This is a genomic window from Neptuniibacter sp. CAU 1671, from assembly GCF_029222905.1.
Taxonomy (GTDB): domain Bacteria; phylum Pseudomonadota; class Gammaproteobacteria; order Pseudomonadales; family Balneatricaceae; genus Neptuniibacter.
The window spans coordinates 115343-172071 of sequence record NZ_JARHUE010000005.1; the positions used below are offsets into that span (position 1 = coordinate 115343).

62 protein-coding genes and 1 tRNA gene (2 of these 63 running past the window's edge) are annotated in these 56729 nt (G+C 53.6%); 29 read left to right on the forward strand and 34 right to left on the reverse strand.

Annotated features, from left to right (window positions below):
* Both P2G53_RS10125 and P2G53_RS10130 read left to right on the forward strand, forming a co-directional pair.
* Positions 1-275, forward strand: partial view of a PepSY domain-containing protein gene (locus P2G53_RS10125; protein ID WP_275816822.1) — the 3' end only. It extends 1111 nt beyond the left edge of the window; 275 of the gene's 1386 nt are visible here — the last part of the coding sequence; its start codon lies beyond the left edge, outside the window; its stop codon occupies positions 273-275.
* A 5-nt stretch (positions 276-280) separates the two neighbouring features.
* The gene (locus P2G53_RS10130; RefSeq protein ID WP_275816824.1) at positions 281-1027 is read left to right on the forward strand and encodes an energy transducer TonB; all 747 of its coding nucleotides are present in this window, start codon (positions 281-283) and stop codon (positions 1025-1027) included.
* Between the two features lie 6 nt (positions 1028-1033).
* On the opposite strand, the gene P2G53_RS10135 is transcribed toward P2G53_RS10130, so the two are convergent.
* The 6 genes from P2G53_RS10135 to P2G53_RS10160 are packed head-to-tail and all read right to left on the reverse strand — an operon-like array spanning position 1034 to position 5584.
* Positions 1034-1756 carry an HAD family hydrolase gene (locus P2G53_RS10135; protein ID WP_275816826.1) on the reverse strand — a complete coding sequence of 241 codons (723 nt, stop codon included), beginning with the start codon at positions 1754-1756 and terminating at the stop codon, positions 1034-1036.
* A complete protein-coding gene (xerC, locus tag P2G53_RS10140; RefSeq protein ID WP_275816828.1) occupies positions 1753-2655 on the reverse strand; it encodes a tyrosine recombinase XerC in 903 nt (300 codons plus the stop codon). The genes P2G53_RS10135 and xerC overlap by 4 nt, the downstream gene beginning before the upstream one ends.
* 1 nt (position 2656) lies before the next feature.
* Positions 2657-3349 carry a DUF484 family protein gene (locus tag P2G53_RS10145; RefSeq protein WP_275816830.1) on the reverse strand — a complete coding sequence of 231 codons (693 nt, stop codon included), beginning with the start codon at positions 3347-3349 and terminating at the stop codon, positions 2657-2659.
* Positions 3346-4176 carry a diaminopimelate epimerase gene (gene dapF / locus P2G53_RS10150; protein WP_275816832.1) on the reverse strand — a complete coding sequence of 277 codons (831 nt, stop codon included), beginning with the start codon at positions 4174-4176 and terminating at the stop codon, positions 3346-3348. Before dapF ends, P2G53_RS10145 begins: the two co-directional genes overlap by 4 nt.
* Positions 4177-4188: 12 nt before the next feature.
* The gene (gene lysA, locus P2G53_RS10155; RefSeq protein ID WP_275816834.1) at positions 4189-5445 is read right to left on the reverse strand and encodes a diaminopimelate decarboxylase; all 1257 of its coding nucleotides are present in this window, start codon (positions 5443-5445) and stop codon (positions 4189-4191) included.
* Between the two features lie 10 nt (positions 5446-5455).
* Positions 5456-5584, reverse strand: coding sequence for a lipoprotein (locus P2G53_RS10160; protein WP_275816836.1), 129 nt, complete (start codon positions 5582-5584; stop codon positions 5456-5458).
* A 165-nt stretch (positions 5585-5749) separates the two neighbouring features.
* On the opposite strand from P2G53_RS10160, the gene cyaY reads away from it, so the two are divergent.
* Positions 5750-6073: an iron donor protein CyaY gene (gene cyaY / locus P2G53_RS10165; protein ID WP_275816838.1), complete on the forward strand. Its 324-nt coding sequence runs from the start codon at positions 5750-5752 to the stop codon at positions 6071-6073.
* On the opposite strand, the gene waaA is transcribed toward cyaY, so the two are convergent.
* The 3 genes from waaA to P2G53_RS10180 form a co-directional block, all read right to left on the reverse strand.
* Positions 6057-7331 (reverse strand): lipid IV(A) 3-deoxy-D-manno-octulosonic acid transferase, encoded by a 1275-nt coding sequence (gene waaA / locus P2G53_RS10170; RefSeq protein ID WP_275816840.1) that lies wholly within the window; start codon positions 7329-7331, stop codon positions 6057-6059. The two genes, cyaY and waaA, sit on opposite strands and share 17 nt — an antisense overlap.
* An 88-nt stretch (positions 7332-7419) precedes the next feature.
* The gene (locus P2G53_RS10175; protein WP_275816843.1) at positions 7420-8295 is read right to left on the reverse strand and encodes an ELM1/GtrOC1 family putative glycosyltransferase; all 876 of its coding nucleotides are present in this window, start codon (positions 8293-8295) and stop codon (positions 7420-7422) included.
* 97 nt (positions 8296-8392) lie between these two features.
* Positions 8393-9097 carry a hypothetical protein gene (locus P2G53_RS10180; protein ID WP_275816845.1) on the reverse strand — a complete coding sequence of 235 codons (705 nt, stop codon included), beginning with the start codon at positions 9095-9097 and terminating at the stop codon, positions 8393-8395.
* A gap of 180 nt (positions 9098-9277) precedes the next feature.
* On the opposite strand from P2G53_RS10180, the gene nfsA reads away from it, so the two are divergent.
* From nfsA to P2G53_RS10195, 3 genes are read left to right on the forward strand one after another with little or no spacing between them, the layout of a single operon-like run.
* A complete protein-coding gene (gene nfsA / locus P2G53_RS10185) occupies positions 9278-10015 on the forward strand; it encodes an oxygen-insensitive NADPH nitroreductase (RefSeq protein ID WP_275816847.1) in 738 nt (245 codons plus the stop codon).
* A gap of 37 nt (positions 10016-10052) precedes the next feature.
* On the forward strand, positions 10053-11288 hold the full coding sequence (locus tag P2G53_RS10190; RefSeq protein WP_275816849.1) for an HDOD domain-containing protein: 1236 nt from the start codon (positions 10053-10055) through the stop codon (positions 11286-11288).
* Between the two features lie 11 nt (positions 11289-11299).
* On the forward strand, positions 11300-12061 hold the full coding sequence (locus tag P2G53_RS10195; RefSeq protein WP_275816851.1) for a sulfite exporter TauE/SafE family protein: 762 nt from the start codon (positions 11300-11302) through the stop codon (positions 12059-12061).
* A gap of 57 nt (positions 12062-12118) precedes the next feature.
* Here P2G53_RS10195 and ilvD read toward each other — a convergent pair whose 3' ends face one another.
* Positions 12119-13951, reverse strand: a complete 1833-nt coding sequence (ilvD, locus tag P2G53_RS10200) for a dihydroxy-acid dehydratase (protein WP_275816853.1) — start codon at positions 13949-13951, stop codon at positions 12119-12121.
* 106 nt (positions 13952-14057) lie between these two features.
* Between ilvD and ald the strand changes: the two genes are divergently transcribed.
* From ald to P2G53_RS10225, 5 genes are all read left to right on the forward strand, one after another.
* On the forward strand, positions 14058-15164 hold the full coding sequence (gene ald / locus P2G53_RS10205; RefSeq protein ID WP_275816855.1) for an alanine dehydrogenase: 1107 nt from the start codon (positions 14058-14060) through the stop codon (positions 15162-15164).
* Between the two features lie 51 nt (positions 15165-15215).
* Positions 15216-15458, forward strand: coding sequence for a hypothetical protein (locus P2G53_RS10210; RefSeq protein ID WP_275816857.1), 243 nt, complete (start codon positions 15216-15218; stop codon positions 15456-15458).
* A 121-nt stretch (positions 15459-15579) separates the two neighbouring features.
* On the forward strand, positions 15580-15903 hold the full coding sequence (locus tag P2G53_RS10215) for a PepSY domain-containing protein (RefSeq protein WP_275816859.1): 324 nt from the start codon (positions 15580-15582) through the stop codon (positions 15901-15903).
* The gene (locus P2G53_RS10220) at positions 15878-16564 is read left to right on the forward strand and encodes a response regulator transcription factor (protein WP_275816861.1); all 687 of its coding nucleotides are present in this window, start codon (positions 15878-15880) and stop codon (positions 16562-16564) included. Before P2G53_RS10215 ends, P2G53_RS10220 begins: the two co-directional genes overlap by 26 nt.
* Entirely contained in the window at positions 16561-17922 is a 1362-nt protein-coding gene (locus P2G53_RS10225) for an ATP-binding protein (RefSeq protein ID WP_275816863.1), read from the forward strand. The genes P2G53_RS10220 and P2G53_RS10225 overlap by 4 nt, the downstream gene beginning before the upstream one ends.
* Positions 17923-17941: 19 nt before the next feature.
* Here P2G53_RS10225 and P2G53_RS10230 read toward each other — a convergent pair whose 3' ends face one another.
* The 11 genes from P2G53_RS10230 to P2G53_RS10280 form a co-directional block, all read right to left on the reverse strand.
* Positions 17942-18958: an NAD(P)-dependent alcohol dehydrogenase gene (locus P2G53_RS10230; protein WP_275816865.1), complete on the reverse strand. Its 1017-nt coding sequence runs from the start codon at positions 18956-18958 to the stop codon at positions 17942-17944.
* A 66-nt stretch (positions 18959-19024) separates the two neighbouring features.
* A complete protein-coding gene (locus P2G53_RS10235; RefSeq protein WP_275816867.1) occupies positions 19025-19414 on the reverse strand; it encodes a TonB-dependent receptor in 390 nt (129 codons plus the stop codon).
* 94 nt (positions 19415-19508) lie between these two features.
* Positions 19509-20234: a tRNA (guanosine(46)-N7)-methyltransferase TrmB gene (gene trmB / locus P2G53_RS10240; RefSeq protein ID WP_275817144.1), complete on the reverse strand. Its 726-nt coding sequence runs from the start codon at positions 20232-20234 to the stop codon at positions 19509-19511.
* Between the two features lie 57 nt (positions 20235-20291).
* Positions 20292-21089, reverse strand: a complete 798-nt coding sequence (locus P2G53_RS10245) for a thiazole synthase (RefSeq protein WP_275816869.1) — start codon at positions 21087-21089, stop codon at positions 20292-20294.
* Between the two features lie 54 nt (positions 21090-21143).
* Positions 21144-21344, reverse strand: a complete 201-nt coding sequence (gene thiS / locus P2G53_RS10250; RefSeq protein ID WP_275817146.1) for a sulfur carrier protein ThiS — start codon at positions 21342-21344, stop codon at positions 21144-21146.
* The gene (locus P2G53_RS10255) at positions 21344-21730 is read right to left on the reverse strand and encodes a DUF423 domain-containing protein (RefSeq protein WP_275816871.1); all 387 of its coding nucleotides are present in this window, start codon (positions 21728-21730) and stop codon (positions 21344-21346) included. Before P2G53_RS10255 ends, thiS begins: the two co-directional genes overlap by 1 nt.
* Positions 21731-21892: 162 nt before the next feature.
* Positions 21893-22744 carry an RNA polymerase sigma factor RpoH gene (gene rpoH, locus P2G53_RS10260; RefSeq protein WP_275816873.1) on the reverse strand — a complete coding sequence of 284 codons (852 nt, stop codon included), beginning with the start codon at positions 22742-22744 and terminating at the stop codon, positions 21893-21895.
* A 155-nt stretch (positions 22745-22899) separates the two neighbouring features.
* Positions 22900-23931 (reverse strand): permease-like cell division protein FtsX, encoded by a 1032-nt coding sequence (gene ftsX / locus P2G53_RS10265; RefSeq protein ID WP_275816875.1) that lies wholly within the window; start codon positions 23929-23931, stop codon positions 22900-22902.
* Positions 23924-24583, reverse strand: a complete 660-nt coding sequence (ftsE, locus tag P2G53_RS10270; protein WP_275816877.1) for a cell division ATP-binding protein FtsE — start codon at positions 24581-24583, stop codon at positions 23924-23926. Before ftsE ends, ftsX begins: the two co-directional genes overlap by 8 nt.
* A 13-nt stretch (positions 24584-24596) precedes the next feature.
* On the reverse strand, positions 24597-25724 hold the full coding sequence (gene ftsY, locus P2G53_RS10275; RefSeq protein WP_275816879.1) for a signal recognition particle-docking protein FtsY: 1128 nt from the start codon (positions 25722-25724) through the stop codon (positions 24597-24599).
* A gap of 48 nt (positions 25725-25772) precedes the next feature.
* Positions 25773-25904 carry a hypothetical protein gene (locus tag P2G53_RS10280; RefSeq protein WP_275816880.1) on the reverse strand — a complete coding sequence of 44 codons (132 nt, stop codon included), beginning with the start codon at positions 25902-25904 and terminating at the stop codon, positions 25773-25775.
* Between the two features lie 75 nt (positions 25905-25979).
* Here P2G53_RS10280 and P2G53_RS10285 point away from each other — a divergent pair, with 75 nt between their 5' ends.
* Both P2G53_RS10285 and rsmD read left to right on the forward strand, forming a co-directional pair.
* Entirely contained in the window at positions 25980-27191 is a 1212-nt protein-coding gene (locus P2G53_RS10285) for a hypothetical protein (RefSeq protein WP_275816882.1), read from the forward strand.
* 13 nt (positions 27192-27204) lie between these two features.
* Entirely contained in the window at positions 27205-27831 is a 627-nt protein-coding gene (gene rsmD, locus P2G53_RS10290) for a 16S rRNA (guanine(966)-N(2))-methyltransferase RsmD (RefSeq protein ID WP_275816884.1), read from the forward strand.
* Here rsmD and P2G53_RS10295 read toward each other — a convergent pair.
* On the reverse strand, positions 27828-29048 hold the full coding sequence (locus P2G53_RS10295; RefSeq protein WP_275816886.1) for a M48 family metallopeptidase: 1221 nt from the start codon (positions 29046-29048) through the stop codon (positions 27828-27830). The genes rsmD and P2G53_RS10295 overlap by 4 nt on opposite strands.
* Positions 29049-29250: 202 nt before the next feature.
* On the opposite strand from P2G53_RS10295, the gene coaD reads away from it, so the two are divergent.
* The gene (gene coaD, locus P2G53_RS10300) at positions 29251-29730 is read left to right on the forward strand and encodes a pantetheine-phosphate adenylyltransferase (protein WP_275816888.1); all 480 of its coding nucleotides are present in this window, start codon (positions 29251-29253) and stop codon (positions 29728-29730) included.
* A 28-nt stretch (positions 29731-29758) separates the two neighbouring features.
* Positions 29759-30010 carry a YfhL family 4Fe-4S dicluster ferredoxin gene (locus P2G53_RS10305; RefSeq protein WP_275816890.1) on the forward strand — a complete coding sequence of 84 codons (252 nt, stop codon included), beginning with the start codon at positions 29759-29761 and terminating at the stop codon, positions 30008-30010.
* 57 nt (positions 30011-30067) lie between these two features.
* Here P2G53_RS10305 and P2G53_RS10310 read toward each other — a convergent pair whose 3' ends face one another.
* The 3 genes from P2G53_RS10310 to P2G53_RS10320 are packed head-to-tail and all read right to left on the reverse strand — an operon-like array spanning position 30068 to position 33569.
* On the reverse strand, positions 30068-30589 hold the full coding sequence (locus P2G53_RS10310; RefSeq protein WP_275816892.1) for a DUF501 domain-containing protein: 522 nt from the start codon (positions 30587-30589) through the stop codon (positions 30068-30070).
* Positions 30589-32667, reverse strand: coding sequence for an ATP-dependent DNA helicase RecG (recG, locus tag P2G53_RS10315; protein ID WP_275816894.1), 2079 nt, complete (start codon positions 32665-32667; stop codon positions 30589-30591). Before recG ends, P2G53_RS10310 begins: the two co-directional genes overlap by 1 nt.
* Positions 32664-33569 carry a hydrogen peroxide-inducible genes activator gene (locus P2G53_RS10320; protein WP_275816895.1) on the reverse strand — a complete coding sequence of 302 codons (906 nt, stop codon included), beginning with the start codon at positions 33567-33569 and terminating at the stop codon, positions 32664-32666. The genes recG and P2G53_RS10320 overlap by 4 nt, the downstream gene beginning before the upstream one ends.
* Before the next feature lie 50 nt (positions 33570-33619).
* Between P2G53_RS10320 and P2G53_RS10325 the strand changes: the two genes are divergently transcribed.
* Positions 33620-34480 (forward strand): SDR family oxidoreductase, encoded by an 861-nt coding sequence (locus P2G53_RS10325; RefSeq protein ID WP_275816896.1) that lies wholly within the window; start codon positions 33620-33622, stop codon positions 34478-34480.
* Here P2G53_RS10325 and ppk1 read toward each other — a convergent pair whose 3' ends face one another.
* Together ppk1 and hemB are read right to left on the reverse strand one after the other, a co-directional pair.
* A complete protein-coding gene (gene ppk1, locus P2G53_RS10330) occupies positions 34481-36667 on the reverse strand; it encodes a polyphosphate kinase 1 (protein WP_275816898.1) in 2187 nt (728 codons plus the stop codon).
* A 41-nt stretch (positions 36668-36708) separates the two neighbouring features.
* A complete protein-coding gene (gene hemB / locus P2G53_RS10335; protein WP_275816900.1) occupies positions 36709-37719 on the reverse strand; it encodes a porphobilinogen synthase in 1011 nt (336 codons plus the stop codon).
* Positions 37720-37916: 197 nt separating this feature from the next.
* Here hemB and elbB point away from each other — a divergent pair, with 197 nt between their 5' ends.
* From elbB to P2G53_RS10360, 5 genes are all read left to right on the forward strand, one after another.
* Positions 37917-38570 (forward strand): isoprenoid biosynthesis glyoxalase ElbB, encoded by a 654-nt coding sequence (elbB, locus tag P2G53_RS10340; protein ID WP_275816902.1) that lies wholly within the window; start codon positions 37917-37919, stop codon positions 38568-38570.
* A gap of 1 nt (position 38571) precedes the next feature.
* On the forward strand, positions 38572-39456 hold the full coding sequence (locus P2G53_RS10345; protein ID WP_275816904.1) for a phosphate/phosphite/phosphonate ABC transporter substrate-binding protein: 885 nt from the start codon (positions 38572-38574) through the stop codon (positions 39454-39456).
* Entirely contained in the window at positions 39453-41597 is a 2145-nt protein-coding gene (locus P2G53_RS10350) for an EAL domain-containing protein (protein WP_275816906.1), read from the forward strand. The genes P2G53_RS10345 and P2G53_RS10350 overlap by 4 nt, the downstream gene beginning before the upstream one ends.
* Positions 41584-42507: a hypothetical protein gene (locus P2G53_RS10355; protein ID WP_275816908.1), complete on the forward strand. Its 924-nt coding sequence runs from the start codon at positions 41584-41586 to the stop codon at positions 42505-42507. Before P2G53_RS10350 ends, P2G53_RS10355 begins: the two co-directional genes overlap by 14 nt.
* Positions 42508-42668: 161 nt before the next feature.
* On the forward strand, positions 42669-43745 hold the full coding sequence (locus tag P2G53_RS10360) for an OprD family outer membrane porin (protein ID WP_275816910.1): 1077 nt from the start codon (positions 42669-42671) through the stop codon (positions 43743-43745).
* Positions 43746-43799: 54 nt separating this feature from the next.
* Here P2G53_RS10360 and hisF read toward each other — a convergent pair whose 3' ends face one another.
* From hisF to hisB, 3 genes are read right to left on the reverse strand one after another with little or no spacing between them, the layout of a single operon-like run.
* Positions 43800-44573: an imidazole glycerol phosphate synthase subunit HisF gene (gene hisF, locus P2G53_RS10365; protein WP_275816912.1), complete on the reverse strand. Its 774-nt coding sequence runs from the start codon at positions 44571-44573 to the stop codon at positions 43800-43802.
* Between the two features lie 38 nt (positions 44574-44611).
* Positions 44612-45256: an imidazole glycerol phosphate synthase subunit HisH gene (hisH, locus tag P2G53_RS10370; protein WP_275816914.1), complete on the reverse strand. Its 645-nt coding sequence runs from the start codon at positions 45254-45256 to the stop codon at positions 44612-44614.
* A 3-nt stretch (positions 45257-45259) separates the two neighbouring features.
* Entirely contained in the window at positions 45260-45853 is a 594-nt protein-coding gene (gene hisB / locus P2G53_RS10375) for an imidazoleglycerol-phosphate dehydratase HisB (RefSeq protein WP_275816916.1), read from the reverse strand.
* 161 nt (positions 45854-46014) lie between these two features.
* Here hisB and P2G53_RS10380 point away from each other — a divergent pair, with 161 nt between their 5' ends.
* The 5 genes from P2G53_RS10380 to P2G53_RS10400 all read left to right on the forward strand — a co-directional run bounded on the left by P2G53_RS10380 (position 46015) and on the right by P2G53_RS10400 (position 50275).
* Positions 46015-48129: an AsmA family protein gene (locus P2G53_RS10380; protein ID WP_275816918.1), complete on the forward strand. Its 2115-nt coding sequence runs from the start codon at positions 46015-46017 to the stop codon at positions 48127-48129.
* The gene (gene mutY, locus P2G53_RS10385; protein WP_275816920.1) at positions 48129-49199 is read left to right on the forward strand and encodes an A/G-specific adenine glycosylase; all 1071 of its coding nucleotides are present in this window, start codon (positions 48129-48131) and stop codon (positions 49197-49199) included. The genes P2G53_RS10380 and mutY overlap by 1 nt, the downstream gene beginning before the upstream one ends.
* On the forward strand, positions 49200-49472 hold the full coding sequence (locus tag P2G53_RS10390) for an oxidative damage protection protein (protein ID WP_275816922.1): 273 nt from the start codon (positions 49200-49202) through the stop codon (positions 49470-49472).
* Between the two features lie 62 nt (positions 49473-49534).
* A tRNA-Phe gene (locus P2G53_RS10395) sits at positions 49535-49610 on the forward strand.
* A 395-nt stretch (positions 49611-50005) separates the two neighbouring features.
* Positions 50006-50275 carry a hypothetical protein gene (locus tag P2G53_RS10400; protein ID WP_275816924.1) on the forward strand — a complete coding sequence of 90 codons (270 nt, stop codon included), beginning with the start codon at positions 50006-50008 and terminating at the stop codon, positions 50273-50275.
* 41 nt (positions 50276-50316) lie between these two features.
* Here P2G53_RS10400 and P2G53_RS10405 read toward each other — a convergent pair whose 3' ends face one another.
* From P2G53_RS10405 to P2G53_RS10415, 3 genes are read right to left on the reverse strand one after another with little or no spacing between them, the layout of a single operon-like run.
* Positions 50317-50991, reverse strand: a complete 675-nt coding sequence (locus tag P2G53_RS10405; protein ID WP_275816926.1) for a hypothetical protein — start codon at positions 50989-50991, stop codon at positions 50317-50319.
* Between the two features lie 40 nt (positions 50992-51031).
* Positions 51032-51598 (reverse strand): PIN domain-containing protein, encoded by a 567-nt coding sequence (locus P2G53_RS10410; RefSeq protein WP_275816928.1) that lies wholly within the window; start codon positions 51596-51598, stop codon positions 51032-51034.
* A gap of 6 nt (positions 51599-51604) precedes the next feature.
* Positions 51605-52057: an excisionase family DNA-binding protein gene (locus P2G53_RS10415; protein ID WP_275816930.1), complete on the reverse strand. Its 453-nt coding sequence runs from the start codon at positions 52055-52057 to the stop codon at positions 51605-51607.
* Positions 52058-52214: 157 nt separating this feature from the next.
* On the opposite strand from P2G53_RS10415, the gene P2G53_RS10420 reads away from it, so the two are divergent.
* Entirely contained in the window at positions 52215-52586 is a 372-nt protein-coding gene (locus P2G53_RS10420) for a DUF393 domain-containing protein (RefSeq protein ID WP_275816932.1), read from the forward strand.
* A 31-nt stretch (positions 52587-52617) separates the two neighbouring features.
* Here P2G53_RS10420 and P2G53_RS10425 read toward each other — a convergent pair whose 3' ends face one another.
* Complete coding sequence (locus tag P2G53_RS10425) at positions 52618-53559, reverse strand: helix-turn-helix domain-containing protein (RefSeq protein ID WP_275816934.1); 942 nt, start codon at positions 53557-53559, stop codon at positions 52618-52620.
* Between the two features lie 135 nt (positions 53560-53694).
* Here P2G53_RS10425 and P2G53_RS10430 point away from each other — a divergent pair, with 135 nt between their 5' ends.
* The gene (locus P2G53_RS10430; protein WP_275816936.1) at positions 53695-54297 is read left to right on the forward strand and encodes a cysteine hydrolase family protein; all 603 of its coding nucleotides are present in this window, start codon (positions 53695-53697) and stop codon (positions 54295-54297) included.
* Between the two features lie 255 nt (positions 54298-54552).
* A protein-coding gene (gene katG / locus P2G53_RS10435; protein WP_275816938.1) for a catalase/peroxidase HPI crosses the window boundary here: on the forward strand, positions 54553-56729 show its 5' portion. It continues 22 nt past the right edge of the window; 2177 of the gene's 2199 nt are visible here — the first part of the coding sequence; the start codon lies at positions 54553-54555; its stop codon lies beyond the right edge, outside the window.

The window sequence follows — 56729 nt, forward strand, 5'->3', positions numbered from 1 at the left end:
AACGCCTGCCAGTCATTGCCCTTCATTATCCGGAACACTCGCTTTATCTGGACACTCGTGACGAGGTGCTTTCAAAACAGACGGATACAGCATCAAGACTATTCAATTGGGTATTTCGTTACCTGCATAAATGGCGCTTCGCTGATGGGCTGGGACTCAACACCCGTGATGGTTTAATGGCACTCACCCTGTTACTGCTGAGCATGATTGCAATGCTGGGCGGCAGTTTATGGCTTAAACGCCAACGGGCCCGAACGCGGTCAACATCCGAATAGAGCTTATGACAATTTGCAGCCTGCAGTCTAACGGGGCCATTGCACTGTCAGTATCAGTCGCCCTGCACCTTTTGATCCTGCTTACTCTGCAGCCACAAACAAGGGCTGAGGCAACAACGCAAATATCCGCTCAGCCAACCATCGCCGTTGCGTTGCAAACCTCAACGCCCGTGCAAACAGCGCCTAATCAGGAACAGACTGCTATAAAACCGGAACCCTCAGAACCATTAGTTAAACCCCAACAGACTCAGGCCAAGGTGTCAGCTAATTCGCATACTCAGCCGCTACCTGTCAAAAAAATTGATCGGCCAACAACTGCTCAAAAACCCACAACACCCGCCCCACAAACGACAGCGCTCCTAACCCCGACCACCCCAACACTGCGGACGGTTTCAGCCTCTGCAGCCATCAACCTACAGCAACCGGCCAGTCCACTAAGCGCAGAGCAGACTCACGAGCAGCTAAAAACAGCTTATCTCGCGCTACTCGCATCGGCTATTCAGCAGCAGCAACGTTATCCAAAAAAGTCTAGACAGCGGGCGGAAGAGGGCAGTGTGATGTTAAACCTGAGCATCAATCAGCAAGGAGAATTACTCGCGATAGAGATTATAGAGAGCAGCCGATTCAGCCGTCTGGACCGGGAAGCGACCAGAATGGTCCGGGGCGCGTCACCTTTTCCACCCGTGCCACCTGAACTTGGGACCACCATGTTGGAACTGCACCTGCCAATCAGGTTTGCGCTGACAGATTGAAATCGATTACAACCGCAAACGCTGACCCGAACGCAACGCCAGCTCAGCCACAGTGGAGGGAATCTCGCTAAGACAGCCAACCTGTGCATCCGCCTGCGCCGTATCTGCAGGCAGCGCCTTCAGATTAACCCAGATGGTCCAGAGTCCGGCCTGCCGGGCACCCTCAATATCATGTTGTGGGTGATCGCCCACATGGATCACCTGTTCCGGGCGTAAGCGGGTATGACTGAGCATGGTTTCAAACATCAGCGGGTGCGGTTTCATCTCGCCCACCTCATCCGCTTTGAACTGAAAGTCCATCAAGTCAGCTAGACCCACCCGCTGGATGTCCGCGTTGCCATTACTCAGTGCCCCCAGCTGGTAACCCTGCTGTTTAAGCTGACAAAGCATATCGCGGGCATGAGCAAAAAAGGTCACCTGCTGCCGGGCCTCCAGAAATACCTCGAATGCCTGCTCTGCAAGTCGCTCCAATTCGGCACCGCCATAACCCACCTGTGCCAGACCATGGCGCAGCTGTGCCCGTCTGATAAGGCTGACACTGTGGGCAATGCTCGGTTGCTGATGCAACACGGCCGTGCGCAGGCTGACAAGATCAGACAACTGATACAGCTCGGTAAAGGCTGGGGCATACTGGGCCAGCCAGTCAAACAACGTCTGGTTAGCCTGCCGGATTACAGGATCCACTGCCCACAGCGTGTCATCGAGATCAAAGGTAATACAACGAATCATTTACTGACCTTTTTGGCCCGGGGATGTGCACTTTCATACACCTGCATCAGGTGCTGAAAATCAAGATGAGTATAGATCTGGGTGGTGGATATATCTTCGTGACCGAGCAGTTCCTGCACCGCCCGCAGATCACCACTGGATTCCAGCATATGACTGGCAAAACTGTGGCGCAGCCGGTGCGGATGCACCCGGCCCTGCACTCCCATCTGGCGGCCCCAGTGGTCCATGCGTTGCTGAGCCGCTCGCACCGATAACCGGTTACCCCGGTTGCTGACAAACAAGGCATTATCAAACGCATCCGCCAGTTCATGGCGGTATTCCAGCCAGCAGTCGAGTGCCTGCAACGCTTTACTGCCAATGGGCAACATCCGGCTTTTACGCCCCTTACCGGTCACCACCAGACTCTGATCATGCAGATCCAGATCATTCAGATTGAGGCTGATCAGTTCGGAAACACGCAGACCCGATGAGTAAATCAGCTCCATCATCGCCGCATCCCGGGCCGACACGGCGTCTGTGACCGGTATCTCCAGTAGCTGGCCAATCTGATCCACATCCAGCGTAGCGGGTAAACGTCGTGGGGATTTTGGAGCCTGCACCGCATCCGCCGGGTTATGGCCAGCCTGTTTTTCACGGATCAGAAAGCGGTAAAAACTGCGGATGGCAGAGAGGTGACGCTGGATGCTTTTGCCTGATAAACCCTTACGATGCAGGCCGGCAATATGATGACGAAGTTGCGGGGTCTGAAGCTGTTGCCAGTCTGTAATCTCATGCCGCTCGGCATAGATCAGCAAACCATGGAGGTCGCGGCGGTAATTACTCAGGGTATGGCCGGAGAGCTGGCGTTCGCTGGCCAGGTACTGCAGAAACTGCTCCAGACCGGCCAGCAAAACACTCATGTTATTGTCCCTGATGCAGAATCCGGCTGACGATACGGCTCAGCACTTCGCCTACATAGTTAAGCAGCACCGTGCCCTGACTGCTCTGGAAATAGGTCGGATCGTAACTGCCAATGGCCAGCAGTCCAAGCGTTTCCCCCTGTACCAGCGGCACAACCGCAGCCGACTGCACCTTGTTGGCCTGATCCAGGAAGATAAACCGGTTTTCTACTTCAGTCAGCTGACCGCAACAGGGCAGGTTTGAGCAGACCAGAGAGTCAATCACGGAGGCTTCCGCGCGTGGCATCAACTGCAGGTTATTGCCAGACATCGGTACCTCAGTAAACAGGATCAGACTGGTAATATCACTGTGAAAGTCCTGACACAGGCTCTCATCGATCGCCACGGCGATATCGTCCAGATTTTCAGCTTCCAGCAGCGCCAGCACCATGCGTTTGGTTTTCTCAAACTGCACATCGTTATAACGTGCCACCTCAATCAGATCCGACAGGTGCGAACTCAGATTCTGGTTTCGCTCACGCAGTAACGAAGTCTGGCGCTCCACCAGCGAGACGGCACGGCCTGTTTCATGCGGTACCTGCATTACTTCCAGCAAACGGCTGTTGCCAACAAAAAAATCCGGATGCTGCAGCAGATATTCCGCCACCTGCGCCGGTGAAATGGCAGTTGTAGACTCAGCTTCGCTGTTCATCATAAGAAAATCTGTCCTTCAAAAACGGTCATAGCTGGCCCCGTCATAATGACCGGTTCACCCTCACCCGTCCAGCTTATCTCCAGCGCACCGCCCGGCAGATGCACCTTTACCGGCATATCCAGCAGACCACGCAGACTGCCTGCAACCACTGCAGCACAGGCGCCGGTACCACAGGCCCGGGTTTCACCCACACCCCGTTCAAATACCCGCAGTTTGATCTCGTTACGCGACACCACCTGCATAAAACCGATATTGGCTTTGGCAGGGAAACGTGGATGGGCTTCCAGAGCCGGTCCGAGTGTTTCAACCGGCGCAGTGGACACATCATCCACCAGCAGAACACCATGCGGATTACCCATGGAAACAGCGCTCAGTTCAACCGTGGTATCCAGTACATCCACTAAATAGGTGATTGCCTGCTGGTCTGCCTGAAACGGTATTTCAGCCGGTGCCAGTCGGGGCGCACCCATGTTCACTTCAACCTGTTTGTCCTGACGCAGTTTGAGCAGGACACGACCATTGGCCGTCTGCACCCAGATCTCCTGTTTGGCTGTCAGTCTTTTATCCCGAACAAAACGGGCAAAACAGCGAGCCCCGTTACCGCAGTTCTCCACCTCAGACCCATCCGCATTAAAGATGCGATAGGAGAAGTCCACGTCGGGCTCGGTCGGCGGTTCGACAATCAATAGCTGATCAAAACCGATACCGGTATGACGATCACCCAGTTTTTTGACCAGTTTTGGCGTCACTTTAATGCGCTGGCTCACCAGATCCAGCACCATAAAATCGTTGCCCAAACCATGCATTTTGGTAAAACGCACCAGCATTGCCTTAGCCCCTCAACGATCCTTTGGCAGTAACTGTTCGCCACGCAGCATGTCGTTTACCGACTCACGCTGACGAATCAGATAGTGTTTGTTGTCATCGACCATCACTTCGGCCGGACGACCACGGGTGTTGTAGTTAGACGCCATCACGAAACCGTACGCCCCCGCCGAACACACTGCCAGCAGATCACCCGGCTGCAGATTCAACTGCCTGCTTTTGCCCAGAAAATCACCGGTTTCACACACCGGCCCCACCAGATCCCAGCTCTGGATATCTTCTGTTTCACGAATCTGAAGCGGAATAATCTCCTGATAGGCGCTGTACAGTGCCGGGCGGATCAGGTCATTCATTGCGCCATCGATAATGGCGAAATTCTTGGCTTCGGTCTGTTTCAGGAACTCAACCCGGGTCAGCAATACACCGGCATTGGCGGCAATCGAACGACCCGGCTCAAAGATCAACTCCAGGTCACGCCCCTGCAGTTTGTCCAGAATCGCAGCGATATACTCACCGGGGGTTGGCGGCACTTCGTCTGTGTAACAGACACCCAGACCGCCACCCAGATCCAGATGTTTGATCTCAATGCCCATGCCTGCCAGTTGATCCAGCAGCAGTAACACCCGGTCCAGTGCATCCAGGAAAGGAGCAATTTCGGTCAACTGACTGCCGATATGACAATCGATACCAGAGACATGGACGTTGCTCATCTCTGCGGCACGCTGATAGATACGCGGTGCATCATCAATTGCGATACCGAATTTATTCTCTTTCAGGCCGGTGGAGATGTAGGGGTGAGTCCCGGCATCCACATCAGGGTTTACACGGAAAGAGATGGTCGCAACTTTACCCTCTTCAGCGGCAACGGCATTAACACGCTCCAGCTCCGCTTCGGATTCGATATTGAAGCAACGGATGCCCACGTCCAGCGCACGTTTGATCTCATGTGGCTGTTTGCCAACACCGGAAAACACCACCCGTGCCGGATCACCACCGGCACGCAGTACCCGCTCCAGCTCACCTATGGACACAATGTCAAAACCGGAACCGAGACGGGCCAGTACATTCAAAACAGCGATATTGGAGTTGGCCTTAACCGCATAACAGACCAGCGAACGCTGCCCCTGCAGTGCCTGAGCATAGGCCAGATAGGCCTGCTCCAGCGCATCACGGGAGTAAACATAGGTGGGCGTACCGTATTCATCCGCGATACGCTCCAGTGCCAGCTCTTCGCAGTACAGCTGGCCATTACGATATTCAAAACTGTCCATTCAGCTCTCTTTATTTCTGCGCAGCGTTTTGTTGTGTTTCATCCGGCAGATACAGCGGGCCTTTCTGACCGCAACCACCCAGCAAGACCAGAGAACCCAAAACGATGGAGAGCAGGATATTGTAGAGTCGGTTTTGCACAATCAGACACCCAATGGTTAATGGCTAAGCCGTCGATTATACCTAAAGCCAACGCTCCCGCTAAGGCCGATCTACGCTTAATTTGGGATGAGTCACCCGGGTAAATTGGCTATACTCCCGCCAACACCCCATCCCGCAAAACCAAGAGTGACAGTGGAGCCCCGCATGACTGAAAGCGAATTCTATGATCAGGTCGACGAAACCCTGCAACATATAGAAGAAATTCTGGATGAAGCGGAAACGGATCTGGACTATCGCAATGCGGGTGGCATTCTGACAGTGATCTGTGAAAACGGCTCTCAGGTGATCTTCACCCGTCAGACACCGGTCAAACAGCTCTGGGTCGCAGCACGCAGTGGCGGCTTCCATTTTGACTTTGACAGCGAAACTAAGCGCTGGGTCAGAGATACAGATCAGCAGCCTCTGGCTGACCTGTTACAGGCTGTATTTTCCGAGCAGGCTGGTGAAACGTTCAGCTTTGATCTTTAAGCATGGCCTCTAACACCAGCAGGTAAAGGCGCTCTAATGCGCCTTTATTTTGGGCTACAAAAGCGGCACCCGCCTGACCCACCTGCTTTGCCAGCGCGGGCTGCTCTAACCAGAGACCCAGCTGCCGAGTCAGCTCATCTACATCAGCTACCGGTATCAGACCACCCGCCTCAGCCAGCATCTGTGTAATCGACTGAAAATTAAAACAGTGCGGCCCCATCAACACCGGTTTACCCAGCGCGGCGGGTTCCAGCGGGTTATGACCACCCCGTTCGATCAGACTGCCACCAACAAACACCAGGTCAGCGGCCTGATAAAACAGCATCATTTCGCCCATGGTATCTGCCAGATACACCGCTGTATCTTCCGATACAGGCTGTCCCTGACTACGCCGACTGAGACAAAGACCGGTCGCATTGACCAGTGTCGCGACAGATTCAAACCGCTCAGGATGCCGGGGCACAAGCACCAGTAACAGGGTTGGAAATGCCTTGTGTAATAACTGCAGACTCTCTAACAGAAGCCGTTCTTCACCCTCATGAGTACTGCCCGCCACGATCACCGGCCGGCCTGCACCCCACAGTGCCCGCAGCTGTTCCGCCCTCTCTGGCAGATCGTGGGCAATATCCAGATCAAATTTGATACTGCCGGTTACCGCTACCCTTTCTGACAGCAGCCCCAGAGCCACCAGTCGCGAGGCATCCGCCTGATGCTGTGCCGCCACCCGGGTCAGTGCACTGAGCATCTGCCGGGTCAGGCCGGCAAACCGGGCATAGCCCTGTGCGGAACGTTCAGACAAACGGGCATTGGCAAGCAACACCGACACCTGACTTTTTTTGCAGGCAAACAGCATATTGGGCCAGAGTTCGGTTTCAACGATCAGCAGACCCCGGGGACGCACACGGTCCATAAAACGCCCCATCGCATCCGGCAGATCATACGGGCAATAACAGTGTGCTACCCGATTGCCGAATAAGGCCTGCGCTCGCGCGGCACCGGTAGGTGTCATATTTGTGAGCAACAACGGGAGATCCGGATGACGCTGCAGCAGTAACTCCACCAGCGGTGCGATCGCTACGGTTTCACCCACGGAGACTGCATGTATCCAGAGCGGTGCGTTTGAATGCCTGGGCACAAAACCAAAACGCTGTCCGATATGACGACGGTATTCCGGCGCCTTACTACCACGCCGCCAGAGGCGTAACAGCACCATTGGTAATGCCAGATACCAGAGCAAACTATAAAAAAACCGCAACATCCTAAACCCTTAGCCAGACAGACCGGCACAGCGACATGTATGCCGCCACCGCGGTGGAAGTTATTCTATCCAGATCCGCCTTACGCATTCAAAACCAGCCTTTGGCCAGAATCAGCTCGGCACAACGCCCCGCTTCATCCAACACGATCGTCGAGGATAACGGGGAACCCTGAATATAATCGTCCCAGTGCAGGATCAGACCTTGCTCTTGCAGCGTCGAGAGTCCACGACCCAGCCGGCCATCCCGTCCACCCTCAACAGGCAAGGTACCTACCTGGCAACCGGCACTCAGCGATTCATAAACCATGGAAACACTGTCCTCGGTCACCCAGCAAACCTCTGTAGCAGAGAGCACCGTGGGCAACCAGCCTGATTCCGTTTCCGCTGCCGGGAACACCTGCACCCCCTGAAGTTGCTGCAATTCAGCCAGTGTGCTGTTCGGCGTACGACGGGATGTAGTCAGCTGCCACTGTCGCGCAGGATCTCTCTCCAGAATGGCGTTTAGTTGTGTCAGCAGTTTTGCTTCATCCCAACGCACATGTTTGCTGGGACCACCAATCAGGAAAATGCCTGTGTTTGCCTGTTTCTCCGCCGGATGCATGCGGTTCAGAGCGCCGCGCGTTGCAACAATATTGCCTTTAAGCGCTGGCTGGTCATGTTCCGGAATCAGACAGAGATCAAACCAAGCTAAGGGCAAGGTAGGTTTCATCAACACAACGGCAGGAACCTGCCATTTCCGCGCCAGCAACAGCAGGCTGCGATGGGTAGCGTGTCCAGCACCCAGCACTAACACCACATCAGACTTTTCGCCCGGTAGCAGTGCGGCTAACTGCTGTTTCAGATTGAGGGGAGTTTGCAGTCGGACCTGCAGCTCGGGACGGCGTTTTTGCAACGCCTCCGCTAACCCCAGACTTTGATTGAGGTGACCCGGTTTACCGTCGCTGACAATACAGATATAGGACACGTACACTCCGCGTTAAAAACAACCATCTGACCCGGTACAAAAATGAATGGTCGTATCATACGCGATGTTCAGGGAATCCCCTAAACGCTGCAGAGAATCAGGAGTTTTGCTGTCGTCGCCGACCAAACTGAAGCTGATGCTGCAGGCTCAGTCTGAGCGCACTGATGGAAAGGCGAAGCCAGGGCAGCAATCGCCCGGTCTGACCTTTGCTGAAGAGCGTAGCCGCGGTCATCCGAATCGGCAGATTCAGCTGACAAACAGACAGCAGCATACACAGATCACTGTCATCACTGCCGGGCGGAAAGCCGCCCAACGATGAAAGCAAACGCTTACTTATACAGTAGCCCTGCTCCGGCAACGGCAGTTTCAATGAGCGACTGAGCAGATTGATCACAGGGTTAAGGAGACGGAAACGCAGGGGCGCTGAAGGCAAATAACGCACCCGGGCACAGATGACACCGGATACACCGGCCTGCTGCAGTGATTGCATCTCAGCAATCAGCTCAGCATCTAATCGATGGTCAGGCCGCAAAAACCACAGCCATTCACCCTGCGCCGTGGCTGCCGCAGTATTCAGTTGCGCCGTTACACTCTCAGCAGCACAGAGCCACTTCAGGTTACAGTGAGCAAGCGTGGCTTGCGCTGGCTTCTTATCCAACTGTTTGAAAAAACTACCGCTGCTGACAAAAATCACTTCGGCACCCTGCGGCAGGGTCCGCATGGCGTTCAACCAGTCATGATCCAGAATTGTTTGTCTGCCCAACGGTATTATGACCGATAAAGAGGGCATTGCAGTTTCCATGGGTCTACAGCTCCGCAAAGGTCAACAAAGAGGCGTGTCATCCATATTGCGCCGCACAAGAACAGATCATCATAATACTTTTTGCTAATCTGTTGCAAAAATGAACAATGCCACACTCTGCTGGTCTCTGCACGTAAACGATTGATATGATCCTGTTTCACCCCAAATGACTGAATAACCATGAATGATGTTATTGATCTGATCAAGTCCCACCGCTCGATTCGTAAGTTCCTTGCTCAGCCTGTTGATCAGGACCTTCTGCAACGTTGTATTGAAGCCGGGCAGTCTGCTTCTACCTCGAGTTTTATTCAGGCGTGCACCGTAATTCAGGTCACCCAACCCGACCTCAGATCGTCTTTGGCGGAATGGGCCGGTAATCAGGCTTATGTCGAGCAGGCGCCGGTATTTCTGGTGTTCTGTGCAGATATGCACCGTCATCAACTCGCCTGCGATATGCATGATGCACCTATGCAGTCGGGATTTACCGAACAGTTCATCACCGCCACCGTAGACTGCGCGCTGTTTGCCCAAAATGTGGCGCTGGCGGCAGAGTCAGAAGGGCTTGGGACTGTATTTATTGGCGGCATCCGCAACCAGATTGACAAGGTAGCCGATGCTCTTGAACTGCCCGCACTGGTGTATCCTGTATTCGGGCTTTGTCTGGGCTATCCTGATCAGAACCCTGAGGTAAAACCTCGCCTGCCGTTATCGGTGGTGCTGAAGCAAAATAGCTACAATTTTACTAAAGATTGCGATGATATTGCCGAATACGATAAGGCTGTGCGTGACTATTACCGCACCCGAACCGGTGGTCAGAAGGAGATGACCTGGAGCGAACAGATCTCAGGTATGCTGGTCAAAGAAGCCCGGCCGCATATGCTGAGTTTCCTCCAAAGCCGCGGCTTTCTTAAAAAATAACTATCTCCATCAAGCTGTATCTGAATAGGAGTCGCCAGTGGCGAGTCAATTAGATAACGAAGAATCACTCGATCTGTTGCTGGCGCGACAGCCGGTCTTTAACAAAAGTCAGGATGTTGTCGCTTATCTGTTGCTGTACCGGAATACGGAAGGCGGTCTGCCAGCCGAGCTGAATGATCATCTTGCCACCTCTTCGGTCATTCTCAACACCTATGCCAGCATCTGTCAGCAGGGCGAAGTGCGTCACCTGCCCTGTTACATCAAGGTTACCGATTCCACCCTGATGTCCGAGCATTTTCCGGAGCTGCCTAAAGAGCACTTTGTACTGGAAATCCTCAGCCATTCCAAAATCACACCCGAATTTGTTGAACGCGTGGCTGAGCTGGCGCAGTTAGGTTACCGGCTGGCCTTGTGTGATTATGAGCCGGCTGAACGTTACCTACCGCTGCTGAAACATATCCATATCCTTAAACTGGATCTGCAGCGTTTTGGTCTGGATCGCATTGAACAAATCGTGCATGACCTGAAACCTTATAACCTTGAACTGCTGGCCGACAAAGTCGAAACCCAGGAAGAGTTCCGTAAATGTTACGAACTCGGGTTCGGATTGTTTCAGGGCTACTTCCTTAGCAAGCCGGAACCGATTAAAGGCAAGAAACTCAGCAGCAGCAAAGTGTTACTGCTTCAGCTGATGCTGGAGCTGCAGAGCCCGCACGCCTCTGCCGCCTCAGTTGAACAGATCGTCATTAACGATCCTCTGCTGACCTACCGGATTTTGCGAGTGGTCAATTCCGCCGCATTCAACGTGCAGCGCGAGATTAAATCCCTCTCCCATGCCATTACCCTGCTGGGCTTTGATCAGATCCGCAAATGGGTCAGTCTGTTCCTGGTCTCTGACACCGCAGACAAACCCGAAGAGCTGACCCGCATCATGCTGGTTCGGGGCCGAATGTGTGAAATCATCGGCGAGATGACCGGACTTGATCAACCGATCAGCGCCTTTATTACCGGCCTGTTTTCTCAATTGGATGTTCTGTTGGACATGCGCATGGGCGACCTGCTTTCTCAGGTGCCGCTGCAGGATGAAGTAAAAGCGGCTCTGCTCGATCGCAGCGGACAGTTGGGCACAATTCTGCATGAAGTCGAACTCTACGAAGCGGGCGAATTCGACAACATGAAAAACCTGTTGGAAACCCGTTTTTATGAAACGGCCTACCGCCACAGCCTCTCCTGGTCACAACAGGTGATGCAGACCCTGTACACCAACGATTAAACCGGTGCCACATGGACGTTGGCATGCTCTTCCCCGACCTGATCAGTGACTGGGTCATTATTGTTCTGATGCTAACGACCGGAATTACTTCCTTTATAACCGCCGCCATGGGCATTGGTGGCGGTGTTCTGTTACTGGTGGTGATGGCGTCATTTGTGCCGATCACCGCGCTGATTCCGGTTCACGGTCTGGTGCAGATGGGTTCCAACGCCAATCGTGCCTGGCTGACCCGCCACCATACCGACTGGCAACTGGTAGCAGGTTTTGCCCTTGGTGCTGCGCTGGGTGCTGCCGTTGCCTCGCTGATTGTGGTGCAACTGCCGTTACAGGTGATTCAGCTATCCGTAGCGTTATTTATCCTGTATCTGGTCTGGGGACCCAAACCACGTCAAACCCAGATAACGCGTTCCGGCCATATTATCAGCGGAGGCCTGACCACTCTGCTATCGATGTTTGTCGGCGTCACCGGGCCGTTGGTGGCCGGGCTGATTCATCGCCAGCAATATGACAAGCTGGCCACCACTGCCAACTTTGCTACCTGCATGAGCGTGCAGCATGTTTTAAAGCTGGTGGTATTCTCGGCGGTGGGTTTTTCCTTCTGGCAGTGGCTGCCACTGATCATCCTGATGGTGCTCAGCGGCATGGTCGGCACCTGGATCGGCATGAAGGTTTTACACCGGATCTCAACCGATCGTTTTCGACAGCTGTTCCGAATCAGCATCACACTGCTGGCTCTACGGCTACTCTGGCAGGGGCTGAGCCAGTTTTTCTGAGCCAGGTTCAGATACAAAAAAGGCAGCCAGATGGCTGCCTTTTTCAATCAGACGGGTTTAGTCCAGCTGCGACAGATCTCGCACCGCGCCTTTGTCCGCCGAGGTTGCCAGTTTGGCATAGGCCTTCAGCGCTGCCGACACTTTACGAGGACGCTCTTTAGCTGGTTTCCAGCCCAGTTTATCCTGTTCGGCGCGACGTGCAGCCAGTTCTTCATCTGACAACAGCACATCGATGGTCCGATTCGGAATATCGATACGAATACGATCACCGTTACGTACCAGACCGATCGTGCCACCCGCCGCCGCTTCAGGCGAAACGTGACCAATTGACAGGCCTGAAGTACCACCAGAGAAACGACCATCGGTCAGCAGGGCACAGGCTTTACCCAGGCCTTTGGATTTGATGTAGGAGGTTGGGTAGAGCATCTCCTGCATACCCGGACCACCGCGTGGCCCTTCATAACGCACGATTACCACGTCACCGGCTTTGACTTTATCCTCCAGCACGTTCGCAACCGCTTCATCCTGAGACTCGGTAATATGCGCCGGGCCTTCAAATACCAGAATGGAGTCATCCACACCGGCCGTTTTCACCACACAACCATCCTGCGCCAGGTTGCCGTGCAGAACCGCCAGACCGCCTTCCAGTGAGAAAGCATGCTCAAGGGAACGGATACAACCGTTAGCACGGTCACCATCCAGTGATGGCCAGCGAGTCGCCTGACTGAACGCCACCTGCGTTGGAATTCCAGCGGGACCCGCTTTGAAGAACTCAACCACTTCAGGAGTCGGGTTGCGCATGATATCCCACTCATCCAGCGCATCCTTCATGGTCGCAGAGTGAACGGTCGGTACATCGGTATGCAGTTTACCGGCCCGATCCAGCTCACCCAGAATGCCCATGATGCCACCGGCACGGTGCACATCTTCAATATGGTATTTCTGGGTATTCGGCGCCACCTTACACAGCTGCGGCACTTCACGGGACATGCGGTCAATATCGTGCAGGGTAAACTCAATCTCCGCTTCCTGAGCTACAGCCAGCAAGTGAAGAATGGTATTGGTGGAACCGCCCATGGCGATATCCAGCGTGATCGCGTTTTCAAAGGCTTTGACGCCTACAGAACGCGGCAGCACGGTTTCATCGTCCTGTTCGTAATAACGTTTGGCCAGCTCAACAATCAGATGACCAGCACGTTTGAACAGCTGCTCTCGGTCCGCATGGGTCGCCAGCACGGTACCGTTACCGGGCAGGGACAGACCCAGCGCTTCAGTCAGACAGTTCATGGAGTTGGCCGTGAACATACCGGAGCAGGAACCGCAGGTTGGACAGGCAGAACGCTCAACCGCATCCACTTCTTCATCACTGGCGTTTGGATCGGCTGCCAGCACCATGGCATCCACCAGATCCAGCTTATGATCGGCCAGTTTGGTTTTACCTGCTTCCATCGGCCCGCCAGAGACAAAGACCACCGGGATATTCAGGCGCATAGCCGCCATCAGCATCCCCGGGGTGATCTTGTCACAGTTGGAGATACAGACCAGCGCATCAGCACAATGCGCGTTAACCATGTATTCGACCGAGTCAGCGATAATATCGCGTGATGGCAGCGAGTAGAGCATGCCGTCATGCCCCATGGCGATGCCATCATCAACCGCAATGGTATTGAACTCTTTGGCAACACCACCGGCTTTTTCAATCTCACGCGCCACCAGCTGCCCCATATCTTTCAGGTGCACATGCCCTGGCACAAACTGGGTGAATGAGTTGGCAACAGCAATAATCGGCTTATGAAAGTCTTCATCTTTCATTCCGGTGGCACGCCACAGGGCGCGGGCACCCGCCATATTCCGGCCGGCGGTCGATGTCTTGGAGCGATACTGAGGCATGGAACTATCCTTACGATCTTATTCAACGTGGCAAGTATAACGGAATCTCTGCCTGCCTGCGCCTGTCTATCTATACTGCAAACAAAGTTCTTTTGGAGGTCAGCGTATGGATATTGGCGTACCTAAAGAGATTAAAAATCACGAATACAGGGTTGCTCTGCCACCTGCCGGAGTACAGCAACTCATCAAGGCCGGCCATAAAGTCCGGGTTGAAACCCGCGCCGCCGATCATCTGGGATTTTCGGACCAGGATTACCGCAACGCCGGCGCACAGATCTGCAACAGCGCCGTGGAAGTATGGGATCAATCCACACTGATCCTTAAGGTGAAAGAGCCCCAGCCGGGTGAGTGTGATTACCTGCGGGCTGATCATATCCTGTTCACCTACCTGCATCTGGCGGCGGATGAACCGCTGACCGAGCGTTTACTGGCCTCAGGCTGTACCGCGATTGCTTACGAAACGGTTACCGGCAGACAGGGTGACCTGCCGCTACTGACCCCCATGAGTGAGGTCGCCGGGCGCATGTCCGTACAGGCAGGCGCCCACTGCCTTGAGATTTCTCAGCAGGGACGTGGCGTGTTACTCAGCGGCGTGCCGGGGGTGGAAGCGGGGCGAGTGGTCATTCTGGGCGGTGGCGTGGTGGGCAGCAATGCCGCCAAGGTCGCGCTGGGCATGGGCGCCGACGTGACCATACTCGATACTTCCGCCACCCGACTGGCCTGGCTGGAACAGAACTTCTCCGGCAAACTCACTACCCTCTATTCCACCGCAGACAGTATTGAACAAACGGTCCTCTGCGCTGATCTGGTGATCGGCGCGGTGTTAATTCCCGGTGCCGCCGCACCCAAGCTGGTGTCAGAAGAACTGGTCAGCCGTATGAAACAGGGCGCTGTACTGGTTGATGTGGCGATTGATCAGGGCGGTTGTTTCGCCACCAGCTCAGCGACCACCCACAGCAACCCGACCTTTATTAAACATGGCGTAGTGCATTATTGCGTGGCGAATATGCCAGGTGCAGTGGCCCGAACCTCGAGTCAGGCACTCAGTAACGTCACACTGCCGTATGTGCTGCAACTGGCCAATCATGGCTGGCGCAGCGCTTTTGCCAAAGACCCCGGGTTTGCCAACGGACTGAATGTGCATCAGGGACAGATCTACTGCCCAGGGGTGGCCAGTGCATTCAACCGGACGCTGGCGACGCTCCCGGCTTGATCCCGGTTCAGGCAATCACTACTCTGTGGACCAAACAATACGAGGTTGCAGATGTCTTCACTTGATAAAAAAGCCATCCGTTCTGATATATGGATGCAGCGTTTTATGAAAACCGGTATCCCGGTCGCCATTGTCAGCATTATCTGCCTCTGGGCAGGCTGGCTCTTCAAGATTCCCGGACTGGGCAGTGTTTTTATGATCACAGCCAGCATCGCGCTGATCATCGGTCTGCTTTATAACGTCAGGTTTGTGATTCTTTCTGTGCGACAACTGAAAGAAAAACAAGACGACTGAACCAGTTCATTTAGGATTCAGAGGCGGGCAGTTAGGCTGTGGTTATTTTCACCCGCTGCTCAGTATGCTCTACTGCATATATGATGTGTGGAGCAACCGTTACGGATTCTGAACACTCGCCATGCCCTTACGAAAAATGTTACACCGCAGACACTTCAGCCAACTGCTTTTAGGCAGTTTGCTGAGCCTGTGTGCAATCAGCCCTCTATCAGCGCAGGCCGCTGAAGCGATCAATATCCAGCAGGCACGTCAGGTTGTTGAATCCGAAACCGGAGGCCGGGTCGTAAAATCTCAATCCGCTTATTGGCAGGGCAGAACGGTTTACCGGTTCCGGGTTGTACAGCAAGGCCGCATTCGCGACCTGATGGTTGATGCACAAAGCGGGAAAATCATGAATCCACTGCAGGGAGATAAGAATAATGAAAATTCTAGTGGTCGAAGATGATACCGATCTGCGCCGTCAGCTGGTACGGGCATTACAGGAACGTAATTACACCGTAGAAGAGTGCGCTGACGGTAAGGAAGCGGCTTTCCTTGGCACCGAATATCCCTATGATATGGCGATTGTTGACCTTGGCCTGCCGGGTTTGTCCGGGATAGAAGTCATTCGTCAGTGGCGCGAGGAAGGTTGCAACTTCCCGATTCTGATTCTGACTGCCCGGGGCGACTGGCAGGATAAAGTTGAAGGTCTGGAAGCCGGAGCAGACGACTATCTGGTCAAACCGTTCCACATGGAAGAGCTGAGCGCACGCCTGAATGCCCTGTTGCGACGCGCCGCCGGTCATGCCAAGCCGGTGCTGGAATTTGGTCCCATTCAGCTCGACACCACCGGTCAGGCGGTCTATCTGGATGGCAACATAGTCAACCTGACCAGTTATGAGTACCGCACCTTTGAGTATCTGGTACTGAATGCGGGCAAAACCGTGTCCAAAACAGAACTGACCGAGCACCTCTACCATCAGGACTTTGAACGGGACAGCAATGTTCTGGAGGTGTTTATTCGTCGCCTCAGACAGAAACTGGATCCGGAGCAAACCCTGCAGCCGATCGCGACCATACGTGGTCTCGGTTATCGTTTCACCATGGCGGATAAACCACCGGCGTGAGGCTCATTGCTCCCCTGTACTCACTGCAGGGTCGTCTGCTGATTGCCTCCACCATCGTGTTACCGCTGGTGCTGTTTCTGGCCGGGCTGGCGCTCAGCAGCGCCTACCGGTTCAATACTGAAAATGCCGTCAGGGACCAGTTGCAGTTGCAGATCTACCTGTTGCTGGGCTCGATTGAACTGAACGAGCAACATATTCAGTTCCCCCAGCGCCTACAGGAGCCGCGTTATGATCGCGTTGGCTCCGGTCTGTATGCGGCCATCCATGAACAGAACAACCTGCTCTGGCGCTCCTATTCCTCCAGCCTGCTCGACAATCGGGTTCTCAGCGATGAGGAGAGTGACCTGCTGCTGCCAGGACAACCCTTTTTCAGCCACCTGAGTGAGCTGGGTCTGTACAGATTGCAGCTCAAGCTGATCTGGGATCATCCCAAAGGCGAGCGGGAACTGGTGTTTTCAGTGCTGGAAACCGACACCGCCTCTGAAGAAGCGATCCGCACCTATAACCTGCAACTGATGATCTGGATGGGGGTGATCTTCCTGGTCGCCCTGCTGGCACAAACGCTGATTCTCTATTGGGGTTTGCGGCCGTTGAATAAACTGGCCCATGACCTGCTTGAGATTGAACAGGGCAATGCTGATTCTCTGCGCGGCAACTATCCCACTGAGGTAGAGCAGGTCACGCGCAACCTGAACCAGCTGATTGCCAGCGAACGGCAACAGCGTGAGCGTTATCGCAACACCCTGGATGATCTGGCCCACAGCCTTAAAACACCCCTCGCCGTGATGCGCGGCGCCGGTGATGAAAACCTGAATCGGGCCGACTATCAGAATCTGATTACCGAACAGACCCAGCGCATGGATCAGATCGTCCAGTACCAGCTCAGTCGTGCGGTACAGTCCGGCTCCCGCCCGCTGGGCATGGCGATTGACGTGGTACCACTGCTGGAACGACTGGTCAGCGCATTACAGAAAGTCTATCGCGACAAAGGCTTACAGATTGAGCTGAAGCTCAGACAACCCCTGAGATTCAACGGCGACCCGCGCGACATGATGGAACTGCTGGGCAATATCCTTGAAAACGCCTGCAAATACGGCAGACAACAGATTGAAGTGGAAGGCTGGCATCAGAACAATGCCCTCACCCTGAGGGTGTGCGATGACGGTCCCGGTGTCGGCGAAGCCCTGCGCAAAACAATCCTGGAACGCGGTGCCCGGCTGGATACATCAATTCAGGGGCAGGGCATTGGTTTGGCGATAGCCACGGATATTATCAGTAGTTATAACGGAGAACTGAGTGTCAGCGAGTCGGCATTGGGCGGCAGTTGCTTTGAAGTGATTCTGCCCGACCATCACTGACAGCCGGGCAGCAAAATTGTTACTGATCGTTTTCGATCACCAGTTTGCCAAAGTGTCCAGCTGATGCCAGTTGCTGATAAGCCTGCATCGCATCGCTGAAGCTGTAGCAGTGATCAATGACCGGATGTAACTGATGCTTCTCCATCAGCGCCACCATTGCTTTCAGCATCGCCACACTGCCCACATAAACACCCTGAATATGCAGCAGATTGAAAATGGTCATCAGGCTGAGCGTAGGACTTTCCAGACCGGTCAGAATACCAATCACCGATACGGTGCCATTCACACCCACTGAAGCAACCGATTTTTCAAAAGTTCCGGCACCGCCCACCTCGAGCACATTATTCACGCCGCGGCCCTGTGTGATCTCCAGCACCTTCTGCTCCCAGTCAGGGAAGGTTTTGTAGTTGATAGTGTGATCAGCGCCCATTGCCTTGGCCCGGGCCAGCTTTTCATCACTGGAAGAGGTAATGATGACCTCGGCCCCCATCGCTTTGGCGAGCTGCAAACCAAAAATAGAAACACCGCCGGTACCCAGCAACAGAATGGTGTCACCGGGCTTGATACCGCCCACATCCACCAGCGCATGCCAGGCGGTTGTGGCCGCACAGGGCAGGGTCGCAGCTTCGGCATAGGAGAGGTAATCCGGGATTTTAACCGTGCCCTCTTCATGCAGAATAAAATAATCCGCCAGCACACCATTAATCGCACCACCCAGAGCAGAGGTCAGTCCCGCATCACCCATCTGGCCATCCACCCAGTGCTGAAAGAAGTTACCGATGACACGGTCACCCGGCTTAAAACCGTTAACGCCCGCGCCAACGCTAACAACCTCACCTGCACCATCAGACACCGGAATAATGGGGCGGACGTCATTGCGAACATAGCCGCCATTGGCCACCAGCAGATCACGGTAATTCAGAGAGCATGCTTTCATCTTTACCAGAATTTCACCCGGCCCCGGCGTAGGGGTTTCAAGCTCGACCTGCTGAATTGCTTCAATACCGTTGGGCTCAACCACCTGATATGCACGCATCTGTTTGCTCCACTGCTTATTTAATTGTAGGACTACCGGTATAGTGCAACACGCGTGGAAAGCAAATCAAACAGACTGTTTCCGGGCGCGGATAATCATCACTTTCATCAGAATCATCGCCAGCAAAAAGGCAATGGAGCTCAGCGCCAAAAACGGATCCAGCAGCTCTGGCGACAAAAACTGGCCATACAATAGAAACAGCCCCACAGCGATACCGGCCATGCCAAACTGATGCAACCAGAACTGAAGTTTACCCAGACGACAGGGTTCTGCCGACAGCCAGAGTTTGTGACAGACCGCATAGACAAACGAGACCGCAAAACCCGCCAGCATAATATGAGCGTGAGTTACAAACTGGCCATGGTCCTTGCTGGCCGCCATGTGAATACCCAGTGCCAGGCCCAGAATTCCGTAGCCCAAACCGGTCATAAGATAAGCACGATCCACTGTAGACATCTTGTTAACTCCCTATAAGCATTCAACACAACGAAAAACGCCGACAACCCCATGTTATCGGCGCTTAAAAAGCTTATCAGTTTTTTTGCGGAGGTCAGTCGACTTTTTCGAACATCAGATCCCAGACGCCATAGCCCAGCTTTTCGCCACGGCGCTGAAATTTGGTGACTGGTCGCCAGTGTGGCTGAGGGGAATATTGACCTTCGCCGGCCAGATTACGATAACCGGGTGCCGCACTCATCACATCCATCATGTGTTCGGCATAATTTTCCCAGTCAGTGGCCATATGAAATACACCACCAGTCTTCAGTTTATGACGCAGGGTCTCCGCCAGTGACAGTTGCACAATGCGACGTTTATGGTGTTTTTTCTTATGCCAAGGGTCGGGGAAAAACAGCTGAATACAATCCAGACTGCCATCTGGAATACACTGCGCCAGCACTTCGATGGCGTCATCACAGAACACCCGGATATTGCCGAGTCCCTGATCGGATGCATTTTTCAGTAACCGGCCCACGCCGGGGCGATGTACCTCAATACCAATGTAGTTTTTCTCAGGCTGGTCTTTCGCCATTTCCACCAGCGAATCACCCATGCCGAAACCGATCTCAAGCACCACAGGTGCCTCGCGACCAAACACCTCAGCGAGGTTAAGCATGCCGCCAGACAGTTCCAGTCCGATTTTTGGCCAAATTTCATCCATGGCACGCTGCTGGCCTTCTGTCATTCGGCCAGCCCGCAGCACAAAACTGCGGATAGTACGCATATGTTTGGCTTCAGCTTGTTCAGTCTCAGCCGCTTGCAACTCTTTTTCACTCATTGGGTAATCTTTCTGGTTGAACAGGGCGGTCAGCATGACCACCCAGGCTACATCGATTTATTTGGCGGCAATGATGCCATCCAGTGGTGAAGACGCACTGGCATATTTTTTCCGTGGCATGCGGCCTGCAAGGTAGGCTTCACGGCCTGCTTCAATCGCTTTACGCATGGCTGACGCCATCAGAATCGGATCACGGGCTGCGGCAATTGCCGTATTCATCAGCACCGCTTCACAACCCATCTCCATCGCCACAGCGGCATCAGAAGCAGTACCCACACCGGCATCCACCAGCACCGGCACTTTCGCTTCTTCCATGATAATGTTGATATTGTGCGGATTCAGAATACCGAGACCGGAGCCAATCATCGAACCCAGCGGCATGATGGCAACACAGCCGATCTCTTCCAGCTGTTTGGCCACAATCGGATCATCGCTGGTGTACACCATCACTTTGAATCCGTCTTTTACCAGTTCCTCTGCCGCCTTCAGGGTATCTACCACATTTGGATAGAGGGTTTTCTGGTCACCCAGCACTTCCAGTTTGACCAGGTCGTGGCCATCCATCAGTTCACGGGCAAGTTTACAGGTGCGCACCGCATCAGCCGCCGTAAAACAACCTGCGGTATTCGGGAGAATGGTGTATCGGTCCGGTGAAATCACATCCAGCAAGTTTGGCTCATCCGGGTTCTGACCAATATTGGTACGACGTACAGCCACGGTCACGATTTCGGCACCGCTGGCTTCAATAGCCAGACGGGTTTCTTCAAGGTCCTTATATTTACCGGTACCTACCAGCAAACGGGAGTTGTAGCTTTTACCTGCAATGATCAATGGATCATTAAGCTGTTCAGACATGTCAAATTCCAACTGTAATTATTGTGAGCGCTAACACTGAAAATAGCGTGGCAATCAGCCGCCACCAATCGCATGGACAATCTCGACCTTATCGGACTCCTGCAACAAAGTCGTCTCATGCTGACTGCGGGGGATAATCTCCAGATTTAACTCGATCGCAATACGCTTCCCGGTCAGGCCCATCTGCGTGATCAGCCCCGAAAGGGTTAAACCCTCTGCTACCTGCATCTGATCGCCATTCAGCTCGATCTGCATCATTCTGTTCCTCTTTTATTCTTACACCCTGCAAGGATCACCATCACCCAGCCGATCATGAACAATACACCTCCCAGCGGGGTTACCATGCCCAGCGCCTTAACCCCGGTCAGTGCCAGAAGGTAAAGACTGCCACTGAACAGCAGGATTCCGGCTACAAATGCCCGGCCCGCCCATTGCAGGTGGGTTGACTCAGACTGCTGGCGTAACAACCCCACCATCAGCAATGCCAGGGTATGATAAAACTGGTATTCAACGCCGGTCTGATAGGCCGCATACAGGTTTGGCGCCAACTGAGCCTTAAGCGCATGCGCCCCAAAAGCCCCCAGCATCACCGCCAGTAAACCGCTGATACCGGCCAACAGCAATTCAATTCGCCAGACCATAAAGATCATCCTGAAAATGTCCGCCAATTATACCTGAAAGGCCTGCCTGATGTAGGCCAGAGAAAAGCTTATGCCTGATCCTCTTAACGCAGTTAGAGGATCAGGCATCGTTAAAATAAAAAACCGCCAGAAGGCGGTTTCTTTGCAAAGCGTAGCTGATACTCAGGCTTCCATCGCCACTCGCAGTTTTTTCATCGCGTTTTTTTCCAGCTGACGGATACGTTCTGCAGAGACGTTATATTCGGCGGCCAGTTCATGCAACGTAGCCTTATCGTCCTGCAGCCAGCGGCGCGAAAGGATATCGCGGCTACGTTCATCCAGATCAGTGATGGCACTCATCAGACGGCGCTGGGAATCTTCTTCCCAGTTGCTGTCTTCCAGCATCATGCCCGGATCAGCGCTTTTATCTTCCAGATAGTGGACCGGTGCCCATGCCTGCTCATCATCATCGGACTCAGGTGCATCAAACGCGGTATCAACGGACGCCATGCGGCCTTCCATCTGACGCACAACCTTGGCATCTACACCCAGATCTTCAGCAATGGCATTGACCTCGTCATTGGTCATCCAGCCCAGACCTTTTTTACGGGAGCGCAGATTAAAGAACAGTTTACGCTGCGCCTTGGTGGTGGCGACTTTAACAATCCGCCAGTTACGCAGGATGAACTCATGCATTTCGGCCTTGATCCAGTGCACCGCAAAGGAGACCAGGCGAACACCCATGGTCGGATCAAAGCGTTTCACCGCTTTCATCAGGCCAACATTACCTTCCTGAATCAGGTCACCAAGCGGCAAACCATATCCGGAGTAGGATTTTGCCACGTGCACAACAAAACGCAGGTGTGACATAACCAGTTGACGTGCGGCTTCTACGTCACCATCAAAATACAGCCGATCCGCCAGTGAACGCTCTTCTTCAACGCTCAGCACCGGAATGGTTGCCACCGACTGCATATACGCATCAAGGTTGCGACCCGGTGAAATATTGTTGATAGCTTGTAAGCTAGTGCCCATGAATGACCTCGCATCATTGTACTGACTGCAACCGGTGTCTGGTTTGCAGCTCGCAAATGTGACCCTGTCGAAAAACGAAAGTTCCCACGCGGAATAGCGACGTGGGCAGGAAAATATAACGGGGAAAAACCGTAACCGCAACCTTGTCGGAAGGATTATCGCGGCTCAATCTCCTGCAGATGCTGACCTACCGCCAACCGAGCGCCCATCAACCCCAGCAACAGACCACTGGCCAGCAGAATGACAACCTCATCAGGTGACAGGCCCTGCAGTACAAAACCACTCTGATACAGTCCGATCAACTGATTGACCGGTTCCGTGATCAACACCAGGCTAAAGCCAATTAGCAGCACAGCCATCAGACCACCAAGCACGCCAAACCAGAAGCCGGTGTACAAAAAAGGCCGGCGAATCCAGGCATCTGTCGCCCCCACCAGTTTGGCCACCAGAATCTCATCACGCCGGTTTTCGATGATCAGCCGGATGGTATTACCCACCACCAGCAATACTGCCAGCGCCAGCAGACCGCCCAGCACAACGACAATCCGGTTCGCCACCTCAACAAAGGCCGCGAGCCGTTTAACCCACTCGATATCCAGCACTACTTCAGCCACCTCAGGCAAGGCACTGAACTCCTCCTGCAACCGGGTCATCGCCTCAGCAGTCTGATCCACTGGCTGCAGGACCACCACCGCTGGCAATGGATTGCCTTGGATATAGTCAAAGATATCCCCGAGCCCTGAAGCTTTCTTGAAGTCATACAACCCCTGGGCCTTGGAGATCAGCTCGACCGCCTGCAGGTCCTGGCGCAACAACAACTCCTGACTGAAGCGCTGGGCTTCGTCATCCGGCAGGCTGGCCTGCAGATACAGTGAGACACGGGGACCGCCCTGCCATTGCTGACTCAGAGCATTAATGTTTTTGAGCGCCAGATACATGATGCCGGGCAGGGTCAGGGCAATGGCCAGCACCGCCAGCGTCATCAGCGTTGGCAGAGGCGTTTGCAGCAGACGTGACAGTGCCTCTTTGGCGGTCAGCAGATTATGCCGCCACCAGCTCTGGCTTTTGGCTTTCAGGGTAACCTGATGCCGGGCAGCACCGCGCGGCGCTGTGGCTGCAGCCGCTGTGGCTTTGGCTTCCTGCCGGACTGCGCCACGGGGACGCTGTATGTCACGTTCGTTAGCCATGCTGCGTCATCCTGCCCTGATTGAGGGTCAGCACCCGACAATCCATCTGGTTAATGAGCGCCAGATCATGACTGGCAATCAGCACTGTGGTGCCATGATGGTTAAATTCCATAAACAACCGCATGATCTCAGCGGAAAGCTCGGGGTCCAGGTTACCCGTGGGCTCATCCGCCAGAATCAGCTGGGGTCGATTCACAATGGCGCGAGCGATGCCAATGCGCTGCTGCTCCCCGGTGGAGAGTGTCACCGGGTTCAGCTTTTCCTTGCTCAGCAATCCCACTTTATCCAATGCGGCACGTACCCGTTTACCAATATCATCCAGGTGATAACCAGAGATATGCAGCGGCAGGGCAATATTGTCGAACACACTGCGGTCAAACAGCAGTTGGTGATTCTGGAACACCACACCAATACGGCGGCGGTGGAAAGGGATTTCAGCACTTTTAAGCTGGGTCAGCGTCTGACCGGCCACCTGAATTGTTCCGCTACTGGGGCGTTCCATCAGCATGATCAGCCTAAGCAGGGTACTTTTACCGGCCCCGGAATGCCCGGTCAGAAACGCCAGTTCACCCCGCCCCAGAGAAAAGTTCACATCACGCAGCGCATCATGGCCGGTGGGGTAACGTTTGCTGACATGGCTGAACTCTATCACGTGGGTGGCTCACTCAGTCGAATAGGGCATCCACAAACTCCTGCGCCCGGAACGGCCGCAGGTCGTCAATCTGTTCGCCAACCCCGATATAGCGGATCGGCAACTGCATCTGTTTGGCAATGGCGAAAATCACGCCACCTTTGGCGGTACCATCCAGTTTTGTCAGCGAAATCCCGGTCACACCAACACTGTCGCGGAAGATTTTGGCCTGACTCAGCGCATTCTGACCAGTACCGGCATCCAGCACCAGCATCACTTCATGCGGCGCTTCCGGCAGCAGTTTTTTGCTGACCCGGACGACTTTTTCCAGTTCCTGCATCAGGTGGTCTTTGTTCTGCAGACGGCCTGCTGTATCGGCAATTAATACATCAATGCCTTTGGCCTTGGCGGATTGCAGCGCGTCAAAAATTACAGACGCCGAATCAGCACCGGTATGCTGTGCCACCACCGGCACATTGTTACGCTCGCCCCAGACCTGTAACTGCTCCACAGCAGCAGCACGGAAGGTATCACCCGCCGCCAGCATCACACTTTTGCCTTCACTCTGAAAACGCTTGGCCAGCTTGCCAATGGTCGTGGTTTTACCTACACCATTCACACCCACCATCAGGATGACAAAAGGCCCATCAGTCGCTGTCGTCTCCAGGGGCTGTTCAACCTGCTGTAGCAGACCAGCCAGCTCCTCTTTCAGGGATGCGTAAAGTGCCTGAGCATCAGCCAACTGTTTACGCGCAACCTTATCGGTCAGGCGTTCAATAATTTCAGAGGTAGCTGCCACACCGACATCGGCGGTCAACAGCAGGGTTTCAATCTCTTCCAGCAGATCATCATCAATCTCTTTAGCACCCAGAAACAGGTTGCCCAGCTGTTCGCTAAGATTGGCTTTGGTACGACTCAGGCCAGACTTGATCCGACTGAAAAAGCCTGATGATTTAACCTCTTCTGCAGCGGGTTCAGGCTGCACTTCCACTTGAGCAACCGCAACGGGCGCTTCCGCCATCTCAGCCACTGTTTCTGTTTCGGCTGGCGCATCGGTGACCGGATGTTGTTCAGGCACAACCTGAGCAACTTCGGTCTCCGGTGTAGCGTTATTCTCAGACGCAGCATTGTCTGAAAACAGCGTTTTCAGTTTCTTGAACATTCAACATCCTCAACCGGCCGCTGTCCTGGCCGAAAGGCAGGGAGTGACTCAGATAAAGTCATCCCGATTCACATAGAGAAAAATGGCGGCTAATACCAACAGCCCAACCACCCCGCCAGCCAGAGCCATCCAGCCGGAATGCCAGCCATGCGACTGAAACCAGAAAAAGAGTGTTTGCATGTTGTTACTCCAGAACCGACGCCGGGGCCATCGCGTGTAGCAGCACCACCTGATAAAGTCTGGTATCTTAACATAGTGTTTCTGCCTCGCGACTACTTTGCCATGACCAACGGCTATCGTCCGCTTTTCAACCGAAAATATCTGACTGCGCTGATCTGGTTCTGTCTGATCGCCATTCTGATTCTCACCTCACTGGGTACCGATGATCCCGAGCCCGGTGAGATACAGATTGAATCCACACAGCAGATTTACTGGCTGGAGCAGGCCGATGAACCGCTCACGCTGACACTCATATTTTCCACGCCGGCGGCGATCCATCCTCATCAGCAATTACTTCAGGCACTAATGCAGGAAGTCATCAGAACCCGTCTGCAACCCTTTACCCATCCGGACTTCAGTTACCACCTGTCAGCACAACTGGACGGGATCTCATTAAGTTTTAGCTGGCTGAATGATCGGAACATTCCACCGCTGGTCGCAATTTTATCCGCTCTCAGACAACCGCTGGACCCTTTACGTTGGGCCACGCCACTGGAAACCCTGAAAGCCGAGAGCTACCTGAACAACCAGACGGTTGAGCAAAACCTGCTGAATCAGTTTTTCAGTGTTTTTCCTGCCCCTGCAGCCTCCGTTCTGGAACAACTGGAGCCCACCTATGCCCGCAGCATGCACACACCTGCGATCAGCCTGACCGGCGAGGGCGCAGAGCAGGCAGTGGCGCAGCTCCCGCCGCTGCGTGCGACGGAGTTAGTCAGTCTGCCTGAAGCAACGGCGTTTCCCTCCGACCAGATCACACTTGATCCGACAGACCAGAACTTTCACTTACTGCTGGGCAGCGGACTGCCCGGTCGGCTGGACCAGAGTTATCTGGTGCAACGCTGGGCCACCCAGCTCCTGCAGGATCTGTTGGTGGAATACCGCAGCATGCACCCCGATCTGAAATACCGATTGCTGTTTCATCTGGGCAGATCCACCGGCTATCGCGCCATGCTGCTGCACAGTCCGGAGCATCCGGCGGCAATCCTGCAGCAACTTACCGCTGCAGCCACCCAGGAAAAAGCCGAACAGAGCCGCTCAACCCTGCTGGACACCTGGCAGTCCAGCACAACCGAACCTTTACGCCAACGCCAATTAGTGGCTCAGCTAAGTCACTATCAGTTGCCTGTCGATCAGGTAGAGAAAGAGATTGAACGCCTGTCGGATCTTGACCCGCAGCTAGCCGTCGATGCTGTCAGGGCAGCCTTGCAAAGCCGCGCACAATTCAGCATCCTTCGCCCCGGTCAATGATCAGGAGATCGCTATGGGTCGTCACCATCCGCCGCGCCAAAAACACAGTCCAGTCACCACCTCATCTCTGCGTATCATCGCGGGCGAATGGCGCGGGCGCAGGCTGGAATTTGCGGCAACCGACGGCCTGAGACCCACCCCGGACCGGGTAAGAGAGACCCTGTTCAACTGGCTGCAACCCTTTCTGAGTGGCGCCCGTTGTCTGGATCTGTTTGCTGGCAGCGGCGCACTGGGGCTGGAGGCCCTGTCACGCGGCGCGGTCTCCACCACTTTTGTCGACCGCGAACCTCTCTCATGCCGTGCATTGCAAAGCAATCTGCAAAAACTGAAAGCGGATAACGCCGAGGTCATTCAGGCATCTGTGCTGGATTGGCTGCAACAGCGCATCACTGATCTGGAGCCGCGCTACGATCTGGTGTTTATGGACCCACCCTACCGACAAGATCTGATCCGACCCTGCTGCGAACTGCTGGAACAGCATAATCTGCTGGCAGACAACGCCATTATCTACGTAGAAACAGAATCGGAACTATCAGAGAGAGTCGTACCTGAACATTGGCGGGAGCACCGCAGCAAACAGAGCGGGCAGGTCAGTTACCGGCTCTATATCCGCGAAGCCCCTGCAGGTGAATCAACCTAACGCGGCAGCGCGTCGTCCAGATAAAACTTGCCCGGCAACTGTTTTAGCTGCTCCACCGTGAGATCGTCCGGCAGGCGGAATCGGGCAACAAATACCTGCCCCGGCTTTACCAGACCCTCAACATGGGCCACATAACGCAGCACCTTGTCATCCCGTTTGACCATAATGCCCATGACCACACCCTGCAGGGCAGGCTGACGGGCCTGATACAACCAGCGTGTTTCCAGCAGATGCGGTTCTACCGCCGTCATCTTTTCCAGCTTCAGACTGGCTTCAACCGCTTTGACAAACTGACTGCGGGCCGCCTGGCGCTGCTCTTCCTGTTTAGCGGTTTCATGATCAACATAGGCACCCAAGGCAGTGCCCAGTAGGGCAGCAAGCCCACCGCCGTCCCCGGCGGCAGCGCCCTGTCGTTTCTGCCAGAGCACATTGTTTTCCAGCAGCGCTGCATGGTCAGGATTGATCTGATCACGTCGGTAATAGGTTTTAACGGCATCACCCACCGTTTTGGCTTCTTCAAAACGCTCGGCATTCACCGGATGATCGTGATTAAACAGCGCCCGGGCATTGCCCTCTTCCGTGTATTTACGCTGCCAGATCCGGCTGGCCGCCAAAGGGTCATAACCGGCCAAAGCACAATAAAGAATGCCGATCCGATCCGCTTCGCGTTCATTCTCATGGGTAAAGGCCGCCTGATAACTGCTGCGACGGGCTGAACTGGAGCCGGTCAGAGCCGTCAGCTGACTCATAGTGCGACGCTCAAAGGCGTGATTGGCCACCGTATGCGCAATTTCATGGGCCACCACCGCCGCCAGTTCAGCATCATCTTTGACGCTGTTCATCAGGCCGGAAAACACCACAATGTAAGTTCCACCGGTGGTGAACGCATTGAACTGCTCATTTTTGATCAGGATCGGCTGCCAGCGCTCCTGACTCAGGTGCGAAACCCGATGCACCCGGTCGAATACCCGCACCAGACGTTGATACTGTGCTTTATCCACCTGTTCATTAATGCCACGCCCCGCTTTTTTTTCCTGCGCGATGACTTGTTCTACGTAGGCATTGCCTGCTTCTATCTGGGCTTTGCGGTCCGCCAGACTGAGACTGCGCCGCCCGGTAACCCGGTCCTCTTCACTGACCGCTTCAGCCACCTGATAGAGACTCTGATCCACCCGCTGCAGGGTCTGACAACCGGATAAACCTAAGCAGAGAAGCACTAAAGCACCTGAAATCCTTAAGGGCATTGCAAAATTTCCTTTCTAATTTATTCCAAAATAATATATTAAAAATTATTTTTATAACTGGATGGATATTCAACCATCGTTTATAGTGTTTGTGCGCGATTGCCATTTCGGCTAAGATTCCGCGCTTGCACATTTTGCTAGTATGTAAGCAGACACCAGCTTCTGTGAACCCGATATGAATATTGCTGTTTATCCCGGTACTTTTGATCCGATTACCAACGGCCATTCTGATCTGATTATTCGGGCCAGTCGCTTGTTTGACAAGGTCGTGGTAGCTGTGGCCGCCAGTCCGAAAAAACAACCGATGCTACCGCTGGAGATCCGTACTCAGCTCTGTCAGGAGGTGCTGGGGCACCTGGACAATGTTGAGGTGATCGGGTTTGACTGCTTATTGGCAACATTACTGCAAGAACAGAATGCAAACATTATACTGCGTGGCCTCCGGGCGGTTTCGGATTTTGAGTATGAGTTTCAGCTCGCCAATATGAACCGACACCTGGCACCCAGTGTCGAAAGCATTTTCCTGACACCGGCAGAACATCTGTCGTTTATCTCGTCCACGCTGATCAGAGAGATCTCCAGCCTGGGTGGAGATGTTAGCAAGTTTGTACATCCGGCGGTTGCCGCAGCGTTGCAAAAGCACCTTGGCCGGTAACCCTAGATAGAAGAGTGAGGTAGCCAACATGGCATTGATCATTACTGACGAATGCATCAACTGTGATGTATGTGAGCCGGAATGCCCTAATGAGGCAATCTCCCCCGGTGACGAAATTTATGAAATCGACCCAGGCAAATGCACCGAGTGCGTAGGCCACTACGATACGCCACAGTGTGTTGAGGTGTGTCCGGTTGACTGTATTCCTAAAGACCCGGATCACGTTGAGTCTGAAGCGCAGCTGATGGAAAAGTACAAAAAGCTGACCGGTCAGGCGTAAGCGTCAATCCGCTCTGGCACAAAAAAGCCGATCAAATGATCGGCTTTTTTATTGTGTTTATTCTGGCTCCGACCAAATGCTATTAAGCTGAAACTGCTGATCCAGTCGTCGCCCCACCGCACTGCCCGCCACCATATGAAACGCATACTGCATATGCAGACAGCGGATTTTGTCCCAATGCCGAATGCCGCCAATACCGTATTGATTAAATAACTCGGTAAAACCGCGCTCCTCAATCCGCTGCCGGTCTTCTGCTGCCATTAACTGCCAGCGCAGATCCACATAACGCTGCTGATCGGCCAGATGCTCAGCCAGGAAATCCGGCTCAGCCTGCAGCGCCTGCTCCAGCTGTTTCACTGTGCCTGCGGTTTCAATCTCGGCAATCGCCTGATACAGAACCGGGCTGCTCAGCCAAAACAACGTTGGGAAGGGTTCATCATCCACCAGCGAGCGCATCTGCAGCACTAACGGCTCTCCTGCTGACGATGACACAGCAATACCCACAAGGCCGCGTGGCTCACGCCCAAGCTGGGTTTTGATGATCGCTTGTTGTTCTGGTGTGATATTCGCGTGCTGCATTACACATTGCCGTAATTTTCTGCGTGACCCAACCAGCGTTGGATCAACTGATCCACCTGCTCGGGCCACTGCTGCATCGGTTCTGCCAGGGTACGGATACGGGTCAGCATATCGGCATCGCGTTGCAGGTCAGCCATTCGGAATTGCATGACACCGGTCTGTCGGGTGCCAAGCACTTCACCCGGGCCGCGCAGCTCCAGATCCTTCTCGGCAATCTTGAAGCCATCGCTGGTTTCCCGCATCACTTTGAGCCGTTCACGTCCCTGACGTGAGAGCGGCGCATGGTACATGAGAACGCAGTGACTTTCGACCGAACCTCGCCCAACCCGACCCCGTAATTGATGCAACTGGGCTAACCCCAGACGTTCCGGATTTTCGATGATCATCACGCTGGCATTGGGCACATCGACCCCCACCTCTATAACCGTGGTAGCCACCAGCAGATCCAGTTCAGCCGCCTTGAAAGCCTGCATCACACTGGTTTTTTCAGCCGGTTTCATTCGCCCATGTACCAGCCCGATACGCAGCTCCGGCAGTGTTTCTTTCAGTGATTCAGCCGTGACCTCTGCCGCCTGGCATTGCAGTGCTTCTGACTCTTCAATCAAGGTACAGACCCAATACACCTGTCGCTGTTCAGCACAGGCAGCGCGTACCCGTTCAATCACCTGATCACGCCGGGTATCTTCAATCACCACGGTGTTCACTGGCGTTCGGCCCGGCGGCAGCTCATCAATAATGGAACAGTCCAGATCGGCGTAGGCACTCATGGTCAGCGTCCGCGGAATCGGTGTCGCCGTCATAATTAGCTGATGCGGCACCCGCCCCTGCTGGCGTCCCTTTTCCCGTAACGACAGGCGCTGATGTACACCAAAACGATGCTGTTCATCAATCACCACCACACCCAACCGGGCAAAGGTCACTTCATCCTGAAACAGAGCATGGGTGCCCACCACCACGACGGCACGACCGGAAGCTATCGCCTCCAGCTGCGCCTGACGTGCTTTACCTTTGAGTTTGCCTGCCAGCCAGGCCACTTCGATACCCAGTGGCTCCAGCCAACGGCTGAAATTAATAAAGTGCTGTTCTGCCAGAATTTCTGTCGGCGCCATCACCGCCGCCTGATAGTCACCTTCTACCGCCTGCAATGCCGACAGAGCCGCCACCACGGTTTTACCTGATCCTACATCACCCTGCACCAACCGGAGCATTGGATAGGGCTGGCTCAAATCAGCAGATATTTCCTGAGCCACCCGAGTCTGGGCATTCGTCAGTGGGAAAGGTAACTGGCTTAAAAAGGCCTGGGTCAGATGTCCTGAAGGTTCAAGCACCGGCGCACCCACCTGACGGGTCTGCTGACGCAGCTTCAGCAACGACAGGTGATGGGCCAGCAGCTCCTCAAAAGCCAATCGACGTTGCGCGGGGTGCAGCCCTTCCAGTAACAGATGCTGGTCTGCATCCACAGGCGGTCTATGCAGATACAGCAGAGCATCACGCAGTGCCGGAAACTGCCAGTTCTGGCGTAACACTTCAGGGATCAGCTCGGTGATATCCCCCTGCAGCAACTGCGTCAGCGCCTGCTCAATCAGGCTGCGCAGACGCGCCTGATGCAAGCCTTCAGTTGTGGGGTACACCGGTGTCAGATGCTCCTCGACCGGATTTAACTCGGAATCACTGATACGGCTGTATTCAGGATGCACCAGCTCCAGTCCGGCCGGGCCGGGTCTGACTTCGCCAAAACAGCGCAGCCGCGTGCCTGGGGTCAGGTTATTTTTCTGGGCGGCCGAGAAATGAAAAAACCGCAGGGTGACAGAACCAGTGCCATCCTGTAAGCGACAGAGCAGGCTGCGACGACGGCCCTGCTGGATATCACAGAGTTTGACTTCGCCTTCAATGACACATTCATCCCCCGGGCGCAAAGCACCCAGCGGCACCACCCGGCTGCGGTCCTGATAGCGTAATGGCAGATGAAACAGCAGATCCTGCAGATTCAGGATATTAAGACGTTTGAGCTTTTCTGCCACCGCCGCACCGACCCCTTTGAGACTGCTGACAGACACGTCAGCCAGCAGATGGCTCATTTATTTTGAGCCAGGCCGCATTTGCCGATGGCGTCAATCAACACATCAATCGCCTGAGGCCTCGGGAAGCTGGCACGCCAGGCTATCGCCACAGTACGTTTTGGTGCTGGCGCTTTAAAGGGCCGCGAGACCACCATCTCACTCTGCCGGTCCAGTTGCAGGGCGGAGATTGGCAGTACCGAACAACCCAGGCCTGAACTGACCATCATGCGAATGGTCTCCAGCGAACTACCCTCGGTAATGGTGTGCTGGTCGTGCAAGGTCTGATTCAGGCTGGGGCAGGACTCCAACACCTGATCACGGAAACAGTGGCCTTCACCCAATAACAGTAACGGCGTTTCCGGCAGCAACTCACTGTCAATTTCCTTACGACTGGCCCAGGGATGTTCTCTGGGCATCAGCATCTCAAAGGCCTCATCGTATAACGGCCGGGTCACGATATCCGGCTCATTGAAAGGCAGAGCCACAATCACCGCATCCAGATCGCCATTGCGAATTTTGTGTCGCAAATTCTCAGTGAAGTTTTCTTCTATATACAGCGGCATGTGAGGCGCCAGTGCCTGTACCTGGGGGATCAGATGCGGGAACAGATAGGGGCCGATGGTGTAGATAGCGCCGACGCGTAGCGGGCTTTTCAGCTGATCCTTGCCCTCATGGGCCAGATCCTTGATGGTTTCAGCCTGCTCCAGCACCCGCTGGGCCTGCTGCACCACCTTGGCACCCACCGGCGTCACCTTGACTGAATTTTTGCTGCGCTCAAACAGCGCCACACCCAGCTCGTCCTCAAGCTTTTTAACCGCAATCGAGAGGGTAGGCTGACTGACAAAACACTTTTCTGCCGCATGCCCAAAATGCTGCTCGCGGGCCAGGGTAACGATGTAACGCAACTCAGTCAGGGTCATTAGTGCAGTCCTTTGTTATTATCGGGTACTGAATCTACGGAGTAATCCCCATGTCTGAATCGCTAACCATTCTTATCGCTGGCTGTGGTGACGTTGGCACCACACTGGGACAACAACTGGCTGCCCAAGGCCATCGAGTAATCGGATTACGACGCGATATCAGCAAACTGCCTCCGGAGATCGAAGGTATCGCGGCAGACCTGGCTCAACCTGATAAATTGAAACTATCACTCAGCGCCCTGTCAAGCTGTGATCTGCTGGTTTATAGCGCGGCAGCTTCATTACCGGGCGAAGATGGCTACCGAATCGCCTATACCGAGGGTCCACAGCATGTGCTGAATGCTCTGCCGGTGAAACCAAAACAGCTGTTTTTTACCTCCAGTACCGGCGTCTATCATCAGGATGATGATAGCTCGGTCAATGAAGACAGCCCGTGTTTGCCTTCCGGTTTTCGTGGCCAGTTGATGCGTCAGGCAGAAATCAATCTGCTTGAGCAGTCTATTCCTGCCACGGTTGTGCGTTTCAGCGGCATCTATGGTCCGGGGCGCAATCACCTGCTACGCAGTGTACTGGATGGCAAAGTGGCACCAGAAACACCCACCCAGTTCAGTAACCGGATTCATCGGGATGACTGTGCTGGTGTGCTTTATCATCTGATCCAACGCTGGCAACAGGGTTTAGCGCTTGAGCCGATCTATCTGGCCAGTGATGACTGTCCGGTCAGCATGTACGAAATTACTCATTGGTTGGCAGATCAGCTTGGTGTCACGCCAACAGAGGAACATCTGGCAAGACGCGCGGGCAGCAAACGCTGTGATAACCGCCGGCTCAAGGCCAGCGGTTACAGGTTTAAATTTCCGGATTACAAAAGCGGCTATACGCCGATTGTGGCGGAATTTCTGGCGGGCTGATTATTTGGCGTAGGTTTCCAGCAGATACTTCTGCGCGGAAAACAGCTCTTCGCCTTCAGCCGGTTTGTTCTGGATATAACTGCCATCAGCATGCAGTTCCCAGCTTTCGCAGTTGTCCTGCATATAACAATCCAGCTCTTTTTTGATCCGATCGGCCTGCTTGCCCGTCACCTGAAAACCGGTTTCTACCCGGTGCAGCATATTGCGCTCCATCCAGTCGGCACTGGAGCAGAAGATCTCCGGCTTGCCATGGTTGCCGAAATAATAAACCCGGGTATGTTCCAGGAAACGGCCGATGATTGAACGTACCCGAATGTTATCGGACAAGCCCGGTATCCCCGGACGCAAACGGCACATACCACGGATAATCAGCTCGACCTTCACCCCTGCGGCAGAGGCTTCATAGAGGGCACGGATCATTTTGGGTTCGGTCAGGCCATTCACTTTCACCATGATATGGCCGGGTTTGCCAGCTTTGGCCAGCTCTGCTTCCCGTTTGATCAGCTCAATCATCCGGCTGTGCAGTGTAAACGGCGCGGTCAGCAGGCGTTTCAGCTTCTGGATTTTGCCCATACCGGTAAGCTGCTGGAAAACCTTATGCACATCCTCGCCGATATCCTGATCCCGGGTCAGCAGGCTGTAATCGGTGTAGAGACGCGCCGTGCCTGAATGGTAATTACCGGTGCCCAGATGAGAGTAACGCACCAGCTCATTGCCCTCTTCACGCACAATCAGCATCGCCTTGGCGTGGCACTTGTAACCCACCACGCCGTAGACCACCAGACATCCGGCTTCCTGCAGGCGAGACGCCAGATGCAGGTTACTCTCCTCATCAAACCGGGCACGCAGTTCGATAACCACCGTGACCTCTTTCCCGCTGCGGGCCGCTTCCACCAGCGCGTTCACAATGTCGGATTTGACGCCAGTACGGTAGAGGGTCTGTTTGATCGCCACCACATCAGAGTCTTTGGCCGCCTGACGCAACAGATCCACCACCGGCGCAAAGGACTGGAACGGATGCAACAGCAGCATGTCGCTTTGCTTCAGCGCATCAAACACCGTCTCTGACGCTTTCAGTTTGCCCGGTACGCCCGGAGAGAAGGGTTTCCAACGCAGTTCATTGCGCTCCACCAGCTCACGCACAGCCATCAGACGGGTCAGGTTAACCGGGCCATCTACCCGGTAGGTCTGGCTTTCATCCAGCTTAAATTCGCTCTGCAAGAACCGGATAAGCTCTTCCGGGGTACGGTTATCCACCTCAAGCCGCACCGCATCACCAAACTTACGGGAGTGCAGCTCACCCCGCAGGGTGTTGGCCAGGTCTTCAACCTCTTCCACATCAAAGTTCATATCCGCATTACGGGTGATACGGAACTGATAACAACCCTTCACCTGCATGCCAGGGAACAGTTCTTCGGCAAATTCGTGAATAATTGAGGAGAGGAAGATCAGATTATCACCGCCTTCGCACAGCTCATCCGGCAGGCGGATCAGCCGAGGCAGAGAACGCGGTGCAGGAATGATCGCCAGACCGGTCTGGCGGCCAAACGCATCTTTACCGTCCAGCTCGACAATGAAGTTGAGGCTTTTGTTGACCAGTCGGGGGAAGGGATGAGAAGGGTCAAGACCCACCGGACTGATCACCGGCACCACCTTCTCCTGAAAGTATTTGTTCACCCACTCACGCTGCGGATCGGTCCAGACCCGACGACGCAGGAAGTGGATCTGTTCCAGCTCCATGGCCGGGAACAGGATCTCATTCAGAATCTTGTACTGGCGTTCCACCGTGGCATGACAGATCTCGCTGATACGCTCCAGTACCTTTTTCGGGTGCATCGCATCCGGCCCAACCACTTCGCGGCCATACTTCAGCTGAGTGATCTGTTCAGCCACCCTGATTTCAAAGAACTCGTCCAGATTACTGGAGAAAATCAGCAGGAACATCAGCCGTTCCAGCAGCGGATGTTTTTCCTCCAGCGCCTGTTCAAGTACGCGGATATTAAACTGCAAATGACTCAGCTCACGGTTGATGTATAGCTCCGGTGCTTTGAGATCCACCGGCGGCTCTTCAACCTCCTGCTCCGTGATACAGACAACCTCACGGCTTTCCAACAGCGCGGCGGCTGCCGCGTTGGGATCAAGCTCAACCGTTTCGGAGGAAATCTGTGCGGTTGTTAATTCAGTCATCTGCCACTATCTGCCAGTCATATCAGCCTGGGGCTGACACATTATTGATTAAGAAGCTCGGCCACATCTTTGGCGAAATACGTCAGGATGCCATCGGCACCTGCCCGCTTGAATGCCAGCAACGACTCGAGCATCACGCTGTCCTTATCCAGCCAACCGTTCTGGAAGGCCGCCACATGCATGGCGTATTCACCGCTTACCTGATAGACGTAGGTAGGCGCTTTCAGTTCATCTTTGACCCGGCGCACAATGTCCAGATAAGGCATACCGGGTTTTACCATCACCATATCGGCGCCTTCCGCCAGGTCCAGTGACACTTCATGCAGTGCTTCATCACTGTTGGCTGGGTCCATCTGGTAACTGTACTTATTGCCCTTACCTAAGTTACCTGCAGAACCCACCGCATCACGGAAAGGCCCATAGTAGGCACTCGCATACTTGGCGGAATAGGCCATGATCAGGGTGTTAACAAAACCATGCCCTTCAAGCTCATCCCGAATGCCGCCAATCCGACCATCCATCATGTCGCTGGGGGCAACGATGTCGGCACCGGCTTCGGCATGTGACACCGCCTGTCGAATCAGGGTATCCACTGTGCGGTCATTGAGCACGTAGCCGGACTCATCGATGATGCCGTCCTGACCGTGGGTAGTGAACGGGTCCAGGGCCACATCGGTCATCAGACCCATCTCGGGACAGGCATCTTTGATCGCTTTGACAGCACGCTGTGCCAGACCATCCGGGTTATAGGCTTCTTCCGCCAGTTCAGTTTTGGCGCTGGCCGGGGTCACCGGAAACAGTGCCATCGCAGGTACACCCAGACTGGCAAGGTATTTCGCTTCCTTCACCAGCAGATCAATACTCATGCGCTGAACGCCCGGCATTGACGCTACATTCTCTGTGGCATTTTCGCCTTCGATAACAAATACAGGATAGATCAGGTCATCCAGCGTCAACTGGTTTTCCTGCATCAGACGACGGGAAAATTTGTTTGCGCGCATACGGCGCATCCGGGTTTCCGGGTAGAAGCGTTGGCTGTTGTTAAAGGACACGGATACTCCCTGATTTGGCCTGAATTAGACTGGATAATAGTTACAATTTGATGATTTCGGGAATCGAAAAGACCATGGTTTCATCATGGTAATGCAGTACATCTTATCGTAATCTTCGGATGTGTGAATATGACTGGGCGCAAAACCCCTTGTGGTTGAGCCACTTATTCTAAAAACCGAGACATACTCCAATAATTATGAAAAAAATAGCGGTTATTCTGTCCGGTTGCGGCGTTTACGACGGCTCTGAAATTTACGAGGCCGTGTTGACCCTGCTCCATTTAAGTCGTACCGGAGTCGCCTATCAATGCATGGCGCCCGATATAGAGCAGTTGCATGTTATCAACCATCATACCGGAGAGCCGGTTGAGGGCGAAGTTCGCAACGTATTGCAGGAATCGGCCCGTCTGGCCCGGGGAGAGATCATCAGCCTGGCCGATGCCAATCCGGAAGACTATGACGGCCTGATCATTCCCGGCGGTTTTGGTGCCGCTAAAAACCTGTCCGATTTCGCACTCCAGGGCGGTGATGCTCAGGCTAACCCCGATGTTGTTGCATTCAGCCGCGCTATGCATGAAGCGGGCAAGCCAATTGGACTGATCTGCATTGCACCGGCACTGACACCATTGCTGATCGGCAAAGGGGTCACCTGCACCATCGGCAACGATACCGGTGTTGCATCAGCCATTGAGCAAATGGGCGGCAAACATAAAAACTGTCCTGTAAATGATATCGTGATCGACGCGGCCCACCGTGTAGTCACCACGCCAGCCTATATGCTGGCCGGTTCGATTACAGAAGTCGATGCCGGCATTGCCCGCCTGGTTCAGGCCATGGTGGATCTGCTCTGACATGTTTGGCAAATGCATCAAACTGATCGGCCTGCTTCTGCTGGCCGCACCAGCCGTCGCCGACAGCCTGGTGCTGGCACAACTCAGCGACCAGCCGAAAAAAGACTATAAACAGCTGCGCCCGATGGTGAAGTATGTGGCTGAACAGCTACATCCCTACGGCATCACCGATGGCGAAGTCATGTTGTTCTCTACCCGGCAGGCACTGATTGAGGCGGTCAGGGCGGGCCAGGTACACTGGATTACAGAAACCCCGCTGACGGCTGCCTACCTGATTCATGAAGCGAATGCCCGGCCTCTGCTAACCAAATGGAAAAACGGTCAGCAGAGTTACCAGACTCTGATCTTCAGCCACCGTGACAGCAATGTTAAAACCATCAACGATCTGAGCGGCAAACGGATTGCCTTCGAACACCCGGATTCGTTTAGCAGTTACTATCTGCCCCGCATGATCCTGGAACAGGCGGGGATGCAACTGCAGTTACTCGACAGCTTCAATGCGCCGGTTGAGACCGGGAAAGTGGGCTACCGCTTCAGCCGTAACGAGACAAATAATGCCTTATGGGTTCGTGCTGGCCTGGTAGAGGCTGGCGCCCTGAATGATGGAGACTGGCAAAACAGCTCCCGGGTACCTGACGATCTGAAGTCAGAAATGAGAATAATCTACCGTTCAAAGACCTACCCACGCAGTCTGGAAATGGTCAGCGATTCCCTTAACGAGGAACGCGCCACTGCTCTCAAGCAAACCCTGCTGAACCTCAATAATTCAAACCAGGCAGCCCTGCTGCATCGCTACGAAAAAAGCACCGGCTTTTCAGAACCTCAGGCAGACCTGCAAGAGCTGCTGAGGGAGATCTACCATAACAGCCGGAGGTGGCAGCCTTGAGTCGCTCAATTTCCGGCAAATATACTGGCCTGCTGACCGGGATTATTTTGTTGACCGGCATCAGCATCCTGCTGATTAATCTGCATTATCTGGAAGACTACTCTGAGCAGTCGATCCACAACAGTCAGCAGCAGCTGGATGAGCTGATGCGCCAACAGCAGATGAGCGATGCCGAATTGATGGCCTCGACCCTGGCCGAAAACCTGCAGGAGGCTGTATATCATTACGACTTCAGCGGCATGGCCGAATTGATGCGCGGCCTGAACAACAGCGGCAAGCTGCTCTATACCTACATCTATGATCAACAGGGCAACGTGTTACACGACGGCACTGATGCACTGACCCACTTTGGCAAACCGGTACATCAGCTCCTGCCCTCAGGACTCGGTCCCAGCCTGACCCGGCAGGTGGTTAAAATTGACAAAACCATTCATGTTGCCCACCCCATCAGCTCCGGAGACGCTACCTTTGCAGCGCTTCGGCTCGGACTAACCTACCCGAGGGCCGAACAACAGCTAACCAAATTGCAGCAGCAGCTGGCCTCCGATGAACGTAAATTGAGAAGCAGGATACTGGTAACCTCGCTGGGGGTTATCGCCGTACTGCTGCTGATTACAACCCTACTCATGGTACAGGTCTCCCGCCGCCTGCTGCGCCCTATTCAACAGCTGGCGCAACGTTGCCGGCTCTATGCTGCCGGTGACAATCGGGTGAGCTTTCATCTGGGTCGGGAAGATGAGTTTGGTGAACTGAGTGATGCCCTGGATCATATGAAGCAGATCATCACCGAATCACGCGCTGAAGTGGAAAAGCTGGCCTATCTTGATCCGCTTACTCACCTGCCTAACCGACGCATGTTTGCTGAAGAGCTGGACAGTCTGATTCAGTGGTCTGAACGACACCAGCACAAACTGGCCGTCCTGTTTATCGACCTGGATGAATTCAAGCATGTCAACGATCTCGCCGGCCATGATGTAGGTGACCAGTTGCTGAAGATGGTGGCGGAACGCCTGCAGTCTCTGCTGAAGAACCTGGGCGAAGAGATAGATTTCCCGGTACCTGAAAGTCTGCTGCTGGCGCGTCTTGGGGGCGATGAATTCGTCATGACATTGCCAGCTTACAAACGGGAATCCGACATCAACAGTATTGCGGGCCAGATCCAGAACACCCTGGAGCAGGACTTTATCATCGATGAGGTCCGTTACGATGTTTCGGCCAGTGTCGGTATTACCCTCTACCCGGAAATGGCCACCAACAGCAGTGAGCTGCTGCAGCAGGCCGACCTGGCAATGTATGCCGCGAAATATTCCGGGCGCAAGCGTTTCTGCTTCTATCAACCCGAGCTAAATCACCAGATGACGCATCACCTGCAGATGCAACAAGGCATCCGTGAAGCATTGGAGCAGCAAAAGCTATTTCTCTGTTACCAGCCGATTTTCAATCTGGATACCGGTCGCATCATCGGTGCGGAGGCGCTGTTACGCTGGCGGCATCCGGACAAAGGCTTAATACCACCGGGCGAATTTATTCCGGTGATTGAAAAAACTCACCTGATCACCCCGGTAACCCGCTGGGTTCTGGATCAGGCTGCCAAGGATATGCAAAAAATCCGGCCGATGCTGGATCAGTTCAAACTGTCAGTAAATATCTCCGGTGGCGCACTGCTTGAACAAACGGTACAGGAAAAGATCTCCGCTACCGTTGAAGCCTTCTCTTCTCCGGGGCACCGCCTGCATCTGGAGATCACCGAAACCAGCATGATGGAAAACATCGACGATTGCTCCCGCGTCCTTGCCGAGTGGAAAAAGGCCGGCGCAGCCATCTGGATCGATGACTTCGGTACCGGCTACTCTTCTCTGAACTACCTTCATAGCCTGCCGATTGACGGCCTTAAAATTGATAAAAGTTTTGTCCAGGCCATAAACCCTGGCCAGCCATCCCAGGTTATTGAAACCATTATCACACTGGCCCGCTCCCTGGGGCTGGATACCATATCCGAAGGCATCGAAACCCAGCAGCAGCGCCAGACCGTGCTGGATCTCGGCAGTCACTTTGGTCAGGGCTACCTGCTGGCACGGCCGATGACGCTTGATCAGTTACTCACCATGTTAAAACAAGAGATTAGCAATGCTTCGGTTTAAACGTTTTATTCTGATCGCTGTCCTCGCCACCACTCCACTCACAGCGACCGCGATCGACTGGGAGATTAAGTCCGATCTCAATTACACCGACGGCGCCCGTTCCAACCAGATCAAGTATGACGGTGGCAGCTTTGACGAACGGGTGGTAAAGAAAAAACGCAAAACTGAGCTGAAAACCGTTCTGGTTGCCAGCTTTAAGCCCTCCATTATGGGGCTGGATTACCAATTACGGGCCGGGTACAACTGGGAACAGAATCGCGACAGCGAGCGGGAATACCGGGAAGACGGTTCGCTGAAAAAAGATAAATCGCGCACCGAATATGACCGTCTCAGCTTTATTGGTGCCGGCCTGAGCTTCAAAAGCGATCCGTTTCTAGGCGCCGATCTCTGGCGGATCAAGACCCGTTATGATCGCTACTTCCATATTGCCTATGGCGCTTCAGAACTCCGGGAAGACGCAAAAGCCCGTTCCGGCAGCCTTGATGGCTATGAGTGGAAGGTAAAGCTGGAAGGGGAATACTCTACCCCCTGGATCAGTCTCTATCTTCTGCCGCGCTTGGAATACAAGGAGGAGCGTTTCAGCGACTGGTACAACAAAGGCCGCGACCGGCGGGAAGAGGCCGAAAAAGAACAGCAATATGAACTGGGTCTATTCCTGGACTGGATTACTCCCCTGGACGGCTGGGAGCTGAGAGTCGGCCCATACTGGCAGAGAGAACTGGACGCAGAAAAGGATCTGGATGATGGCAACTGGGGCTGGGAAGACGATGAGCGATGGCTGGCACGTATTGAATTGGAATACGAAAGCCCGCTGCCCGGTTTTGAGCTGGAGTTTAATGTAGAACAACACCTCAATGGCGAAGACCAGAACGAACGCAAATATAATCTTGAACTCAGCTACGAGTTCTGAGGCTTAATGCTGGAGCTACGCGCTCATGCACCGCCGCTGGATGATGCCGTCAAACCAGAAAGGTTGTTGAAGTTGAACCCTCCCGAATATCAGATACCGGTTCATCCGGTTGCCCCAGCCCGGCTTCCGGCCGGGACACAAATAACAATTTAGGACATACCATGACAAAAACTTTGATCGCCGTCGCTGTGCTGATAGCGACACCGTTCAGTGCCGTTCACGCCGCTGAAGACGCTGAGGTTTTCGCGAATCTGCGTTCCGGTATTATCAGCAGCGAAGACGCAGATGGAGACAACACCAGCGCCACAGCGATTGGTGGCAAGTTTGGTTTTATCTCACCGCAGAAGAGCGGTTTTCGAGCCGGAGCCACGCTATACACCACCCAGAAACTGAGTCATGACGATAACAATGAATTCTTTGACTCCAAAGGCAGTGGCTACACCATTCTGGGCGAAGCCTACATTCAATTCGAATTTCCATACCACCAGATTAAAGTGGGGCGTTTTCTGTTCGACTCCCCCCATGCCGATACCGATGATATCCGCATGATTCCGAACACCTTCCAGGGCGCCATGCTGACCAATACCAGCTTTGCCCATACTGAAGTCACACTGGCCTGGCTGGATCGCTGGTCCGGTGTCGGCGCAGACAGACCGGAAGACTTCAATCGCATTAATGACGATGAGGGCCTGTTTGTAGCCGGTATCAACAATGACAGCATTGAGAACCTCGGCCTGCAGGCCTGGTATTACTATGCCGACGATCTGGCAAGCTGGTTTTACACTGAAGCCCTGTATGAAACCGACGCGTTTACCCTTGGTGCGCAGTTCGGCTCACAGGATGATGAAACCGCAGACAACTCCGGCAATGACGGAGATGTCTGGGGGTTACTGGCCAGTGTCAACATTGCCGACCTGACCTTCAGTGCCACTTACAACAGGGTTTCCGGCACCGTGATTAACGGCTTAGGTGGCGGCCCTTACTTTACCTCTGCCGATGATCACACCATAGAAGGCGTTGAAGATGAAAAAGCTTTCGGACTGGGTGTTGAATACAGCGGCATCGATCAACTGACACTGGCGGTTTACCATCTGGATCTGGACCAGCAGGAAAACGAGTGGAACTTTGTCGCCGGATACGAATTGAATGATGCATGGTCATTTGAATTCGTTCATCTCGACATGAGCGATGACGGTAAATCCAGCCGCCTGATCATGAACTACAGCTTCGATATCTGATCGGTCCCGGCATAAAAAAGGCCGTCACTGACGGCCCTTTTTGTGTCCGGCTAGTTAAAGCCGCACCTCAATTCCCTTCTCACGCATATAGGCTTTCGCCTGGGGAATGCTGTACTCATTGAAATGGAAGATCGACGCCGCCAACACCGCATCTGCCTTGCCTTCGATACAGCCTTCCACCAGATGATCCAGATTACCCACACCACCCGATGCGATTACCGGCACATTCACCGCATCACTGATGGCACGGGTCAGTGGGATGTCATAGCCGTTTTTAACACCGTCCTGATCCATGGAGGTCAGCAGGATCTCACCCGCGCCCAGACCTACCATCTTTTTCGCCCACTCAATGGCATCCAGTCCGGTCGGTTTACGGCCGCCGTGAGTAAAGATCTCCCAGCGATCTGGTTCGCCCGCTGCAGACACCTTCTTCGCATCAATAGCGACCACGATGCACTGTGAACCGAAACGTTCGGCCGCTTCACGGACAAAATCAGGGTTGGTCACCGCTGCGGAGTTGATAGAGACCTTATCTGCACCGGCATTCAGCATGGTACGGATATCTTCACAGGTACGGATACCACCACCGACTGTCAGCGGGATAAACACCTGAGATGCCATCCGCTCAACGGTTTCGACCATGGTGTCACGGCCTTCATGCGTGGCAGTGATATCCAGAAAAGTGATTTCGTCCGCACCCTGCTCATCATACCGACGGGCAACTTCCACCGGATCACCCGCATCACGGATATCGACAAAGTTGACGCCTTTCACCACCCGTCCATTTTCCACATCCAGACAGGGAATAATGCGTTTCGCCAATGCCATGTTAAAACCTCACGCGTTGAGCGGCCCTGAAAAGCCGCTCAGGGTTGACCATTCCAGTTCAGGAAATTTTTCAGAAGCCGCAAACCCACCCGCGAGCTTTTCTCCGGGTGAAACTGCACTGCAAAGACATTATCGCGCGCCAGGGCCACGTCAAAATCGATGCCGTAATGACAGGTACCAGCCACCAGCTCAGGCTGCGCCGACTGCACCTGATAGCTGTGCACAAAGTAGAAACGGCTGTCCTGCTCAATCTCAGCCCAGAGCGGGTGTGAGATCGACTGGTGGACTTCATTCCAGCCCATATGCGGCACCTTAAGGCGTTCACCGTTTTCACGCAGGTCATCACCAAAGTAGCGGACCTGACCGTCAAAATGTGACAGGCATTCCACGCCGCCATTCTCTTCAGAAGACTGCATCAGGGCCTGCATGCCAACACAGATGCCGAGAAAGGGTTTGCCGGAGGCAATGGCCTGCGCCACCTCACGGTCCACGCCCCGTTTCAGCATCTCTGCCATACAGTCGCGAATCGCGCCGACTCCGGGCAGAATCACCCGGTCGGCGCTGGCCACCTGCGCGGGGTCCGCAGTCACACGGACCTCAACACCGGGCTGCACCGTTTCCAGTGCTTTGGCAACCGAGTGCAGGTTGCCCATGCCATAGTCAATTACTGCAACACTGGCCATCGATCAGAGGCACCCCTTGGTAGATGGCATGGTGCCAGCCGCACGCGGATCAAATTCCAGCGCCTGACGCAGGGCACGGCCAAACGCCTTGAAGATGGTTTCGGCCTGGTGGTGCGCATTAAACCCTTTCAGGTTATCAATGTGCAGGGTAACACCAGCGTGGTTCACAAAGCCCTGGAAAAACTCCCAGAACAACTGAGTATCCAGTTTGCCGATGCTGGCACGGGTAAATTCCACCTTCATGTCCAGACCGGGACGGCCGGAGAAATCCACTACTACGCGGGACAGCGCTTCATCCAGTGGGCAATAGGCATAACCGTAGCGGGTAATCCCTTTACGATCACCTACCGCTTCCTTGAAGGCCTGACCCAGCGTAATGCCGATATCTTCAACCGTGTGGTGATCATCAATGTGATTGTCACCCTTGGCGTCAATCTCAAGATCAATCAGACCATGGCGGGAGATCTGCTCCATCATGTGTTCCAGAAAGGGCACGCCGGTTTCTGCACGGAACTTGCCAGTGCCATCAATGTTCACAGCAACTGTAATCTGGGTTTCCAGAGTATTCCGGCTGACCGTGGCGGTACGTTCTGCCATGTTGTTCTCCCGCTAATCAAATCAAAGCCGGAATTATACAACCATCCCAGAAACCATGCACTTACCGGCCACACAACTCTGAACAGTCATGCTTGATAACATTGAAAATTAAACGTTTCTGGTTATGCTCAGACAACAAGGTTAATACCAAGGAGAGAATAATGAAGGTTTTGCTCAAGGTCTTTGCTGGCTTAGCCGCCCTGATCATCGTTCTGGTGGTCGCTGGCGGTGCCATTCTGGGCGCATTTTTTGACCCCAACGAATACAAACCGGAGATCGAACAGGCCGCTCTCGATAAAGGCGGTATTGAACTCAAGATCAATGGTGACATTGGCTGGTCGGTATTCCCCTGGCTGGGCCTGGAAGTCAACCAGATCGACGTAAAGTATCCAAGCAAACCTAAACTGGCCAGCCTCAATCAGGCGCAGGTATCGGTCAAACTGCTGGCCCTTTTCTCCGGCAAGGTCGAGATGAAAAGTGTACTGGTTGAAGGACTTGATCTGGCGCTGGTACAGAACAAGGATGGCTCAAATAACTGGACCGGCAGTGCCAAAGCCTCCACCAAAACTGAAACAGCTCCGGATGCCGCTTCAACCACTGGCGGCGCAGCTCTGGCGCTGGATATCGAAAGTATCGAAATTAAAAACGGCAAGGTGAGTTATCAGGATCTGGCCAGCGGCATGGAAGCGCTGATTACAGATCTTAACCTCACCTCTGGTCAGGTCGTTACCGGTGCGTTCTTCCCGCTGGAACTGGGCTTTACGCTGGAACAGAAACAGGCTGGCGAAAGCCAGATCAAAGTGGTCAGCCAACTTAAAACCGAAATCCTGCTGGATCTGGAAAAGCAGCTGTATGAGCTGAAAGGCCTGGATTCAGCACTGACCCTCAGCGGCAAACCGCTGGGCGGCAACAGCCTCGACTTTACCACGCAGGCTAACCTGAAAGCAGACCTGAACAAGCAGCAGGCTGAGATTACCGACCTGACCCTTGCCATGGCCAATCTCAAGGCTACAGGCAAACTGGCGGTATCTGATTTCGCCAAACCCAGCGTCACCGGTGCCCTCAATCTGGCGGAGTTTGATCTGAATAAACTGCTGGGTGCCCTCGGTCAGGCCAAAGTAGAAACTGCCGATTCCAGCGCTCTACAAAAAGTCAGCCTGAATGCCGAACTGGGCGGACCTGCCAACACTGTCACGGCTAAAAGCCTGACTCTGAAGCTGGACGACACCACCTTCAACGGCAACGCAGGCTTTAATCTGGCCACTTCCGGCATCACGCTTAATCTGAAGGGCGACAGTCTGGATGCTGACCGTTACATGCCGCCAGCCAGCGAAGGCTCGCCAGCAAGCAAACCGGCTGCTGGCGTTCCGGCCACGTATTCCAAAGACCCGGTGATCCCGGTTGATACCCTCAAACCACTGAATCTGGACAGCACCATTGGTCTGCAGTCACTCAAAGTCAGCGGCCTCGACATCAGCAATATTGATCTGGCGATCAGCGCCCACAACGGCGTAATCAATGCCAGCAAGCTGAATGCGGATATGTATAAAGGCACCCTGCGTAACAGCGCGCAGCTTGACCTTCGCAGTGCCAAACCGACCCTGCGCGTGCGCAAAAACATCAGTGGTATCGATATGGGCAGCATGCTGATGGCAGTGGCTCAGGTGGATAAGCTGACCGGCACGCTGAACGCTCAGGCTGATATCACCACCCGCGGCAACTCGGTATATGACTTTGTAAACACCGCTACCGGCACTTCAAACATCAAGCTGAGCGATGGTGAGATCAAAGGCATTGATGCCGCCCAGAGCGTCTGTCAGGCGATGAACAATGTCAGCAGTCTGGGTATCGACACGCAGGAAGTGGATCGCTCAACGCCGTTTGCCAATATCAGTGCCACCCTGCCAATCACCAATGGCGTGATCAACAACAATGACCTGACTGCACAGCTGGATGCCATGGCGCTGAATGGTCGGGGCTTGGTCAACCTGCCACAACAGACACTGGATTACCGTTTGGGCTTCAAGGTAGAAAAGAACCTGTTCCAGGAAACCTGTTCATTCCCGGATGCGCTGGAAAATGTGGAGATCCCCATCAACTGTAAAGGCGGTTTTGCCACCCCACCGCAGAAACTGTGCAAACCGGATCTGAGCGTGATCACTGATGCCCTGAAAGCACGAGTGAAAGAAAAAGCCAAAGCCAAGGTTGAAGAGAAGGTCAACGAAGAGCTGAAAGGCAAACTGGGCGACAAACTGAAGGGGTTACTGGGCCGCTAATGACCCCTGAACAATTCCAACATGCCGTGCTGTGCTGGTTTGACCAGCATGGCCGGCATGATCTGCCCTGGCAACGGGACAAATCCGCCTACCCGACCTGGATCTCTGAAATTATGTTGCAGCAGACCCAGGTCACCACAGTGATCCCCTACTTTGAGCGGTTTATGGCACGCTTTCCGGATGTGTATGCACTGGCGGAAGCGCCTATCGACGAAGTACTGCACCTCTGGACCGGACTGGGCTACTACGCCCGCGCCCGCAATCTGTACAAAGCCGCAAAACAGATCGTCAACCAATACAGCGGTAGCTTTCCGGACACAGTAGAAGAGATGGAAACCCTGTCAGGTATCGGACGCTCAACTGCCGGGGCCATTCTCTCGATCAGCAAAGGCGTACATGCCCCCATTCTCGATGGCAACGTAAAACGTGTACTGGCACGTTTTTATGCACTGGACGGCTGGCCCGGCACCACCGCCAACCAGCAAAAGCTCTGGCACTATGCCAGTCAAAACACGCCGGCTGACCGGGTAGGCGATTACACTCAGGCGATGATGGATCTGGGCGCCACGCTCTGTACCCGCAGCAAACCCAAGTGCACCGAGTGTCCATTACAAGCAGCCTGTCAGGCCCTGGCACAACAACGCACGCATGAACTGCCTGCCCCCCGGCCGAAAAAAGTGCTGCCGGTTAAACAGACCCATATGCTGCTGTTTCAGGATTTGGCGGAAGAGAGCGTACTGCTTTATCAACGTCCTCCCAGCGGTTTATGGGGCGGATTATGGAGTCTGCCCGAAACTCAGGACCTCAGAGACCTGACCGCAGCCACCGGTCTGATCGCTGATGAAACCGCTTTTCAGCCGCTGGCACCCTTACGCCATACCTTCAGTCACTTCCATCTGGATATCACCCCGGTGCTGGCCAAACTGAAAGACCCCACAGACTGTGTCATGGAAGCCGGGCCGCTGCTCTGGTATAACTTACGCCAACCGCAAAATGTCGGCCTGGCTGCCCCTGTGAAAAAACTACTGCAGCAACTGGCCCGCCAACCCGCTTTAAGGCTGGAGAATTAAATGAGCCGCACCGTGTTATGCCGTAAATACAAAAAGGAACTGGAAGGACTGGAGCGCCCACCTTATCCGGGCCCGAAAGGTCAGGAAATTTTTGATACTGTTTCCAAGCAGGCATGGCAGGAATGGACCGACCACCAGACCATGCTGATCAACGAAAAACACCTCAGCCTGATGGACCCCAAAACCCGTGTTTTCCTGCAGGAAGAGATGGAAAAATTCATGGATGGCGAAGATTACGAGAAGGCTGAAGGCTACGTTCCACCTTCAAAATAATTTTTGTTATCAGGCGCTTGACACCTTTCGGCGGAAACGGTTTAATACGCGCCACTTGAGTTGCCCGGATAGCTCAGTCGGTAGAGCAGAGGATTGAAAATCCTCGTGTCGGTGGTTCGATTCCGCCTCCGGGCACCAAAACTTAAAGCCTCGCTATCAGCGGGGCTTTTTGTTTTGTGCGGGAGGCTGGATGAGAACCACCAATCTGGTTCGACAAAATGCGCCCACAGAAGCATTTTGCGACGAGAAAGCTCCGCTTTCGAAGCCCGCAGGGACTTAATTTCCTAAAGAAATTAAGCTCAATCCGCCAATCCTACTATAACCACGCGCTGTTGTTGGGATAGGTATTTACTCAAATCTATTTCCGAACACACATCACTTTATTCAGATCAGCTTCTGCGCCGACATATCCTTTGCCAACATTACTGATGAGCAAATTAGAACACCATTAGGAATGGTGTTTTTTTAACAGACGACACTCTGTTTAGAAGTTAATTTAAAACCTTCTAACATCAAAGAAGGAACGAAAATTCATGGCTATAAATTCATCAAAAACATCTCAATTTATTGCAGCAGTCCAAGCAGCACTAAATATAGAGATGCTCGTTAAAATCAATTCAGGAAAGGATGTAGGTTTTCTTAGAATCGAGACATTGTGTCTGTTAGACGATGCGTTCGATGTAGCCGGAAGAATTCCTCCTACAGTAGCCGCACATGAGGCAGCAATGCTCTTCACCGCCTGCAGGCTGGGGCATGTCGGTGAAGAAGCGCCTGAGTATCCTGGATGGCTCTTTCGTGTGTAGCCTGTAATGCTATATTGAGTATAAAAAACTCCGGCAGCCACTCACTTTATGGCTACCGGAGTTACTCCATCAAATTCAAAGTCGCTTCTACTCATATTTTCTTGTGCATACTCAATCAACTCATCCACCTTACTTGGTGCTGTTTTGTACTCCTCAAGCATTTGTTGATGCTCTTTAGTCCAGTGTTTGAGGGATGGAAAAGCTTTATTATTCAAATGGTAGTTAACATGCCACAGGGTCATCCTGACATTATGACAAGCTGGTCTGAGGATGCCTTCCCAGTCTTCTAGTACACTATCGGGATCTTCCTTTTTACTTGCGATGAAATCTGCAATACGTGCGATGTCTTGATTGACATATGAGAGTTGCAAATCAATAAGTTCATATGATTTACACTGGGAAGCAGGCAAATCCAGCATAGTTTCAATGTAAAAGTTCTTGAATATAGGGTTGCTAATTGTTGGCGGCGCGTATCCAGGAACACCACCCAAAGCGTACATCTTTATCATGTATTCGTAGCAGATTTCCGCATCTGTTAACGCTTCAAGAATATCGTCTAGCTCATGCAGCAACGCTTTTTTATTACGCTTTATCTTTTTGTTGTACGCACGACTTTCAGACAACCCTGAAAGCAACCAGCCACAAATTGCACCAACAACAGAACCAGCAACTGCCCAGAATCCCTGTCCAGAAAGAATCGTTTCCCATACACTCATTTCAACCACTTTCTCCCCTCAGGACCAAGAAACCGAAGAATTAAAGAAATTCACAAAACTCCCTGAGCTTTGAAACTGCCTGCGGTAGTTGTTGTTTTTGTAACGTAGCCAGAAATTCATCTACTGCAACAGGTGGATGCTTTAGTGCCATTCGCTGTTTTTTGATCACTGAACAACAAACGGAAGGAGCCATATCAATTTGGTAATAAATAAAATCGTCCGGATGTAACAAATCAATACCGTACGGAGCCAAGGCATCTGGAGGAAAATCTTTCATATTGAAGGTGATAATCGCATCGGCTCCACAACGAATCGCTGCAGCTAACACATGGCGATCATCAGGATCGGGGAGTTGTAACGTCTCAATTAAAGACTCATAGCCAGTTACTTTGGCGTCCTTGACATGAGCATCCATCAAATCCCGTACTCGTTCCAGAGCTTCTGGTGTAAATTTGCCTTGGCGGAGTAAAGCATTGATCCATTCTTCATGTATTTTATCCGTCCAGTGGGCTTTGAACAGGTCCGTTAACGCCAGCCGCATGAGCGTATCCCGCAAAGGTGCGGGATACAGCACACAGGCATCGTATACAACGGTAAATTTACTCACGGGGAATCAATATCCCATATCCTCTTCCTGAGACAGGGCCGCCAACTCGTCCAGAGCCTGCTCTCTTAATTGTGCCGTCCGATCCCTGTAGGTTAGTACATCATTCAATAACACACGACGATGAGCGCCTACCTTGCGAAATGGAATGTCTCCTTTTTCCAATAAACCCACCAGAAAGGGACGACTCACATTAAGTAAGTTGGCAGCTTCCTGTGTACTCACCTCTTGATGGTGAGGTATCAAACTGATGGCATTACCTTTAGACATCTCTGCCAATACATCTAACAAAATTTGCAGGACATGACCGGGCAACACTAAATCGTCAGATTCACCATTACTGCCTCGCAGTGATAGCTGCACCCGGTCAACATCTGCATATTTAGACAAGGTGCGACTTGATATTTTGGCTTGCTCTACCTCTGCCGGGGTAGGCAATTGGACTATTTTCTGAGCAGGCATGACCAATACTCCTTCTTTTGCATGATCGTATAAATCGATCTTTATATATGGAATGCTAGCACAAACGAAATAAACGAAACTATCAAAATAAACGAACCACTTATTCCCACAGAGTTCTAAAATGTATAACGAACACGTGCATAAGATTTGAAATGGGATGAATGATTCAAACAATAAAATCACCGTTTTCTACGATGGCGCCTGTCCACGCTGTGTACGTGACCGGCAGCAGTATGAGTCTAAGGACCCTCAGCCGGGAACGGAGGTTGAGTGGTTTGATATCACCGGACGCGATGATGAACTAAAGGCGCTGGGCATTGAGCCACGCAAGGCACTGACCGAGCTGCATATTCGCACTGCCGACAACAAGATCCTCTCAGAATTGGATGCGTACCGGGTATTAATGGCGCGTATACCAGAATACCGGCTGCTTGGCTGGTTGATCGGTTTACCCGTAATCCGCCCACTGGTAAGCCGGTTATATCATCATTGGGTAACACGGCGACTAAAACGGGAAGGCCGGCTATAGCCAGCCGTGATGGTTATGCCTGCTGCGACATTTAACGCACAAAACGTTTTTTAAATTCCTTGGGGGTTTGGCCGGTGATTTTGATAAAGGTTTTGCGAAACGCGCTCAAGTCTTCATAACCCACTTCCGTGGCGATACGTTCGATTGAGGTAGCACTGGTTTCAATCAGTTCACAGGCTTTCTGAATTCGCAGGTGCTGCAGATATTGGGTCGGCTTCAGACCGGTCGCTTTGACAAACCTGCGCAAAAACGTGCGTTCGGTCAGGTGTGCCAGCTGAGCCAGGTGCCTTATTACCACCGTGTTCTGAAAGTCACGCTGCAGCTGATGCTGAACTCTGATGATCGCTTCATCACCATGATCCAGTTTTGGCGTGAAACTCTGGTAATAACTCTGTTCCCGCGGGCCTGTATCGACAATAAGAAAACGTCCCAGTTGACGCATAATCTGTGAATTAGTGAACTGAGCCACCAGCTCCAGCCCCAGATCCACCCAGCTCATCAAACCACCCGCCGTAATGATATCTGCATCGTTGATCAGCAATTTATTGATATCAAGCCCGATGTGCGGATAACGTCTGGCAAAATCATCAGCCAACGCCCAGTGTGTGGTGACCCGGCGTCCATTCAGCAACCCGGTTTCTGCCAAAACAAACGCCCCGGCACACACAGAACAGATAATGGCACCGTTTTGGTGATGTTTTGTCAGCCAGTCCAGCAGACTCTGCTCGGGATTGAGGTAATAGCTATCATCGAGACAGGGCGGCAGGATAATCACCTGCAACGGTGCAGTTTCATCAATCACACCCTGATTGATCTGCAAGCCGTCAAAGATATGCGTTTTAAAAACGCCGTCCCACTCATGCTGGTGGCAGATGGTATTAGCCAGATAAAACTGCTCTGCCATCCCTTGTACGGCAGAGAGCAGAGCACCCGGATAATGCACGATACCAATCTGAATCAGATTTTTTGTCACTTTGAGCTTCTTTTATGCCAGTTTAGCCCGCAGTATAGGACGCTAATAACAAACAGAATAGAGCCAATAATAACCAACCTTTCTTTGAACAATTTCAAAGAGGGTCTCCAAGCGACGATAAAAAGAGGACATGCTATGAGCGACCTGACCACCCTGCGGGACCTTGTGGGTCTCGGCAACAACGCCACCCCAATCAGCGATTCCGCGCTGGTCATCATTGATGCCCAGAACACCTACTGTGAAGGCATCATGAAACTGGATGGCGTGGAAGCCGCACTGGAAGAGTGTAAAACGCTACTGGACCGTTTCCGTAAGGCCGGGCGTCCCATCTTTCATATTCAGCACGATGCAGGCCCAGGCACACCGTATGATGTTTCCAGTCATATTGGTCAGATCGCAGCCGCTGTGGCACCGCAGGCAGGTGAAGCCGTCATCACCAAGAACTACCCGAACTCCTTCACCCAGACCGAACTGGATGATCTGTTAAAACAGGCCGGTGTATCCAACCTGATTCTGGTGGGCTTTATGTCGCATATGTGTGTTAACTCCACCGCCCGTGGCGCATTCAGTCTGGGCTACAACCCAACCGTGGTGGCATCTGCAACAGCAACCCGTTCTCTGCCATCCAAGGTGACAGGCCAGGCACTGCCTTCGGCGCAGATTCATGAAGCTGCTCTGGCTGCATTGTCTGATCTGCCATCCGCGGTTGTACCGACTTCAGCGGATGTACCGGACTGATACACCAGACCACCACTACCTCCCGGCAGAGCGCTCTGCCGGGAATTCTCTCTGATCTCTCAGCGCATCCCTACATCTGCATGACACCCTGATTAATAAGCATTTTTCCCGATTCCGCTGTTTCTGATTGAGAAAAGCAATCACGCTTAGAAACAGGATCAATTTCATCCACGCTCAATTGCTGACTATAACTAGTACTCAGACAAAGTCAGGAAGTGCACGACGCGTTTCCATAGACCGACTCAGGAGAGCATGATGAACAACAATAACGAGACATCCACTGGCCAATGCCCCTTTATGCACGGCGCGCACACCAGGGTGGGTAACAGCGGCACCGATATTCATGACTGGTGGCCGAATGCGCTGAATCTCGACATCCTGCATCAGCACGACACCAAAACGAATCCGTTAGGGACCTCTTTTAACTACGCTGAGGCGTTTAAATCGCTGGATCTGGCGGCAGTCAAAAATGACCTGAAAGCCCTTATGACCGACAGTCAGGAATGGTGGCCCGCCGACTGGGGCCATTATGGCGGTTTGATGATTCGGATGGCCTGGCACGCGGCTGGTTCCTATCGCGTGGCTGATGGCCGCGGCGGTGCAGGCACCGGCAACCAGCGTTTTGCCCCGCTCAACAGCTGGCCGGATAACGGCAATCTGGACAAAGCCCGTCGGCTGTTATGGCCCATTAAACAGAAATACGGCAACAAACTGTCCTGGGCTGACCTGATCATCCTTGCAGGCAATATGGCCTATGAATCAATGGGACTGAAAACCTTTGGTTTTGCCGGCGGTCGTGCTGATATCTGGCACCCGGAAAAGGATACCTACTGGGGCTCAGAAAAAGAGTGGCTGGCGCCCACAGACAACCCCAACAGCCGATATTCCGGAGAGCGCGATCTGGATAACCCGCTGGCAGCGGTCATGATGGGGCTGATCTATGTAAACCCGGAAGGGGTGGACGGCAAGCCTGATCCACTCAAAACGGCGCAGGATGTTCGTGTTACCTTTGCCCGCATGGCGATGAACGATGAAGAAACAGTCGCCCTGACCGCCGGTGGTCATACCGTAGGTAAAGCGCACGGTAACGGCAATGCAGAGAATCTTGGCCCGGAACCTGAAGCTGCACCGATTGAAGATCAGGGTTTTGGCTGGAATAACAAAGTGACCCGTGGTATTGGCCGCGATACCGTGACCAGCGGCCTTGAAGGCGCTTGGACCACCCACCCGACTCAATGGGACAACGGTTATTTCCACCTGCTGCTCAACTATGACTGGGAGCTGACCAAAAGCCCGGCCGGCGCCTGGCAGTGGGAGCCGGTGAACATCAAAGAGGAAGATAAACCGGTTGATGTGGAAGATCCCTCCATCCGCCTGAATCCAATCATGACCGATGCGGATATGGCGATGAAGATGGACCCGGAATACCGCAAGATCTCTGAGCGCTTTTACAAGGACCCTGCGTATTTTTCGGATGTCTTCGCCCGGGCCTGGTTTAAGCTGACCCACCGTGACCTTGGCCCTAAATCCCGTTATCTGGGACCGGATGTGCCCGCCGAAGACCTGATCTGGCAGGACCCGATTCCCACCGGGGATTACAGCCTGACAGATGCGGATATTGCCGACCTGAAGGCCCGGATTCTGGCCAGCGGTCTGAGTGTTTCCGAACTGGTCTCCACTGCCTGGGACAGTGCCCGCACCTACCGCGGATCTGATTACCGGGGTGGCGCCAACGGCGCGCGAATCCGGCTGGCGCCGCAGAAAGACTGGGAAGGCAACGAACCCGCCAGACTGCAGAAGGTGCTGACTGTACTGGAGGGGATTCAATCCGGTTTTGGCAAAACCGTCAGCATGGCAGACCTGATTGTGCTGGGCGGCACTGCGGCGGTAGAAAAAGCAGCGCAGGATGCCGGTGTCGATATCACGGTGCCATTCAAACCGGGCAGGGGCGATGCCACTCAGGAGATGACTGACGCAGAATCCTTTGCCGTGCTGGAGCCGGTGCATGATGGCTTCCGTAACTGGTTGCAGCGGGACTATCTGGTCTCGGCGGAAGAACTGCTGCTCGACCGCAGTCAGTTGATGGGACTGACCGCACCGGAAATGACAGTACTGATTGGCGGCATGCGGGTGCTCGGCACCAACCATGGGGGAACCCAACATGGTGTCTTTACCGACCGCGAAGGGGTGCTGAGCAATGACTTTTTCGTCAACCTGACCGATATGAGGTACCGCTGGAATCCAGCAGGCAAAAACCTTTACGAAATCTGCGAGCGCAGTACCGGACAAGTGAAGTGGACCGCAACCCGGGTGGATCTGGTGTTTGGTTCAAACTCGATCTTGCGTTCTTACGCCGAGGTCTACGCTCAGGACGATGCCAAAGAGAAGTTTGTCTGTGACTTTGTCAGCGCCTGGAACAAGGTGATGAATGC

Coding starts and splice junctions, on each gene's coding strand:
- P2G53_RS10130 (WP_275816824.1), top strand. CDS start 281: ATGACAATTTGCAGCCTGCAGTCTAACGGGGCCATTGCACTGTCAGTA.
- P2G53_RS10135 (WP_275816826.1), bottom strand. CDS start 1,756: ATGATTCGTTGTATTACCTTTGATCTCGATGACACGCTGTGGGCAGTG.
- xerC (WP_275816828.1), bottom strand. CDS start 2,655: ATGAGTGTTTTGCTGGCCGGTCTGGAGCAGTTTCTGCAGTACCTGGCC.
- P2G53_RS10145 (WP_275816830.1), bottom strand. CDS start 3,349: ATGATGAACAGCGAAGCTGAGTCTACAACTGCCATTTCACCGGCGCAG.
- dapF (WP_275816832.1), bottom strand. CDS start 4,176: ATGCTGGTGCGTTTTACCAAAATGCATGGTTTGGGCAACGATTTTATG.
- lysA (WP_275816834.1), bottom strand. CDS start 5,445: ATGGACAGTTTTGAATATCGTAATGGCCAGCTGTACTGCGAAGAGCTG.
- cyaY (WP_275816838.1), top strand. CDS start 5,750: ATGACTGAAAGCGAATTCTATGATCAGGTCGACGAAACCCTGCAACAT.
- waaA (WP_275816840.1), bottom strand. CDS start 7,331: ATGTTGCGGTTTTTTTATAGTTTGCTCTGGTATCTGGCATTACCAATG.
- P2G53_RS10180 (WP_275816845.1), bottom strand. CDS start 9,097: ATGGAAACTGCAATGCCCTCTTTATCGGTCATAATACCGTTGGGCAGA.
- nfsA (WP_275816847.1), top strand. CDS start 9,278: ATGAATGATGTTATTGATCTGATCAAGTCCCACCGCTCGATTCGTAAG.
- P2G53_RS10195 (WP_275816851.1), top strand. CDS start 11,300: ATGGACGTTGGCATGCTCTTCCCCGACCTGATCAGTGACTGGGTCATT.
- ilvD (WP_275816853.1), bottom strand. CDS start 13,951: ATGCCTCAGTATCGCTCCAAGACATCGACCGCCGGCCGGAATATGGCG.
- ald (WP_275816855.1), top strand. CDS start 14,058: ATGGATATTGGCGTACCTAAAGAGATTAAAAATCACGAATACAGGGTT.
- P2G53_RS10210 (WP_275816857.1), top strand. CDS start 15,216: ATGTCTTCACTTGATAAAAAAGCCATCCGTTCTGATATATGGATGCAG.
- P2G53_RS10215 (WP_275816859.1), top strand. CDS start 15,580: ATGCCCTTACGAAAAATGTTACACCGCAGACACTTCAGCCAACTGCTT.
- P2G53_RS10220 (WP_275816861.1), top strand. CDS start 15,878: ATGAAAATTCTAGTGGTCGAAGATGATACCGATCTGCGCCGTCAGCTG.
- P2G53_RS10230 (WP_275816865.1), bottom strand. CDS start 18,958: ATGCGTGCATATCAGGTGGTTGAGCCCAACGGTATTGAAGCAATTCAG.
- P2G53_RS10235 (WP_275816867.1), bottom strand. CDS start 19,414: ATGTCTACAGTGGATCGTGCTTATCTTATGACCGGTTTGGGCTACGGA.
- trmB (WP_275817144.1), bottom strand. CDS start 20,234: ATGAGTGAAAAAGAGTTGCAAGCGGCTGAGACTGAACAAGCTGAAGCC.
- P2G53_RS10245 (WP_275816869.1), bottom strand. CDS start 21,089: ATGTCTGAACAGCTTAATGATCCATTGATCATTGCAGGTAAAAGCTAC.
- thiS (WP_275817146.1), bottom strand. CDS start 21,344: ATGCAGATCGAGCTGAATGGCGATCAGATGCAGGTAGCAGAGGGTTTA.
- P2G53_RS10255 (WP_275816871.1), bottom strand. CDS start 21,730: ATGGTCTGGCGAATTGAATTGCTGTTGGCCGGTATCAGCGGTTTACTG.
- rpoH (WP_275816873.1), bottom strand. CDS start 22,744: ATGGGCACTAGCTTACAAGCTATCAACAATATTTCACCGGGTCGCAAC.
- ftsX (WP_275816875.1), bottom strand. CDS start 23,931: ATGGCTAACGAACGTGACATACAGCGTCCCCGTGGCGCAGTCCGGCAG.
- ftsY (WP_275816879.1), bottom strand. CDS start 25,724: ATGTTCAAGAAACTGAAAACGCTGTTTTCAGACAATGCTGCGTCTGAG.
- P2G53_RS10280 (WP_275816880.1), bottom strand. CDS start 25,904: ATGCAAACACTCTTTTTCTGGTTTCAGTCGCATGGCTGGCATTCCGGC.
- rsmD (WP_275816884.1), top strand. CDS start 27,205: ATGGGTCGTCACCATCCGCCGCGCCAAAAACACAGTCCAGTCACCACC.
- coaD (WP_275816888.1), top strand. CDS start 29,251: ATGAATATTGCTGTTTATCCCGGTACTTTTGATCCGATTACCAACGGC.
- P2G53_RS10305 (WP_275816890.1), top strand. CDS start 29,759: ATGGCATTGATCATTACTGACGAATGCATCAACTGTGATGTATGTGAG.
- P2G53_RS10310 (WP_275816892.1), bottom strand. CDS start 30,589: ATGCAGCACGCGAATATCACACCAGAACAACAAGCGATCATCAAAACC.
- recG (WP_275816894.1), bottom strand. CDS start 32,667: ATGAGCCATCTGCTGGCTGACGTGTCTGTCAGCAGTCTCAAAGGGGTC.
- P2G53_RS10320 (WP_275816895.1), bottom strand. CDS start 33,569: ATGACCCTGACTGAGTTGCGTTACATCGTTACCCTGGCCCGCGAGCAG.
- P2G53_RS10325 (WP_275816896.1), top strand. CDS start 33,620: ATGTCTGAATCGCTAACCATTCTTATCGCTGGCTGTGGTGACGTTGGC.
- ppk1 (WP_275816898.1), bottom strand. CDS start 36,667: ATGACTGAATTAACAACCGCACAGATTTCCTCCGAAACGGTTGAGCTT.
- elbB (WP_275816902.1), top strand. CDS start 37,917: ATGAAAAAAATAGCGGTTATTCTGTCCGGTTGCGGCGTTTACGACGGC.
- P2G53_RS10345 (WP_275816904.1), top strand. CDS start 38,572: ATGTTTGGCAAATGCATCAAACTGATCGGCCTGCTTCTGCTGGCCGCA.
- P2G53_RS10355 (WP_275816908.1), top strand. CDS start 41,584: ATGCTTCGGTTTAAACGTTTTATTCTGATCGCTGTCCTCGCCACCACT.
- P2G53_RS10360 (WP_275816910.1), top strand. CDS start 42,669: ATGACAAAAACTTTGATCGCCGTCGCTGTGCTGATAGCGACACCGTTC.
- hisF (WP_275816912.1), bottom strand. CDS start 44,573: ATGGCATTGGCGAAACGCATTATTCCCTGTCTGGATGTGGAAAATGGA.
- hisH (WP_275816914.1), bottom strand. CDS start 45,256: ATGGCCAGTGTTGCAGTAATTGACTATGGCATGGGCAACCTGCACTCG.
- hisB (WP_275816916.1), bottom strand. CDS start 45,853: ATGGCAGAACGTACCGCCACGGTCAGCCGGAATACTCTGGAAACCCAG.
- P2G53_RS10380 (WP_275816918.1), top strand. CDS start 46,015: ATGAAGGTTTTGCTCAAGGTCTTTGCTGGCTTAGCCGCCCTGATCATC.
- mutY (WP_275816920.1), top strand. CDS start 48,129: ATGACCCCTGAACAATTCCAACATGCCGTGCTGTGCTGGTTTGACCAG.
- P2G53_RS10390 (WP_275816922.1), top strand. CDS start 49,200: ATGAGCCGCACCGTGTTATGCCGTAAATACAAAAAGGAACTGGAAGGA.
- P2G53_RS10400 (WP_275816924.1), top strand. CDS start 50,006: ATGGCTATAAATTCATCAAAAACATCTCAATTTATTGCAGCAGTCCAA.
- P2G53_RS10405 (WP_275816926.1), bottom strand. CDS start 50,991: ATGAGTGTATGGGAAACGATTCTTTCTGGACAGGGATTCTGGGCAGTT.
- P2G53_RS10415 (WP_275816930.1), bottom strand. CDS start 52,057: ATGCCTGCTCAGAAAATAGTCCAATTGCCTACCCCGGCAGAGGTAGAG.
- P2G53_RS10420 (WP_275816932.1), top strand. CDS start 52,215: ATGAATGATTCAAACAATAAAATCACCGTTTTCTACGATGGCGCCTGT.
- P2G53_RS10430 (WP_275816936.1), top strand. CDS start 53,695: ATGAGCGACCTGACCACCCTGCGGGACCTTGTGGGTCTCGGCAACAAC.